Origin of the sequence: Streptomyces sp. NPDC088554, assembly GCF_044752945.1 — a bacterium.
In the GTDB taxonomy this organism is placed as follows: Bacteria; Actinomycetota; Actinomycetes; order Streptomycetales; family Streptomycetaceae; genus Streptomyces.
The window spans coordinates 1-56,105 of the sequence record NZ_JBIVMF010000001.1 but is presented as its reverse complement, the minus strand read 5'-3'; the positions used below and the strand labels follow the sequence as shown (position 1 = coordinate 56,105).

The 56,105-nt window shown below is 70.8% G+C and carries 55 protein-coding genes and 1 riboswitch (1 of these 56 running past the window's edge); of the genes, 13 read left to right on the top strand and 42 right to left on the bottom strand.

From position 1 onward, the window contains the following. The 6 genes from scy to ACIP8W_RS00250 form a co-directional block, all read left to right on the top strand. Positions 1–17 carry the final stretch of a polarized growth protein Scy gene (gene scy / locus ACIP8W_RS00275; RefSeq protein WP_402201455.1) on the top strand. It extends 3,703 nt beyond the left edge of the window, so the window shows 17 of its 3,720 coding nt (coding positions 3,704–3,720); its start codon lies beyond the left edge, outside the window; the stop codon is at positions 15–17. 234 nt (positions 18–251) lie between these two features. Continuing rightward, complete coding sequence (locus ACIP8W_RS00270; RefSeq protein WP_401946474.1) at positions 252–1,187, top strand: cellulose-binding protein; 936 nt, start codon at positions 252–254, stop codon at positions 1,185–1,187. 119 nt (positions 1,188–1,306) lie between these two features. Continuing rightward, positions 1,307–2,293, top strand: a complete 987-nt coding sequence (locus ACIP8W_RS00265; RefSeq protein WP_401946477.1) for an ATP-binding cassette domain-containing protein — start codon at positions 1,307–1,309, stop codon at positions 2,291–2,293. A gap of 2 nt (positions 2,294–2,295) precedes the next feature. Then, the gene (locus ACIP8W_RS00260; protein ID WP_401946479.1) at positions 2,296–3,075 is read left to right on the top strand and encodes an ABC transporter permease subunit; all 780 of its coding nucleotides are present in this window, start codon (positions 2,296–2,298) and stop codon (positions 3,073–3,075) included. 176 nt (positions 3,076–3,251) lie between these two features. Then, positions 3,252–4,391, top strand: a complete 1,140-nt coding sequence (locus ACIP8W_RS00255) for an ATP-binding cassette domain-containing protein (RefSeq protein WP_402150476.1) — start codon at positions 3,252–3,254, stop codon at positions 4,389–4,391. Continuing rightward, complete coding sequence (locus tag ACIP8W_RS00250; protein WP_401946484.1) at positions 4,388–5,266, top strand: ABC transporter permease subunit; 879 nt, start codon at positions 4,388–4,390, stop codon at positions 5,264–5,266. Before ACIP8W_RS00255 ends, ACIP8W_RS00250 begins: the two co-directional genes overlap by 4 nt. Before the next feature lie 13 nt (positions 5,267–5,279). On the opposite strand, the gene ACIP8W_RS00245 is transcribed toward ACIP8W_RS00250, so the two are convergent. Further along, on the bottom strand, positions 5,280–5,609 hold the full coding sequence (locus tag ACIP8W_RS00245) for an ATP/GTP-binding protein (RefSeq protein WP_401946487.1): 330 nt from the start codon (positions 5,607–5,609) through the stop codon (positions 5,280–5,282). 213 nt (positions 5,610–5,822) lie between these two features. Here ACIP8W_RS00245 and ACIP8W_RS00240 point away from each other — a divergent pair, with 213 nt between their 5' ends. Then, positions 5,823–6,851 (top strand): LLM class flavin-dependent oxidoreductase, encoded by a 1,029-nt coding sequence (locus tag ACIP8W_RS00240; RefSeq protein WP_401946490.1) that lies wholly within the window; start codon positions 5,823–5,825, stop codon positions 6,849–6,851. 136 nt (positions 6,852–6,987) lie between these two features. Here ACIP8W_RS00240 and ACIP8W_RS00235 read toward each other — a convergent pair whose 3' ends face one another. Then, positions 6,988–7,380 carry an SCO5389 family protein gene (locus ACIP8W_RS00235; protein WP_401946493.1) on the bottom strand — a complete coding sequence of 131 codons (393 nt, stop codon included), beginning with the start codon at positions 7,378–7,380 and terminating at the stop codon, positions 6,988–6,990. A 212-nt stretch (positions 7,381–7,592) separates the two neighbouring features. Between ACIP8W_RS00235 and nucS the strand changes: the two genes are divergently transcribed. Beyond that, on the top strand, positions 7,593–8,264 hold the full coding sequence (gene nucS / locus ACIP8W_RS00230; RefSeq protein WP_401946496.1) for an endonuclease NucS: 672 nt from the start codon (positions 7,593–7,595) through the stop codon (positions 8,262–8,264). A gap of 86 nt (positions 8,265–8,350) precedes the next feature. Here the strand turns inward: nucS and ACIP8W_RS00225 are convergent, their stop codons facing one another. The 3 genes from ACIP8W_RS00225 to ACIP8W_RS00215 form a co-directional block, all read right to left on the bottom strand. Next, complete coding sequence (locus ACIP8W_RS00225) at positions 8,351–11,176, bottom strand: ATP-binding protein (RefSeq protein ID WP_402150483.1); 2,826 nt, start codon at positions 11,174–11,176, stop codon at positions 8,351–8,353. A 220-nt stretch (positions 11,177–11,396) separates the two neighbouring features. Then, a complete protein-coding gene (locus ACIP8W_RS00220; protein WP_066956508.1) occupies positions 11,397–11,720 on the bottom strand; it encodes an STAS domain-containing protein in 324 nt (107 codons plus the stop codon). A 157-nt stretch (positions 11,721–11,877) separates the two neighbouring features. Beyond that, a complete protein-coding gene (locus tag ACIP8W_RS00215) occupies positions 11,878–12,726 on the bottom strand; it encodes a 3-hydroxyacyl-CoA dehydrogenase family protein (RefSeq protein WP_401946501.1) in 849 nt (282 codons plus the stop codon). A 218-nt stretch (positions 12,727–12,944) separates the two neighbouring features. Here ACIP8W_RS00215 and ACIP8W_RS00210 point away from each other — a divergent pair, with 218 nt between their 5' ends. Beyond that, on the top strand, positions 12,945–13,517 hold the full coding sequence (locus ACIP8W_RS00210) for a cob(I)yrinic acid a,c-diamide adenosyltransferase (RefSeq protein ID WP_401946503.1): 573 nt from the start codon (positions 12,945–12,947) through the stop codon (positions 13,515–13,517). A gap of 14 nt (positions 13,518–13,531) precedes the next feature. Here ACIP8W_RS00210 and ACIP8W_RS00205 read toward each other — a convergent pair whose 3' ends face one another. Continuing rightward, complete coding sequence (locus ACIP8W_RS00205) at positions 13,532–14,119, bottom strand: hypothetical protein (RefSeq protein WP_401946506.1); 588 nt, start codon at positions 14,117–14,119, stop codon at positions 13,532–13,534. 171 nt (positions 14,120–14,290) lie between these two features. On the opposite strand from ACIP8W_RS00205, the gene ACIP8W_RS00200 reads away from it, so the two are divergent. Beyond that, entirely contained in the window at positions 14,291–15,484 is a 1,194-nt protein-coding gene (locus tag ACIP8W_RS00200) for a sensor histidine kinase (RefSeq protein WP_402201450.1), read from the top strand. Further along, the gene (locus ACIP8W_RS00195; RefSeq protein ID WP_401946510.1) at positions 15,481–16,131 is read left to right on the top strand and encodes a response regulator; all 651 of its coding nucleotides are present in this window, start codon (positions 15,481–15,483) and stop codon (positions 16,129–16,131) included. Before ACIP8W_RS00200 ends, ACIP8W_RS00195 begins: the two co-directional genes overlap by 4 nt. A 112-nt stretch (positions 16,132–16,243) precedes the next feature. On the opposite strand, the gene ACIP8W_RS00190 is transcribed toward ACIP8W_RS00195, so the two are convergent. From ACIP8W_RS00190 to ACIP8W_RS00070, 25 genes are all read right to left on the bottom strand, one after another. Then, complete coding sequence (locus ACIP8W_RS00190) at positions 16,244–16,690, bottom strand: DUF2550 domain-containing protein (protein WP_401946512.1); 447 nt, start codon at positions 16,688–16,690, stop codon at positions 16,244–16,246. Positions 16,691–16,815: 125 nt separating this feature from the next. Then, a complete protein-coding gene (locus ACIP8W_RS00185; protein WP_401946515.1) occupies positions 16,816–17,190 on the bottom strand; it encodes a F0F1 ATP synthase subunit epsilon in 375 nt (124 codons plus the stop codon). Positions 17,191–17,310: 120 nt separating this feature from the next. Continuing rightward, on the bottom strand, positions 17,311–18,750 hold the full coding sequence (gene atpD / locus ACIP8W_RS00180) for a F0F1 ATP synthase subunit beta (RefSeq protein WP_401946517.1): 1,440 nt from the start codon (positions 18,748–18,750) through the stop codon (positions 17,311–17,313). A 3-nt stretch (positions 18,751–18,753) separates the two neighbouring features. Then, on the bottom strand, positions 18,754–19,683 hold the full coding sequence (locus ACIP8W_RS00175) for a F0F1 ATP synthase subunit gamma (RefSeq protein ID WP_401946520.1): 930 nt from the start codon (positions 19,681–19,683) through the stop codon (positions 18,754–18,756). Positions 19,684–19,703: 20 nt separating this feature from the next. Next, positions 19,704–21,299 carry a F0F1 ATP synthase subunit alpha gene (atpA, locus tag ACIP8W_RS00170; RefSeq protein WP_401946522.1) on the bottom strand — a complete coding sequence of 532 codons (1,596 nt, stop codon included), beginning with the start codon at positions 21,297–21,299 and terminating at the stop codon, positions 19,704–19,706. 165 nt (positions 21,300–21,464) lie between these two features. Further along, the gene (locus ACIP8W_RS00165) at positions 21,465–22,280 is read right to left on the bottom strand and encodes a F0F1 ATP synthase subunit delta (RefSeq protein ID WP_401946525.1); all 816 of its coding nucleotides are present in this window, start codon (positions 22,278–22,280) and stop codon (positions 21,465–21,467) included. Further along, positions 22,277–22,822, bottom strand: a complete 546-nt coding sequence (locus ACIP8W_RS00160) for a F0F1 ATP synthase subunit B (protein ID WP_401946528.1) — start codon at positions 22,820–22,822, stop codon at positions 22,277–22,279. The genes ACIP8W_RS00165 and ACIP8W_RS00160 overlap by 4 nt, the downstream gene beginning before the upstream one ends. 37 nt (positions 22,823–22,859) lie before the next feature. After that, on the bottom strand, positions 22,860–23,090 hold the full coding sequence (gene atpE / locus ACIP8W_RS00155; protein WP_401946530.1) for an ATP synthase F0 subunit C: 231 nt from the start codon (positions 23,088–23,090) through the stop codon (positions 22,860–22,862). A gap of 84 nt (positions 23,091–23,174) precedes the next feature. Continuing rightward, complete coding sequence (gene atpB / locus ACIP8W_RS00150) at positions 23,175–24,008, bottom strand: F0F1 ATP synthase subunit A (RefSeq protein ID WP_401946533.1); 834 nt, start codon at positions 24,006–24,008, stop codon at positions 23,175–23,177. A gap of 207 nt (positions 24,009–24,215) precedes the next feature. Continuing rightward, positions 24,216–24,653 carry a hypothetical protein gene (locus ACIP8W_RS00145; RefSeq protein WP_401946535.1) on the bottom strand — a complete coding sequence of 146 codons (438 nt, stop codon included), beginning with the start codon at positions 24,651–24,653 and terminating at the stop codon, positions 24,216–24,218. A gap of 272 nt (positions 24,654–24,925) precedes the next feature. Beyond that, positions 24,926–26,272, bottom strand: coding sequence for an MraY family glycosyltransferase (locus ACIP8W_RS00140; RefSeq protein WP_401946538.1), 1,347 nt, complete (start codon positions 26,270–26,272; stop codon positions 24,926–24,928). 205 nt (positions 26,273–26,477) lie between these two features. After that, positions 26,478–27,737 carry a serine hydroxymethyltransferase gene (gene glyA / locus ACIP8W_RS00135; protein ID WP_401946540.1) on the bottom strand — a complete coding sequence of 420 codons (1,260 nt, stop codon included), beginning with the start codon at positions 27,735–27,737 and terminating at the stop codon, positions 26,478–26,480. Positions 27,738–27,951: 214 nt separating this feature from the next. Continuing rightward, positions 27,952–28,596: a protein-tyrosine-phosphatase gene (locus ACIP8W_RS00130; RefSeq protein WP_401946543.1), complete on the bottom strand. Its 645-nt coding sequence runs from the start codon at positions 28,594–28,596 to the stop codon at positions 27,952–27,954. Beyond that, on the bottom strand, positions 28,593–29,240 hold the full coding sequence (locus ACIP8W_RS00125; protein WP_401946545.1) for an L-threonylcarbamoyladenylate synthase: 648 nt from the start codon (positions 29,238–29,240) through the stop codon (positions 28,593–28,595). The genes ACIP8W_RS00130 and ACIP8W_RS00125 overlap by 4 nt, the downstream gene beginning before the upstream one ends. 46 nt (positions 29,241–29,286) lie before the next feature. After that, on the bottom strand, positions 29,287–30,126 hold the full coding sequence (gene prmC / locus ACIP8W_RS00120; protein ID WP_401947397.1) for a peptide chain release factor N(5)-glutamine methyltransferase: 840 nt from the start codon (positions 30,124–30,126) through the stop codon (positions 29,287–29,289). A 72-nt stretch (positions 30,127–30,198) separates the two neighbouring features. After that, positions 30,199–31,278 (bottom strand): peptide chain release factor 1, encoded by a 1,080-nt coding sequence (gene prfA / locus ACIP8W_RS00115; RefSeq protein WP_401946548.1) that lies wholly within the window; start codon positions 31,276–31,278, stop codon positions 30,199–30,201. Between the two features lie 319 nt (positions 31,279–31,597). Beyond that, entirely contained in the window at positions 31,598–31,822 is a 225-nt protein-coding gene (gene rpmE / locus ACIP8W_RS00110; protein WP_401946550.1) for a 50S ribosomal protein L31, read from the bottom strand. 138 nt (positions 31,823–31,960) lie between these two features. Then, positions 31,961–33,070 (bottom strand): LCP family protein, encoded by a 1,110-nt coding sequence (locus ACIP8W_RS00105; protein WP_402201443.1) that lies wholly within the window; start codon positions 33,068–33,070, stop codon positions 31,961–31,963. A gap of 439 nt (positions 33,071–33,509) precedes the next feature. Beyond that, entirely contained in the window at positions 33,510–35,600 is a 2,091-nt protein-coding gene (gene rho, locus ACIP8W_RS00100; protein ID WP_402148589.1) for a transcription termination factor Rho, read from the bottom strand. A 395-nt stretch (positions 35,601–35,995) separates the two neighbouring features. After that, the gene (thrB, locus tag ACIP8W_RS00095) at positions 35,996–36,916 is read right to left on the bottom strand and encodes a homoserine kinase (protein WP_401946559.1); all 921 of its coding nucleotides are present in this window, start codon (positions 36,914–36,916) and stop codon (positions 35,996–35,998) included. A gap of 357 nt (positions 36,917–37,273) precedes the next feature. Further along, complete coding sequence (thrC, locus tag ACIP8W_RS00090) at positions 37,274–38,356, bottom strand: threonine synthase (protein ID WP_401946561.1); 1,083 nt, start codon at positions 38,354–38,356, stop codon at positions 37,274–37,276. Between the two features lie 7 nt (positions 38,357–38,363). After that, entirely contained in the window at positions 38,364–39,665 is a 1,302-nt protein-coding gene (locus ACIP8W_RS00085; protein ID WP_401946564.1) for a homoserine dehydrogenase, read from the bottom strand. A 156-nt stretch (positions 39,666–39,821) separates the two neighbouring features. After that, positions 39,822–41,216 carry a diaminopimelate decarboxylase gene (lysA, locus tag ACIP8W_RS00080; protein WP_401946566.1) on the bottom strand — a complete coding sequence of 465 codons (1,395 nt, stop codon included), beginning with the start codon at positions 41,214–41,216 and terminating at the stop codon, positions 39,822–39,824. 21 nt (positions 41,217–41,237) lie between these two features. Further along, positions 41,238–42,233, bottom strand: coding sequence for an ArgS-related anticodon-binding protein NrtL (gene nrtL, locus ACIP8W_RS00075; protein ID WP_402201440.1), 996 nt, complete (start codon positions 42,231–42,233; stop codon positions 41,238–41,240). Between the two features lie 141 nt (positions 42,234–42,374). Beyond that, entirely contained in the window at positions 42,375–42,857 is a 483-nt protein-coding gene (locus tag ACIP8W_RS00070) for a response regulator transcription factor (protein WP_402148584.1), read from the bottom strand. A 71-nt stretch (positions 42,858–42,928) separates the two neighbouring features. Between ACIP8W_RS00070 and ACIP8W_RS00065 the strand changes: the two genes are divergently transcribed. Beyond that, positions 42,929–43,294, top strand: a complete 366-nt coding sequence (locus tag ACIP8W_RS00065; protein ID WP_401946573.1) for a hypothetical protein — start codon at positions 42,929–42,931, stop codon at positions 43,292–43,294. A 74-nt stretch (positions 43,295–43,368) separates the two neighbouring features. Here ACIP8W_RS00065 and ACIP8W_RS00060 read toward each other — a convergent pair whose 3' ends face one another. The 7 genes from ACIP8W_RS00060 to ACIP8W_RS00030 form a co-directional block, all read right to left on the bottom strand. After that, a complete protein-coding gene (locus tag ACIP8W_RS00060) occupies positions 43,369–44,637 on the bottom strand; it encodes an MDR family MFS transporter (protein ID WP_401946575.1) in 1,269 nt (422 codons plus the stop codon). Further along, positions 44,634–46,400, bottom strand: coding sequence for an ABC transporter permease subunit (locus tag ACIP8W_RS00055; RefSeq protein WP_402201606.1), 1,767 nt, complete (start codon positions 46,398–46,400; stop codon positions 44,634–44,636). The genes ACIP8W_RS00060 and ACIP8W_RS00055 overlap by 4 nt, the downstream gene beginning before the upstream one ends. Positions 46,401–46,414: 14 nt before the next feature. Next, complete coding sequence (locus tag ACIP8W_RS00050) at positions 46,415–47,920, bottom strand: ABC transporter substrate-binding protein (protein WP_402201437.1); 1,506 nt, start codon at positions 47,918–47,920, stop codon at positions 46,415–46,417. Positions 47,921–48,021: 101 nt separating this feature from the next. Then, positions 48,022–48,552: a GNAT family N-acetyltransferase gene (locus ACIP8W_RS00045; RefSeq protein WP_401946580.1), complete on the bottom strand. Its 531-nt coding sequence runs from the start codon at positions 48,550–48,552 to the stop codon at positions 48,022–48,024. An 81-nt stretch (positions 48,553–48,633) separates the two neighbouring features. Next, positions 48,634–49,437 carry an ABC transporter ATP-binding protein gene (locus ACIP8W_RS00040; protein WP_401946583.1) on the bottom strand — a complete coding sequence of 268 codons (804 nt, stop codon included), beginning with the start codon at positions 49,435–49,437 and terminating at the stop codon, positions 48,634–48,636. Further along, positions 49,434–50,474 carry a FecCD family ABC transporter permease gene (locus tag ACIP8W_RS00035; RefSeq protein ID WP_401947401.1) on the bottom strand — a complete coding sequence of 347 codons (1,041 nt, stop codon included), beginning with the start codon at positions 50,472–50,474 and terminating at the stop codon, positions 49,434–49,436. The genes ACIP8W_RS00040 and ACIP8W_RS00035 overlap by 4 nt, the downstream gene beginning before the upstream one ends. Before the next feature lie 203 nt (positions 50,475–50,677). Then, a complete protein-coding gene (locus ACIP8W_RS00030; protein WP_401946586.1) occupies positions 50,678–51,769 on the bottom strand; it encodes an ABC transporter substrate-binding protein in 1,092 nt (363 codons plus the stop codon). 38 nt (positions 51,770–51,807) lie between these two features. Next, positions 51,808–51,991, bottom strand: a riboswitch (cobalamin riboswitch). A gap of 222 nt (positions 51,992–52,213) precedes the next feature. Here ACIP8W_RS00030 and ACIP8W_RS00025 point away from each other — a divergent pair. Then, positions 52,214–53,947, top strand: a complete 1,734-nt coding sequence (locus ACIP8W_RS00025) for a CocE/NonD family hydrolase (protein ID WP_401946588.1) — start codon at positions 52,214–52,216, stop codon at positions 53,945–53,947. A gap of 60 nt (positions 53,948–54,007) precedes the next feature. On the opposite strand, the gene ACIP8W_RS00020 is transcribed toward ACIP8W_RS00025, so the two are convergent. The 4 genes from ACIP8W_RS00020 to ACIP8W_RS00005 form a co-directional block, all read right to left on the bottom strand. Next, positions 54,008–54,484: a type II toxin-antitoxin system VapC family toxin gene (locus ACIP8W_RS00020; protein WP_401946590.1), complete on the bottom strand. Its 477-nt coding sequence runs from the start codon at positions 54,482–54,484 to the stop codon at positions 54,008–54,010. Further along, entirely contained in the window at positions 54,474–54,743 is a 270-nt protein-coding gene (locus ACIP8W_RS00015) for a type II toxin-antitoxin system Phd/YefM family antitoxin (RefSeq protein WP_401946593.1), read from the bottom strand. Before ACIP8W_RS00015 ends, ACIP8W_RS00020 begins: the two co-directional genes overlap by 11 nt. A gap of 255 nt (positions 54,744–54,998) precedes the next feature. Then, complete coding sequence (locus ACIP8W_RS00010) at positions 54,999–55,169, bottom strand: hypothetical protein (protein ID WP_401946595.1); 171 nt, start codon at positions 55,167–55,169, stop codon at positions 54,999–55,001. Between the two features lie 185 nt (positions 55,170–55,354). Next, positions 55,355–55,948, bottom strand: coding sequence for a GNAT family N-acetyltransferase (locus tag ACIP8W_RS00005; protein WP_401947403.1), 594 nt, complete (start codon positions 55,946–55,948; stop codon positions 55,355–55,357). Positions 55,949–56,105: the final 157 nt, after the last annotated feature.

Genomic DNA, 56,105 nt, shown 5'->3' with positions numbered 1-56,105 from the left:
AGTCGTCGGACGGTTAGTCGCCGAGCGGCTTGTCGGGCAACGTGTTCGGACATTTTGTTCGTACAACTGTCGGACAACTTGTCAGCGACCGTTGAGTGGCTGTCGGGTACCGCTTCCGCTCACACCGGGTGCCGCTACCACTCAAAAGGCTGGACATTCTCCATATCAAACCGGTATCAGCTCGATGACACGCCGCTTAGGCCCCTAGGATTCCCCCTATCACCTCACCGGTCTCATTCGACAGGAACCCCATGAGCGACACTTCCTCCCCATTCGGCTTCGAGCTCGTGCGGCGTGGTTACGACCGCGGTCAGGTGGACGACCGCATTACCAAACTCGTCGCCGACCGTGACAGTGCTCTGACCCGCATCACCGCTCTCGAAAAGCGCATCGAGGAACTCCACCTTGAGACGCAGAACGCCCAGGCCCAGGTCAGCGACGCGGAGCCGTCGTACGCCGGTCTCGGCGCCCGCGTCGAGAAGATCCTCCGCCTCGCCGAGGAGGAGGCGAAGGACCTGCGCGAGGAGGCCCGGCGCGCGGCCGAGCAGCACCGCGAGCTGGCCGAGTCGGCGGCCCAGCAGGTGCGCAACGACGCCGAGGCGTTCGCCACCGAGCGCAAGGCGAAGGCCGAGGACGAGGGCGTCCGTATCGTCGACAAGGCGAAGGGCGACGCCTCCACGCTGCGCTCCGAGGCGCAGAAGGACGCGCAGTCCAAGCGCGAGGAGGCCGACGCGCTCTTCGAGGAGACCCGCGCCAAGGCCGCCCAGGCCGCCGCGGACTTCGAGACGAACCTCGCCAAGCGGCGTGAGCAGTCGGAGCGCGACCTGGCGTCGCGTCAGGCGAAGGCCGAGAAGCGTCTGGCCGAGATCGAGCACCGCGCCGAGCAGCTGCGTCTGGAGGCCGAGAAGCTGCGTACGGACGCGGAGCGCCGGGCCCGTCAGACGGTCGAGACGGCTCAGCGTCAGTCCGAGGACATCGTGGCGGACGCCAACGCCAAGGCCGACCGGATCCGCAGCGAATCGGAGCGCGAGCTGGCGGCGCTCACCAACCGCCGCGACTCGATCAACGCCCAGCTGACCAACGTCCGCGAGATGCTGGCCACGCTGACCGGCGCCGCGGTGGCCGCCGCGACCGTTCCGGACGACGAGCCGATCTCGCGCGGTGTCCCGGCCCAGCAGTCCCGCTGAACCGAGCGCGCCGCGCGACGCGGGTTCGCCCACCTCGGGCCCGTACAGTCGCGTCCCTCTCGCGAAAGCCCCTCGCCACTCCGGTGGCGGGGGGCTTTGCGCCGTTCTAGGTTGGCCGCATGATCGAGGTCGACGAGCTGACCAAACGCTTCGGCCGCAAGGTGGCGGTCGATCATCTCTCCTTCCAGGTCGGACCGGGGGTGGTGACCGGATTTCTGGGGCCCAACGGCGCCGGGAAGTCGACCACGATGCGGATGATGCTCGATCTGGACAATCCGACCGGTGGAACGGTCAGGATCGACGGGAAGCACTACCGCGATCTGGCGGAACCGCTCAAGTACATAGGCGCGCTGCTGGACGCCAAGGCAATGCACGGCGGGCGCAGCGCGTACCACAACCTCCTCTGTCTGGCGCAGAGCAATCGGATCCCGGAGCGCCGGGTGTCCGAGGTGCTCGACATGGTCGGACTGACCTCGGTGGCGAAGAAGAAGTCGAAGGGTTTCTCCCTGGGTATGGGACAGCGGCTCGGTATCGCCTCGGCGCTGCTCGGCGATCCCGAGATCCTGATGTTCGACGAACCGGTGAATGGTCTGGATCCCGAGGGAATCCACTGGATCCGCAATCTGATGAAGGCCCTCGCGCGCGAGGGGCGGACGATCTTCGTTTCCTCACATCTGATGAGCGAAATGGCCCTGACCGCAGATCACTTGATCGTGATCGGGCAGGGCAGACTGCTGGCGAACACCTCGATGGCGGACTTCATCCACGAGAATTCCCGCAGTTTCGCGCGGCTGCGTTCACCGGAGCGCGAGCGGCTCAAGGACGTTCTCCACGGGGCCGGTTTCACCCCGGTCGACGCGGCGGGCGGGGTGCTGGAGATCGACGGGGCGGACACCGAGAAGCTGGGTGAGCTGGCCGCCCGGCACGGTCTCGTCCTGCATGAGCTGAGCTCCCAGCGGGCCTCGCTCGAAGAGGCGTTCATGCGGATGACGGCGGAGTCCGTCGAGTACCACGCCCACGCCGGGCCCGGCGACCCGCCGGCGGCGAACCCGCCCCGCTGGGGACCGCGCCCGCCGGGCCCGGCCGACCAGGGCAAGGGAGTCTGACCATGGCATCGGTACCCGCGGTCCTCCGCTCCGAGTGGACCAAGATCAGTACGGTCTCCTCCACCACCTGGACCCTGATCAGCGCCCTGGTGGTGACCGTGGTCCTGGGCGGGGCGCTCTCGGCGCTGCTGAACGCGCAGTTCGGCGATCTGTCCCGGGCCCAGCAGGCCACCTTCGACCCGACGCTCACCAGTTTCTCCGGGATGATCCTCGGCCAGCTGGCGATGGTGGTCTTCGGGGTGCTGGTGGTCGGCTCGGAGTACAGCTCGGGCATGATCCGCACCTCGCTGGCGGCCGTGCCGCAGCGGGCCACCTTCCTCTTCGGCAAGATCCTGGTGGCCGGGGTGCTGGCGCTGCTGGTCGGGATCGTGACGGGGTTCCTGACGTTCTTCCTCGGCCAGGCGCTGCTGGGCGATCACCGTACGACCATCGGGGAGCCGGGGGTGCTGCGGGCGGTGGTCGGCAGCGGTCTGTACATGGCGCTGATCGCGGTCTTCTCCATGGGGGTGACGGCGATGCTGCGCAGTTCGATGCTGGCGCTGGGCATCCTGATGCCGTTCTTCTTCCTGGTGTCGCAGATCCTCTCGGCGGTGCCGGGCGCCAAGGACGTCGCGCACTACTTCCCCGACCAGGCCGGCTCCAGGATCATGCAGGTGGTGCCGGACGCGATGAACGCGGACAAGGTGCCGTACGGCCCCTGGGCGGGGTTCGGGATCATGGCGATCTGGGTGGCGGCCGCGCTGATCGGCGGCTACGCGGTGCTCCGCGAACGGGACGCGTAGGGCCGCCGGGCGTCGTACGGACGGGTAACGCGGATCACACCGGCGCCCCGGCGACGCTCCGTCGTAATGCCTTGGCCGGAACCGTCAACGCCCGGATATCCTCCTAACCCTTACGGGGGCCTTCGGTCGGGACACGGCCACTGCCCCGACGAGTGACCTGTTGATGGGGCTGGAGAATGATCGAGGCAATCGGCCTGACGAAGCGCTATGGCGCCAAGACGGCCGTGTACAACCTGTCCTTCCAGGTACGACCGGGCCATGTCACCGGATTCCTCGGCCCCAACGGCTCCGGCAAGTCGACGACGATGCGGATGATCCTCGGGCTCGACCGGCCGACCTCCGGTGAGGTACGGGTCGGCGGACACCCCTTCCGGCAGCTGCCGAACGCCCCGCGCCAGGTCGGCGCCCTGCTCGACGCCAAGGCCGTGCACGGCGGGCGCAGCGCGCGCAACCATCTGCTGTCGCTGGCCCAGCTCTCCGGTATCCCCGGCTCGCGGGTCGACGAGGTGCTCGGGGTGGTCGGCCTCCAGGACGTCGCCAAGAAGCGCTCCAAGGGGTTCTCCCTCGGAATGGGCCAGCGGCTCGGGATCGCGGCGGCGCTGCTCGGCGACCCCCAGGTGCTGCTCTTCGACGAGCCGGTCAACGGTCTGGACCCCGAGGGCATCCACTGGGTGCGCAATCTGATGAAGCAGCTCGCGGGCGAGGGCCGGACGGTCTTCGTCTCCTCGCACCTGATGAGTGAGATGGCCCTGACCGCGGACCATCTGATCGTGATCGGACGCGGCCGGCTGCTCGCGGACATGAACATCAAGGACTTCATCTCGGCGAACTCCTCGGACTTCGCCCGGGTGCGCGTCCCGGACACCGAGCCCGAGCCGCGCGAGAAGCTGACCTCGGCGATCGCGGAGGCGGGCGGCAGCGTGATGTCCGAGCCGGACGGCGCGCTGCGGGTCACGGGGCTGCCGCTGCCCCGGATCAGCGAGCTGGCCCACGGCGCGGACGTACGGCTGTGGGAGCTGTCCCCGCACCAGGCGTCGCTGGAGGAGGCGTACATGCGGATGACGCAGAGCGCCGTCGACTACCGCTCCACGGACGACGCGCTGGCCGGCTTCGAGCAGCCGGGGTACGGCCCGCAGGGGTACGGCCCGCAGGGGTACGGCGCCCCGGCCGCCGCCGGGACGCCGCAGCAGGGCTGGTACGCCCCGCCGCCGCCCGGACAGAACCCGTACGCCGGTCCGCCGGCCCCCCAGCAGCCCCCGGCGCCGCTCCCGGCCCCCGGACCGACCCCGCGCGACAGCAACGAGGACGCCCGATGACGACCCCGTACCAGCAGATTCCGCCGCAGAGCGGTGGAACGCCGCACGGCCCGGTGGCCGGTTCGCCCGGCCACTTCGGGTACACCTCCCCGATCCCCGCCCGCCGGGCCCATCTCGGCGACGCCCTGGCCTCCGAGTGGACCAAGCTGCGGTCCGTCCGGTCCACGGTGTGGACACTCGGTGTCATGGTCGCGCTGATGCTGGGCATCGGGCTGCTGGTGGCCGTGGTGATCTCCGTCGCCGACGGGGACCTCGGCGACGATTCGGTGCTCGCGCTCGGCTTCTTCGGGGTGCTGCTCGGCTCGATGTGTGTGATCACGCTCGGGGTGCTGACGATCTCCTCGGAGTACGGCACCGGCATGATCCGTACGACCCTGACGGCCTGCCCCGGCCGGGGCCGCGTGCTGGCGGCCAAGTCGCTGGTCTTCTTCCTCCTGGTCTTCGTGGTCTCGACGGTGACCACCCTGACCGTGGCCGCGCTCCAGACCTCGATCCTGAACGCGCCCTCGCCCGACGGGCAGGAGTGGTTCCGGGCAACGGTCGGCGTCAGCCTCTATCTGGCGGTGCTCGGGCTGCTCTCCCTGGCGGTCGGCGCGCTGGTACGGCACTCGGCGGGCGCGATCACCGTCATGATCGGCGTGATGCTGCTGCCGCTGGTTCTGGGGATGTTCATGTTCGCGGATTCGCTCGCGAAGACGCGCGAGATCATGCTCGGCTACAACATCCCGGCCCAGCTCATCGTCTTCTACTCCGACGGGTCGGCCTACACCGGCCGCCCGGGGCCGCACGGCTGGGAGCCGCTGTGGATCCTGCTGGGGGTGACGGCGGTCGCGATGACGGGCGCCTTCTTCTCGCTGGACAAGCGCGACGCGTGACCCTCGGCGCGGCTCAGTGCTTGGGGGCGTTACGGGACCGCTGCACCCGGGTGGTGCGGCGGTCCTTCGCCTTCCAGCAGGCCTGGTGCCAGTGGCGCCGCTCGTCCACGCCGCTGTACTCCGGCCAGGCCACCACATGCGGCACCGCCGAGGGGATCTCCTGGTCGCATCCGGGGCAGCGATACCGCTTGCTCGCGGCACTTGCCCCGGCCACGTGGCGGACTGACCAGTTCTCGCCCTGCCATGTTTCGGATCGCTGGAAGCCGCCGTACCGCTCCCCCGGCTCGGCTCCACGCTCGGTCGGGTTCTCGCCGCCTCGGGGGCGGTTGCGACGCGGGGACACAGAACACCTCACGGGACGGAAACGGCACGGATCCCCCCAGCCTACGGCCCGCGCGAGAGGGCATTCGTCCGCGTAAGGCCGCCGGCCGCCCCGGCTGCGGAAGCCACTTGCCGGACAATCGCAAGAATTTGACGAGCGGGCCGTGCCTTTGGCACGTGTCAGGCGTTGTTGCCGGTAGGGGGAGTCGCGTCGGCCGCAAGGAGGCAGAAGGCGATGCGTGTTGGAGCTTTTGTACTGGCCGCCCAGTTTCCGGGCCAGGGACAGGGAGAGGCGCTGCATCGGGCGGTGCGCGCCACCGAGCTGGCCGAGGAATCCGGGCTCGACTCGGTCTGGCTGGCCGAGCACCACTTCGTGCCGTACGGCGTATGTCCCTCGGCCGTGACCCTGGCCGGGGTGCTCCTCGGCCGGACCCGACACATCCGGGTGGGTACGGCGGTCAGCGTGTTGCCGAACGTACATCCGGTGGCGCTCGGCGAGCAGGCGGCCCTGCTCCATCTCCTGTCCGGCGGGCGGTTCACACTCGGGGTGGGCAGGGGCGGCCCCTGGGTCGACCTGGAGGTCTTCGGCGGCGGTCTGCCCGCCTATGAGCGGGACTTCCCGGAATCCCTCGGTCTGCTGCTGCGCTGGCTGCGTGAGCCGAGCGTGGCGGCCTCGGGTGAGCGGTACCGCTTCCGCGAGGTCCCCGTCGTACCGAGGCCCGACGAGTTCGCCGACGCGGGCGCCGGCCCGGAGACGGTGATGGCGTGCACCTCGCCGAAGAGTGTGCGGCTGGCCGCCGAGCACGGGCTGCCGATGCTGCTGGGGATGCACTGCGGCGACGAGGAGAAGGCGCGGATGGTCGCCCTGTGGCGGGAGCACGCGCGGGCGGCGGGCCGGACCGCCGACGAGATCGAGGGTGCCGCGCATGTGTCGGCCGGGGTCGCGCAGATCGCGGACGGCCGGGCCGAGGCGGTGGAGGCGCTCGCCAAGGCGATGCCGGGCTGGCTGCGGCAGGGGCTGGGCGCCCATGTGACGGTCGACGGCAGGGCGCGGGCGATGCGGGACCCCGTGGCGTACACGGAGCTGCTGTGCGGGCTGCATCCGGTGGGTCCGCCCCGGCTGGCCGCCGACCGGCTGACGGCCACCTCGGAGCGTACCGGCATCACCCGGTTCGCGCTGCTCGTGGAGGGCTCGGGCGATCTCACGGCGACGGAGGAGAACGTACGGCGCCTCGGCGCCGACGTACTGCCCCTGCTCACCTGACCGGTTCCGTACGCTTCCGCGTACGTGGCGTCCGTGTGCCCTTGACGGCGGAGGGCCTCTTGACGCCCCCGCCTTCATGACGCTGCCGCTCCAGCACCATGCCGCTTGCCACGGCGCGGAGCGGCAGCAAGAGGCGTCAGCAGTCCCGGAGTTCGGGTGACTGGTTGAGCAACTGGGCCCGGACCGATGTGAATCGGCCCAGTCGCTCGTCGACCGAGGAGTCCAACGGGAACACCGCTACGCGGTGGCAGTTCTGGAAGGCGAGTCGCACTCCGAAGTGTCGTTGCAGCGCGCCCCGAATGGCATCGCTGGCGAGCGCGCGCAACAGCTGACCACGTGCCTGCTCGTCCGGCGGCGGCGTCTGGTTGTCGGCGAACTGTCCACCGTCGACCTTCAGCTGTGCCACCAGAGAGCTGATCATCTCCCATGCGTAGGGCAGGGAGGTCCGGACGCAGTCGACGAAAGCCGCTTCGTCGACCTCGCCTCGCTCGGCCTGTTCCAACAGCGCCGGTGAGACGTCGAGCGACATGGGTTCTCCTCTCGCGACCCCGGGGGGCGGGGCCTTACGGGCAGGGAAGAAGGCGCCGACGACGCAGCGCGCACGACCGGCGACCTCCTGCGTCCACGTTAGGCGCGCCACCCGGACCGCACCAGGAGAATGGGACCACAACCGGCCAATAACGAAGGGGGCTTCCGGGGCGAATCGCGCGCGGCACCGGCCGTCGAGTAGCGTTGCCGACCATGCGTCTCGTCATTGCCCGCTGCTCCGTGGACTACGCGGGCCGGCTCACCGCCCACCTGCCCTCCGCTCCCCGTCTCATCCTGGTCAAGGCCGACGGCAGTGTGTCCATCCACGCCGACGACCGGGCGTACAAACCGCTCAACTGGATGTCCCCGCCCTGCACGCTGAAGGAAGGCGCCGACGCCGACGCGGGCGTCTGGACCGTCATCAACAAAGCGGGCGAGAAATTGATCATCACCATGGAGGAAGTTCTGCACGACTCCTCGCACGAACTGGGCGTCGACCCGGGCCTTATCAAGGACGGCGTGGAAGCGCATCTCCAGGAGCTGCTCGCCGACCGGATCGAGACGCTCGGCGAGGGCTACACCCTGATCCGCCGCGAGTATCCCACCGCGATCGGCCCGGTGGACATCCTCTGCCGGGACGCGGACGGCGGGACCGTCGCCGTGGAGATCAAGCGGCGTGGCGAGATCGACGGCGTGGAACAGCTCACCCGCTATCTCGAACTCCTCAACCGCGACCCGCACCTGGCCCCGGTGAAGGGCATCTTCGCTGCGCAGGAGATCAAGCCGCAGGCCCGGGTGCTGGCGACGGACCGGGGCATCGGCTGCGTCGTACTCGACTACAACGGCATGCGCGGTATCGAGGACGACAAGCTCCGACTGTTCTGACCCGCCCGTCCGCCGTTCATGGGTCGGCCCCGGCACCTCTGGTGAGAGGTGCCGGGGCCGACCTGTTCGGTCACGCGGTCACGCGGCTATACGACCGGGGCCTCCGGCGCCGTGGCCTCGCCCTGGCCCGCGCTCGGGACCGGGCCGCTGCTCAGCGTGGGCGGAGCGGGCGGGTCGGTCGCCGGGGGGTCGGTGGGCTCGGTGGTCGGGGGCTCCGCCGGGGCGGAGGTGGTCGGCTCGGCCGTCGGCTCGGGCGACTCGGTCGGGGTGACCGGGTCGGAGGGGTACGGGGACGTGGCCGGGTCGGAGGGGAGCGGTGACTCCGACGGGGTGGAGCCGGGCGACATGCCGTCGGAGGGGGTCGCCGAGGGCGACTCGGACGCGGCGGGGCTACCGCTCTCGGACGGCTCCGGGCTGCCGGATACGCCGGGCGCCACCGGCACCACGCCGGGGCCGGTGTCCGCGTTGCCGACGGGCTGGTCGGTCGGCTGCCCGTCGGCGGTGTCGTCCGGTTCGGTGGTCTGTTCCGTACGGAGCGGATCCGTGGGCGTCTTCTCGTTGCCGGAGGTGGCGCCGAGCGTCACCACCGTGCCGAGTACGACGGCGAGTACGGCGCCGGTGCCGACCGCGACCAGATTGCGGTGGGCCCCGCTGAACACCGGACGGCGGATGCCGCGCGAGACGGGGGCGGGCCCCGGTACGACGGGGATGTCGCTCCGGGTCGTCCCCATACCCTCGACGGAACCGGAACCGAAGGCGGCACCCGGACCGGCCACTGGGCCGAGCCCCGAGCCGGCACCCGGACCAGAGCCCATGCCCGGCCCTGTCCCCTGCCCCGCACCCGACCCCCGCCCCGAGCCCCGCCACGCCCCGGAGCCGGCGACGGCCGCCGGGCCGAGCCCGAGCCCCGCCCCCAGGCCGATCCCGGAACCGATGCCCGCGCCCTTGCCGGCCGGGGGCAGGGCCGCGATGGCCGTGCCGCTGGTGCCGAAGGTGGCCGGGGACGGCGCGTCGTTCCGTACCGGCGGCGCGGGGGTCCGGCCGCCGGACAGCGCGCGCTCGCGGTCCGCGACGAGGGCCAGCGCCCGGCGCCCGGCGACCGTACCGACCTTGTCGGCGACGGCCCCGCGCATCCCGATGGACGCCTCCAGCTCGGCACGGGCCCGGTCGGGGTTGCCCACGCAGAGTGCGAGAACGCCCAGGTCATGGTGGAAGTACGCCTCCTCGGCGACCTCCCCGGCCAGCCTGGCGGCCTCGGAGCCGGTCCGCAGGGCCCGCTCCCAGGCGCCCCAGTGCAGCCCCGCCAGGAAGGCGGGCGCGGCGCTGCGGGCCAGCAGGACGGCGGCGCTGGGGTGGCCCGCTTCGGTGCCGGGCACCAGCGGGGCCATCGCCGCGAGGATCGCGGCCGCCTCGGCGACGGCGCGCTCGGGGGTGACCGAGGGGTGCCCGGCCCACCAGGCGTAGTGCTGGGCGGCGGTGTGCGCGTGGGCGGCCGCGTCGTCCGCGTACCCGTCCTCGGTGAGCTGGGCGGCGACGCCCGCGGCGAGCCGGTAGCGCGCGCCGACCGGGGTCAGCAGCCCGCAGCTCATCAGCTCGCCGAGCGCCGCGTCGGCGTGGGTGTCGCCCACCAGCGCGGGCAGATGGGCCTGGTGCGGGACCTCACCGCCGAGCGCGACGGCGAAGCGCAGGGTGGCGCGGGCGGCCTCGCTCAGCCGGGAGGCGAGCAACGCTGCGGGCGAGGCACCCTCCCCGAGGGAGGGCAGGGGTATGTCGTAACCGTCGGGGGTCTCGCGCGGCACGACGCCCGCGAAGGGCCGCTGCGCGGCGGGGTCGGACGCCGCGCCCGCGGACCGCTCGAAGGGCTCGAACTCGTCGAACGCCTCGATGTCCCCGCGCATCCGGTCGCGCCGGCGCAGCAGCGCGCCCGCCTGGACGAAGCGCAGCGGGAGGCCCTCGGACTCGAACCAGAGGTCGCCCGCCCAGTTCGCCTCGTCGTCGGTGAGGGCCCGCTCGACGACGTTCTCCAGCAGTTCGAGCGAGGAGCCGCGCCCCAGCCCGCCGAGGGCGACCTCTTCGAGGCCCGCGTCGGCCGGGGGTTCGGGGGTGGCGGGGGTGGCGGCGAGCAGATAGGCGCACTCGGGGGTCGCGGCGAGCAGCTCGCCGAGCGCCTCCCCGCCCAGCTCCAGATCGTCCAGGACGACGACCGCGCCGATGCCCTTGACCCGCTCGCGCAGCCCTTCGCGATCGGGCCGCGCCAGCGGGGAGCGGTACACCGCCGCGTACAGCTCGTACAGCAGCTCGGTGGCGGTGCGGTGGTGCCCCGAGAGCCGGACGACCCCGTCCGGCGCGAGGTCGGCGCAGTCCCCGGCGACGGCTTCGAGCAGTGCGGTACGTCCGGAACCGGCGGGCCCGGTCAGCCGCACGGAACGGCCCCGGCCCAGCAGCTCCGTCAGCCGGGCGCGCTCCTCGCCCCGCTCCAGCAGGGGCAGCGGCGGCGCGGCGGGTCCCGGCGGGACCGGCGGCCGGCCCGCGCGCTGGAGGTCGACGCGCTCCTCGGCGGTGTGCCGGACGGGCGGCGCGGGCAGCCGTCCCGGCGGGCAGAGTTCGATCTCGCTGCCGTCGACGGGGTTGACGGTCAGCAGGAAGTCGCCGGAGATGAGTTGTACGGTGCGGACGGGCGGCGGGGTGGTGACGGCGCCCGCGCCCTTGATGTGCGCGACGGCGGTGCCGCGCGCGGACGGCGCGGCCCCGGGCGCCCGCGACACCGCGTCGTGCGGGACGGCGTTGTGCGGTACCGCGTCCTGCGGGACGGCGTCGCCCGGCGTCGCCGAGGCCGTACCACCGCCGAGGTGTGTGCCGGTGCGACGCGCGTGGTCGCCGTACTTGTCCGGTCCCGGCTGTATCGGGTCCATGGTGAAAAGCCCCCCAGATCATGGCGTGCCGTTGCCCCCGGCCTCACACGCCCATCTGTCGCTTCTGGTCCGGTGCCTGCTTCTACGGGTCGGCCATGCGCGGACGGCCGAACCCTAAAACGCTGTTCAGTATCTACGAACAGCCGGGGTGACACCCAGTCCAAGACATCACGGTCTTATGAGGATTGCGCGGTGTGCCCCGGCTGGTTCGCCGTCCAGGTCAGACGCGAGGAAGCGATTCAGCGGCGATGCCGCCCTCGATGGCGAGGATGCGGTGCAGCCTGGTGGCCACCAGCAGCCGCTGCATCTGTGGCGGGACACCGCGCAGCACGAGCCTCCGGCCGCACCGCCCCGCCCGTCGGTGGGCTCCCATGATGACGCCGAGTCCGGTGGCGTCCCAGGAGTCCAGTTCGGTCAGGTCGAGCACCAGATCGCCGGCCCCGTCGTCAACGGCCGAGTGCAGGACCGTACGGGCGTCCGCCGCACTGCGAACGTCGAGGCGACCCCCGACGACCAGCTCGGCGTGGTCGCCCCTGATGTGCATATGCGCTCCCCGAGAGTACTTTCGTGCTCGGTGACTGAATGTGACTTTTCCGTCTTCCAACAACTGACTGCCGGACGGCCGGAGAAGTTGCCGTTCGTGAGCGAACCGATACCGAATTCACCCTGTGGGGTGAGAGTGCGTCGGCGGGCCCGTCCGCTCAGTGCGTGTAGAAGCCCTGCCCACTCTTGCGCCCGATGTCACCCGCGTCCACCATCCGGCGCATCAGCTCCGGCGGGGCGAACTTCTCGTCCTGGGTCTCGGTGTAGATGTTCCCGGCCGCGTGGAGCAGGATGTCGACCCCGGTCAGATCGGCGGTGGCGAGCGGGCCCATGGCGTGCCCGAACCCCAGCTTGCAGGCGATGTCGATGTCCTCGGCGGAGGCGACACCCGACTCGTGGAGCTTGACGGCCTCGACGAGCAGCGCGGAGATCAGCCGGGTGGTCACGAACCCGGCGACGTCGCGGTTGACCACGATGCAGGTCTTGCCCACCGACTCGGCGAACTCCCGCGCGGTGGCGAGGGTTTCGTCGCTGGTCTTGTAGCCGCGTACCAGCTCGCAGAGGCGCATCATCGGCACCGGCGAGAAGAAGTGCGTACCGACCACGCGCTCCGGGCGTCCGGTCACGGCCGCGATCTTGGTGATCGGGATGGCCGAGGTGTTGGAGGCGAGGACCGCGTTCTCCTGTACGACCTTGTCGAGCGCCCGGAAGATCTCGTGCTTCACTTCGAGCTTCTCGAAGACCGCCTCGACGACGATGTCCGCGTCGGCCACGGCGTCCAGGTCCGTGGTCGTGGTGATCCGGGCGAGCGCCGCGTCGGCGTCGGCCTCTTCGAGCCTGCCCTTGGCGACGAACCTGCCGTACGAGGCCCTGATCGCGTCCGTCCCCCTGGTCAGGGCCGCGTCGGTGACATCGCGCAGTACGACGTCCCAGCCCGCCTGGGCCGAGACCTGCGCGATTCCGGACCCCATGAGTCCGGCTCCGATGACGGCGAGCTTCCCGGCCACGACGCACCCCACGCTTCTTGTTCGGCTTCTGTTCAGCCTTGACGCCTGTTTTATCTGCTGTCTGCTCTGCGGAGGTTAGCGGTCACGGACCGCCGGGGGACCATGAAGAGATGCGCGTCACGTCTCACATGACGGACATCACATCGCGGCGGTCCATCGGGCGCCGCGCGCCGCCCACTTGAGGACGGGACGCACCCCGCCCGCCTACCCTGGATCCCATGGTCAATCTGACGCGTATTTACACCCGTACCGGGGACAAGGGCACCACGCACCTGGGCGACATGAGCCGTACCGCCAAGACCGATGCGCGGATCTCCGCCTACGCCGACGCCAACGAGGCCAATGCCGCCATCGGTACGGCGGTGGCCCTCGGCGGGCTCTCCGAGGAGGTCGTCAAGGTCCTCGTCCGGGTCCAGAACGACCTCTTCGACGTGGGCGCGGACCTCTCCACCCCGGTCGCCGAGAGCCCCGAGTTCCCGCCGCTGCGCGTCGAGCAGTCGTACATCGACAAGTTGGAGGCGGACTGCGACCGCTTCCTGGAAGACCTCGACAAGCTCCGGAGCTTCATCCTCCCCGGCGGCACCCCCGGCGCGGCCCTTCTGCACCAGGCGTGCACGGTCGTCCGCCGCGCCGAGCGCTCCACCTGGGCCGCGCTCGAAATCCACGGCGAGGTCATGAACGCCCTCACCGCGACCTATCTGAACCGCCTCTCCGACCTCCTGTTCATCCTGGCCCGTACGGCGAACAAGGAGGTCGGCGACGTGCTGTGGGTGCCGGGCGGCGAACGCTGACCGTACGTACCGGCTCAGCCCTTCGTGTACGTCGACGGGCACTCCTCCGCCGGGTCCGGCCCGGCGTCCGTGGACGGCTTCCTCGGCCGGAGCCAGTACGTCAGGGCGACGATCCCGTGGATCACGACGACGCGGAGCGCCCCGCTCTGCCAGGCGGCCAGCGAGCCGGTGTCGTTGGCGTCGCCGACGTACAGGATCGCGAGCTGGAGCAGGCCGATCGCGACGGCCGCGCCGAGGACGGTACGGAGCCAGAGCTTCGTCTCGTGCCAGGCGCGCGCCGTGCCGTGGCGCGGGGGGACGGCCGGGGGCGGGGCGCCCGCGAGCCGGTGGGCGGCGTGACCGTCGAGCCACGTGACCGTGTAGTGGCCGAAGGCGACGGTGTAGCCGATGTAGAGCGCGGCGAGGCCGTGTTTCCAGTCGGGCGCGGCACCGTTCCTGAGGTCGACGGCCGTGACGACCAGCAGGACGACCTCCAGCAGCGGCTCCAGCAGCAGGACCCCGGCCCCCAGCCGTGGCTTGCGCGCCAGGTAACGCAGCGCGAGGCCACCGGCGAGCAGGACCCAGAAGCCGACCTCACAGATGACGATCAGCGCGACGATCACTGCGGACTCTCCTTGCTCACGGCGGACTCTCCCTCTCTCTCCTCCAGCCTCCCGGCCCCGGCGCCGCCGCACGTCGTCGGCAGTGACGAAACGTGACTGCATCCTTCGATGTACTCGGTGCTCCCCCCGTACGGTGAGGCCCCGCGCCGCCCGGCCGTGTTGGATGGAGTGGTGATCGCTTCCCTCCGGCCGCACCGCGTCGATGTGCTGATCGCCGCGGCCGGACTGCTGGGCGGGCTCTGCCTCTGGTCCGTCGGGCTGCATTTCCAGGGCGGCCTGCTGCTGCCCGGGGCCTGGGTCCTCGTCCCGCTGGCCGTGACGGCCGGTCTGGAGCTGCTGCGCCGGACCGCGCCCCCGGCCGCGCTGGGCACCGGCGTGGTCGCGCTCGTCGCCGACCAGCTCACGACGGGCAGTGTGGCGACCGTCCTGATGTTCACGGATCTCGTGTACGCGTCCGTCGTGTACGGCTCCCCGGCCGCCGCCCGCCGTATCCCCTGGGTGACGGTGCTGGTCTCCGTGGCGGCGCTGATCGGGTTCGCCGCCTGGTTCCGTACGGTCGACTCGCTGATCCACGGCATAGCGGTCGGGCTGGTCAGCATCGCCCCGGCCACCACCGGGGTCCTCGTACGCAACCATCGCGACGCCGCCGAGGCCGCCCGGCTGCGGGCCGCACAGACCGCGCTGCTCGCCGAGATGGACCGGGTCCAGGCGGTCACCGCCGAACGCGCCCGGATGGCGCGCGAGTTGCACGACGTGGTCGCGGGCCATCTCTCCGCCATCGCGATCCACGCGACCGCCGCCCTCTCCCTGAACGAGGAACGAACCTCCCGGGAGGCCCTCACCGTCATCCGGGAGAACAGCGTCGCCGGGCTGGCGGAGATGCGCCGGCTCATCGGGCTGCTCCGGGACGGCTCCGGACGCCGGGCGCCCACCGTCACACCGACCCTGGACGCCCTGGACACCCTGCTGGAGCAGGCCCGTACCAACGGCGCCCCCAACGGACTGCGCTTCACGCTCGACGACGGACGCGGCGCCGGTACGGCGCTCCCGGCCCCCGTCGAGCTGGCCGCGTACCGCATCGTCCAGGAGTCGCTGACCAACGCGTTCAAACACGCGTCCCCCGGCACCGTCACCGTGGAACTGCGCCACGCGGAAGACTCCCTGACGGTACGGATCAGCAGCCCGTACGGCGACCGCCCCGGCCCCCGCGCCCCGGGCTCCGGTGCCGGGCTCGTCGGGATGCGCGAGCGGGTCGCGCTGCTGGGCGGGGAGTTCACCGCCGGCCCCGAGGACCCCGGCGGCAGCTGGGTCGTACGGGCCCTGCTGCCCACCACCGAACGCGGGGAAGGAAGCGGTACGTCATGACGATCCGGGTACTGATCGCCGAGGACCAGTCGTCGGTACGCGCGGGGCTCGCCCTGATCCTGCGCAGCGCCCCCGGCATCGAGGTCGCCGGGGAGGCCGCGGACGGCGAGGAGGCCGTCGCGCTGGCCAGGGAGCTGCGGCCCGATGTGGTCCTGATGGACATCCAGATGCCGCGTCTGGACGGGGTGTCGGCGACCCGGCAGGTGGTCGCGGAGGGGCTGGCCGATGTGTTGGTGCTGACCACCTTCGACCTGGACGCGTATGTGTTCGGCGCGCTGCGCGCCGGGGCCGCGGGCTTCCTGCTGAAGACCGCCGAGGCCGCGGAGCTGCTGACGGCGGTACGCACGGTGGCGCGCGGCGAGGGCCTGATCGCGCCCGCCGTGACACGCCGCCTGATCGCCGAGTTCGCGTCCCCCACCCCCGTACGGGCCGAGGACGCGCCCGACCCCGCCGTGCTGGACGTGCTCACGCGCCGGGAGCGCGAGGTGCTCTCCTGCCTGGGCGAGGGGATGTCGAACGCGGAGATCGCCGTACGGCTGAACATGGCGGAGGCCACCGTCAAGACGCATATGAGCAGACTGCTCGGGAAGCTGGAGCTGCGCAGCCGGGTCCAGGCGGCCGTACTCGCACAGGAGCTGGGGCTCTGAGGCCCGGTCCCTGAACGACCGGTCCGGAACCTCCGCCACGGCGAAGAGGGGCGGCGCCCGAAAGCGCCGCCCCTCTTGAGCCGTATCCCGTCCGCCGTATCCCGTCGCCGTGTCAGGCCACGTTCACGCGCTGTCCGGGCGGCGCAGCCTCCAGCCAGGCCAGGAAGCCGGTGAGCGCGTCGTCGCTCATCGCCAGCTCCAGCCGGACCCCGTCGTGCGTACAGCCGAGGATGACCGCGTCGGAGAGCAGCGCCAGCTCCTCCTCGCCCTCGGGGGCGCGCCGGGCCAGCACCTCGATCGCGGAGCGCTCCAGCGTACGGCGCGGGCGCGGGGCGTACGAGAAGACCCGGAACCAGTTGATCCGGTCGCTGTTGTAGCGGGCGACCCCGTACACCCAGCCCTTGCCGGAGAGATCCGGCTCCTCCGGGACGTCCCACCGCACACTGCAGTCGAACGTCCCGCCGGAGCGCTGGATCAGCCGTCGGCGAAGACCGAAGACGAAGAGCCCCACCGCAACCAGCACGACGACCAGTCCGCATACGAGCAGAGCGAGGACCATCAACACCGACCTCCTCGCTCATTCAGTACCGGAACCAGAACCGCACCCGCATCGCCTCAGCCGCGACCCGGTCCGGAGAGATTCCGGACGAGCCGCGGCTGAGGATAAATCCGTTGTGCCGGCCGTTATCGGGCCGCCACCGCACGCAGTCGTACATCGGCGCGCCGCTCGGCGGCGTCGTCCTCCGCGGACTTCGCACGGTCCAACGCGCGCTCGGCGCGCTGGGTATCGATCTCGTCCGCCAGCTCGGCGACCTCCGCCAGCAGCGAAAGCTTGTTGTCGGCGAACGAGAGGAAACCGCCGTGCACAGCGGCTACGACCGTCCCGCCCTCGCTCGTACGAATGGTCACCGGGCCCGATTCCAGCACACCGAGCAGCGGCTGGTGACCGGGCATGACGCCGATGTCGCCGGACGTGATACGCGCGACGACGAGGGTGGCCTCGCCGGACCAGACGCTACGGTCCGCGGCGACCAGCTCGACATGCAGCTCAGCAGCCATGGGTGGCTCCTCGGGTCACCACCCGGCCATATCGCCGGGTGTTGGCTTCAATTCTATGGGGTGTCGCTGACAGCCTCGGAGGGGGGCAGGACGGACCCGCCCCCCTCCGAGCCGAACGGCTCAGGAGACGCCGAGTTCCTTGGCGCTGGCCTTGAGGTCGTCGAGGCCACCGCACATGAAGAACGCCTGCTCGGGGAAGTGGTCGTAGTCCCCGTCGATGATCGCGTTGAACGCGGCGATCGACTCGTCCAGCGGAACGTCCGAACCGTCCATGCCGGTGAACTGCTTGGCGGCGTGGGTGTTCTGCGACAGGAAGCGCTCGACGCGACGGGCGCGGCTGACGACGAGCTTGTCCTCCTCGCCCAGCTCATCGATGCCGAGGATGGCGATGATGTCCTGGAGGTCCTTGTACTTCTGGAGGATCCCCTTGACGCGGCTGGCCGCGTTGTAGTGGTCCTGCGAGATGTAGCGCGGGTCCAGGATGCGGGACGTCGAGTCCAGCGGGTCCACCGCCGGGTAGATGCCCTTCTCCGAGATCGGACGCGACAGCACGGTCGTCGCGTCGAGGTGCGCGAAGGTCGTGGCCGGGGCCGGGTCGGTCAGGTCGTCCGCCGGCACGTAGATCGCCTGCATCGAGGTGATCGAGTGACCGCGGGTCGAGGTGATGCGCTCCTGGAGCACACCCATCTCGTCCGCCAGGGTCGGCTGGTAACCCACCGCGGACGGCATACGGCCGAGCAGCGTGGAGACCTCGGAACCGGCCTGGGTGAAGCGGAAGATGTTGTCGATGAAGAGCAGCACGTCCTGCTTCTGCACATCGCGGAAGTACTCCGCCATGGTCAGCGCGGAGAGCGCGACCCGCAGACGCGTGCCCGGCGGCTCGTCCATCTGGCCGAAGACCAGCGCGGTCTTGTCCAGCACGCCCGAGTCGGTCATCTCGTCGATGAGGTCGTTGCCCTCACGCGTGCGCTCACCGACACCGGCGAACACGGAAACACCGTCGTGCAGCTTGGCCACACGCATGATCATTTCCTGGATGAGGACGGTCTTGCCGACGCCCGCACCACCGAACAGACCGATCTTGCCGCCCTTGACGTACGGGGTCAGCAGGTCGACGACCTTCAGGCCGGTCTCGAACATCTCGGTCTTCGACTCGAGCTGGTCGAAGGCCGGGGCCTTGCGGTGGATCGGCCAGCGCTCGGTGATCTGAGCCTCGGCCTCGGGCTCGTTCAGGATCTGACCGAGGGTGTTGAACACCTTGCCCTTGGTCACATCGCCGACGGGCACCATGATGCCCTTGCCCGTGTCGGTCACCGGGGCCTGGCGGACCAGACCGTCGGTGGGCTGCATCGAGACCGCGCGCACCACGCCCTCGCCCAGGTGCTGGGCGACTTCGAGGGTCAGGGTCTTGAGCTTGCCGTCCTCGGCGGGGTCTGCCACCTCGACGTGCAGGGCGTTGTAGATCTCCGGCATCGCGTCGACGGGGAACTCCACGTCGACGACCGGGCCGATGACCCGGGCGACGCGGCCGGTAGCGGCCGCCTCAACTGTGGTCGTCATTAATTATTCACTCCCCGCGTTCGCGTCGGCCAGGGCGCTGGCGCCACCGACGATCTCGCTGATTTCCTGGGTGATTTCGGCCTGGCGGGCCGCGTTGGCAAGCCGGGAGAGGCTCTTGATGAGATCCCCGGCGTTGTCGGTGGCGGACTTCATCGCGCGTCGGGTGGCCGCGTGCTTGGAGGCGGCGGCCTGGAGAAGCGCGTTGTAGATCCTGCTCTCGACGTAGCGCGGCAGCAGGGCGTCGAGGACGTCCTCCGCCGACGGCTCGAACTCGAACAACGGCCGGACCTCGCCGCCGCGCTTGACGACCTCGGCCGACTCCTCCGCGGTGCTGGGCGCGAGGGTGAGCGGCAGCAGCTGCCGCTCGACCGGCGTCTGCGTCATCATCGACACGAACTCGGTGAAGACGATGTGGACCTCGTCCACCCCGCCCTCAGCGGTGTCCTGGGTGATCGCCTCGATGAGCGGGGCGGCCACCGCCTTCGCGTCGGCGTAGGTCGGACTGTCCGTGAAGCCCGTCCACGAGTCCTTGACCGGCCGCTCGCGGAAGCCGTAGTACGACAGGCCCTTACGGCCCACGATGTACGTGTCGACGTCCTTGCGCTCGGTGCGCAGCTGTGTCGTCAGGTGTTCGGCTGCCTTGATGGCGTTCGAGGAGTAGCCGCCGGCCAGACCGCGGTCGCTCGTGATGAGCAGGATCGCGGCCCGGGTCGGCTTCTCGACCTCGGTGGTCAGGGCGTGCTTGGTGGTCGAGCCGGTCGCCACCGCGGTCACCGCGCGGGTGAGCTCGGTCGCGTACGGCTCCGACGCCGCCACCTGGCGCTGCGCCTTGACGATGCGCGAGGCGGCGATCATCTCCATCGCCTTGGTGATCTTCTTGGTCGCGGTGACGGATTTGATGCGACGCTTGTAGACCCGGAGCTGGGCTCCCATGAGTCAGGTCCCTTCCGTCGTCACTTGGAGACGTTGGCGGCCGGCGCGTCGTCTCCGAGGAGCTTGCCGTCCGAGGTCTCGAACTGCCGCTTGAAGGCGGCGATGGCGTCCCCGATGGCCTGGAGCGTGTCGTCGGACATCTTGGCGCCCTCGGCGATGCCGGTCAGCAGCTCCTTGCGCTCGCGGCGCAGGTGCTCCAGCAGCTCGCTCTCGAAGCGGCGGATGTCCTCGACCGGGACGTCGTCCAGCTTGCCGGTGGTGCCGGCCCAGACGGAGACGACCTGCTCCTCCACGGGGTACGGGGCGTACTGCGGCTGCTTCAGCAGCTCGACAAGACGCTTACCGCGCTCCAGCGACGCCTTGGAGGTGGCGTCCAGGTCGGAACCGAAGGACGCGAACGCCTCCAGCTCGCGGTACTGGGCGAGGTCCACGCGCAGTCGGCCGGAGACCTGACGCATGGCCTTGTGCTGAGCGGAACCGCCGACTCGGGAGACCGAGATACCGACGTTCAGCGCGGGCCGCTGGCCGGCGTTGAACAGGTCGGACTCCAGGAAGCACTGGCCGTCGGTGATGGAGATGACGTTGGTCGGGATGAACGCCGACACGTCGTTCGCCTTCGTCTCGACGATCGGGAGACCCGTCATCGAGCCGGCGCCCAGGTCGTCGGAGAGCTTGGCGCAGCGCTCCAGCAGACGCGAGTGCAGGTAGAAGACGTCGCCCGGGTAGGCCTCACGCCCCGGCGGACGGCGCAGCAGCAGCGACACGGCGCGGTAGGCGTCGGCCTGCTTCGACAGGTCGTCGAAGATGATCAGGACGTGCTTGCCGTCGTACATCCAGTGCTGGCCGATGGCCGAACCGGTGTACGGCGCCAGGTACTTGAAGCCGGCCGGGTCGGACGCGGGCGCCGCGACGATGGTCGTGTACTCCAGCGCTCCGGCCTCCTCCAGCGCACCGCGTACGGACGCGATGGTGGAGCCCTTCTGGCCGATGGCGACGTAGATGCAGCGGACCTGCTTGTTCGTGTCGCCCGAGCGCCAGTTGTCGCGCTGGTTGATGATCGTGTCGACGGCCAGGGCGGTCTTGCCCGTCTGGCGGTCGCCGATGATCAGCTGACGCTGGCCGCGGCCGATCGGCACCATGGCGTCGACAGCCTTGTAGCCGGTCTGCATCGGCTCGTGCACCGACTTGCGGACCATGACGCCCGGGGCCTGCAGCTCAAGGGCGCGGCGGCCCTCGGTCGCGATCTCGCCGAGGCCGTCGATCGGGTTGCCGAGCGGGTCGACGACCCGGCCGAGGTAACCCTCGCCGACCGCCACGGAGAGGACCTCGCCGGTACGGGTGACCGACTGCCCCTCCTCGACACCGCTGAACTCGCCGAGGACGATCGCGCCGATCTCGCGCTCCTCAAGGTTGAGGGCGAGACCAAGGGTGCCGTCCTCGAACTTCAGCAGCTCGTTCGCCATGGCCGAGGGCAGTCCCTCGATCTTGGCGATACCGTCTCCGGCCGCACTGACCGTACCGACCTCCTCGCGCGAGGCCGCGTCCGGCTTGTACGACTGGACAAAGTTCTCCAGCGCATCCCGGATCTCCTCCGGCCGGATCGTGAGCTCCGCCATCTGGGTTCCCTGCTCTCCTTGTTGGGCCCGAAGTTTCTTTGGGGGTCTGGGGTTGGCCCCCAGGGAAATCTTCTGCAATCTCTGCACGGCCCAACCGGGCCGCTGGTCTTGCCTCTGTATCTGTCGCCGGCGCGCGGGGCGCCGGCGGTCTTCCGCTACCGACGGTCAGCCGGCGAGACGCTGTTCCGCTTCTTCGAGGCGGGCCGCGACCGTACCGTTGATGACCTCGTCACCGACCCGCACCGTGATCCCGCCGAGGACCTCGGGGTCCACTTCCAGGTTCAGATGCATCGCGTGACCGTAGAGCTTCGCCAGAGCGGCACCGAGGCGCTGCTTCTGTACGTCGGTGAGCGGCACCGCCGAGGTGACGACGGCGACCCTGCGGTCCCGGCGCGCCGCGGCGAGCCGGGAGAGGGTCTGAAGACCCACTTCCAGGCTACGTCCCCGGGGCTGCGTCACCAGACGCACGACGAGACGCTCGGTCACCGGGTCGGCCCGGCCGCCCAGCAGGCTGCGCAGCAGGGTCGTCTTGGCCACGACCGTCGCCGACCTGTCGGTCAGCGCCGCACGCAGCCCGGTGGAGCCCTCGACGATGCGGCCGAACCGGAACAGTTCGTCCTCGACGTCGTCCAGCGAACCGGCCCGCTGCGCGGCGGTCAGCTCGGCGGTGGCCGCCAGCTCCTCCACCGAGTCCACCAGGTCACGCGCGCGCGACCAGCGGGTACGGACCATGCCGCCGATCAGATCGGCGGTCGGACCGCCCACCTGCCCGGCCAGCAGCTGCCCGGCCAGTTCGGCCTTGGCCTCACCGGCACGCGCCGGGTCGGTCAGGACCCGGCGCAGCGAGACCTCTCGGTCGAGCAGCGCCGTGACGGCGGTCAGCTCTTCCGCGAGCTTCGCGGCGTCGACCGAGGTCGAGTCGGTCAGCGCGTCGAGGCGCTCACGCGCGGCGGCCAGCGCCGCACGGCTCGCTCCGTTCATCGAGTCGCCTCTGCCTTCGAAGCGCCGTCCTCGAGCTGGTCGAGGAAGCGGTCGATGGTGCGGCTCTGCCGGGCGGAGTCCTCCAGGGACTCGCCGACCAGCTTGCCGGCCAGGTCGGTGGCGAGCTTGCCCACGTCCCGGCGCAGCGCTGTGGCCGCGGCCTTGCGGTCGGCCTCGATCTGCGCGTGACCCGCGGCGACGATCTCCTCGCGCTGCCGCTGGCCTTCCGCCTTCATCTCCTGGATGATCGCGGTGCCCTGCTCGGCCGCCTCCTGGCGGAGACGCGCGGCCTCGTGCCGGGCCTCGGCGAGCTGGGCCTTGTACTGCTCAAGGACGCTCTGCGCCTCGATCTGAGCCGCTTCGGCCTTCTCGATACCGCCTTCGATCGCCTCATGGCGCTCTTCCAGGGTCTTGTTGATGACCGGGAGGAGTTTCTTGGCGAAGACGAAGTAGATAATGCCGAAGCAGATCAGACCGATGACGACCTCGGGCCAGACCGGAACCAGCGGGTTCTGCGGTTCTGAGGCTGCCAGGTACATCATGGTGGACCTTTCGTCGAAAACGGCTGTGTCCGGACCGTCAGATGATGAACGGAACGACGAAGCCGATCAGGGCGAGGGCCTCGACGACGGCGAAGCCGAGCAGCATGTTCTGGCGGATCAGGCCGGCGGCCTCGGGCTGACGGGCGATCGCCTGGACACCGTTACCGAAGATGATGCCGACGCCGATGCCGGGGCCGATCGCGCCAAGGCCGTAGCCGATGGTGCCGATGTTGCCTTCAACGGCCGCGAGGGTCTCGAGAGCAGACATTGCTGGTTCCTTCTCTTGGTGGGCCGGTGGGTGTTTTTGGTCCACCGGACGTGTGGGGTTCAGCGAGATGGCGTTCGGCCTGGCTCAGTGAGCCTCTTCGAGCGCCTGGGAGAGGTAGGTGGCGGTCAGCACGGTGAACACGTACGCCTGGAGCGCCTGGATGAACATCTCGAAGACAGTGATCACGAGAGTCAGCGCGAAGGACGCCGAGGCGTAGAAGGTGCCCAGCACGGTGCCGAGCATGTACCAGGTGGCGATCGTGAAGATCAGGATCAGCGCGTGACCGGCGAACATGTTCGCGAACAGTCGGACGGCCAGCGTGAACGGCCGCAGGAAGATGTTCGACATGAACTCGATCGGGGTGAGGATCAAGTAGATCGGCTTGGGCAGCCCGCTCGGCACGCAGAGATTCCTGATACCCCCGACGAAGCCGTTGGTCTTGAAGGTCACCGTCATGTAGGTGAGCCAGACCACGAGCGCCAGGCCCGCCGGGAAGGCGATCACCGAGCTGACCGGGAACTGGGCGAGCGGGATCAGGGCCCAGAGATTCAGCATCCAGACGAAGAAGAACAGCGAGACGAGCAGCGGCACGAAGGGCTCGGCCTTCTTGCCGATGACCTCACGGCCGATGCCGCGCCGGACGAAGTCGTACAGCGCCTCGGCGATCATCTGCATCTTGCCGGGCACGACCTTCGGCCTGGCGAAGGCCAGCCAGAAAAAGCCCATGATCAGGATCGAGCCGAGGACCGCCAGCAGCATCGGCTTGTTGATTTCCACCGGGCCGACTTTGGCGATCGGTTCAAAGATGAACGACCACACGCTCGGTCCCTCGAAACCGCAGCCCTTGAACAGATGGCAGTCGGTCTCGAAGGCGAGCACCTGCGTCGGGTCAGCACTCACCGGGGGCTCCTTCAGCATGGCGCATAGGTACGGCAACCTCGTTGTGTCGGCGCGGCGCGCAGCCGCGATTCGGCACTGGACTGGTGAAACGGATGTGGGGACGGCGGTCGGGCCAGGAGCCTCGCGTGAGAACAGGCGTCAGCTCGGATGCCCGCGTCAGCAATGCCGCAGTTGGCACCGGACGATAGCAGGGTCCCGAACAGGCACTTATTCCGGCCCTACCCCTCACGCCGAAGAACCGCTCTTTTCGGCCTTGTCGACCGCCGGGGACTCGGGTTCGACATAAAGGGTCTTGGCCGTCATATGCGCACGGGCCTGAGCGGCGATCCAGACGAGGGTCGCCGCGACCAGCGCGGACGCGAAGGCCTTGGGGTTGAACAGCGTGGTGTCCTTGATGACTGCCAGGAATACGAAGAGCGCCAGGATCTGGGTCATGTAGAGCAACAGGCCCATGCCCTGGAAAAGATGGGGAAACGACTTGGCCACGCGTTCGAGCACCACAAGCCCGGCCCCCATGAACACAAGGACCACAGCGGTGCCGATGACAGCTCCCAGCGCCCCCTTGCCGCCCGCGAGGACACCGCTGATCACGACGGCGACACCGCCGACGGCGGCGGTGGGCACGGCGGCGTGAAGAAGGGTCCGGAAGTCACTGGAGGGCATGGCGGCAGCTCCGCATGGGGTAAGGGCACGGGGGTCGTCATGGACGAGGGTAAGCCCCGGTCAGAGAGCGTGTTCTCGGGCCGATGGACCGTCGTTCCAGGATCCTTCGGTTCTGGCACCGGATCTCGTGAATAGTATCACAAACTATTTGATGAGATCTTTACTATCACGGTGTGCTCACCGTCACACAGGAGAGTTACCTCGCGCGTGTGTGCGGCAGAGAAGTGCGCCTTGTCTGGTATGGACCATCAACGGGATGAATGGCCGACCACTCACCGCCGGGAACCGGCCCTCCCCCGCTCGGGAAGACGCGAACGAGCGCCGAGGGCGGTCGCCCCGTTGACGCCGGCGGGAACACGAGTATGCTCCTCCGCCCCTGCGGCACCCTCCTCCGCGACGGCGGCCAGGGCGTCCTCCAGCGGCTCCACCGGATCCGGAGAGGGCGTCCGCTCGCGGCGGCGGTAGCGGGGCGGCACGAAGGACTGCGCCCAGAGCGGCGCCCGGGGCGTGAAGCGCGGCAGCAGCAGGAGCACCAGGCCCACCGCGGACAGCCCGACGATGACCAGCAGGATCCACATCGACGCCGAGTGCACGGAGTAGGCGACAACACCGAACGCGATCAGCGCCGACCAGAAGTACATGATCAGGACAGACCGGCTGTGGGAATGGCCGATCTCCAGCAGCCGGTGGTGCAGATGGCCGCGGTCGGCGGCAAACGGCGACTTGCCGTTCCAGGTACGGCGGACGACCGCCAGCACCAGGTCCGCGAACGGGATCGCGATGATCGTCAGCGGCAGCAGCAGCGGAATGAAGACCGGCAGCGCCGCGTGGGTGGCCTGCCGGGTGGAGCCCTCGAAGATCTTCAGCGCGTCCGGGTCCACCTGCCCCGTCACCGAGATCGCGCCCGCGGCGAGCACCAGCCCGATCAGCATCGACCCCGAGTCGCCCATGAAGATCCGCGCCGGATGCATGTTGTGCGGCAGGAAGCCCACGCACATGCCCATCAGGATCGCGGCGAACAGCGTCGCGGGGGCGGCGGCCTCGATGCCGTACCCGTACCAGATCCGGTACGCGTACAGGAAGAAGGCCGCGGCGGCGATGCAGACCATGCCGGCCGCGAGGCCGTCGAGGCCGTCCACGAAGTTGACCGCGTTGATCGTGATCACGACCAGCGCCACGGTGAGCAGCGTGCCCTGCCAGGCGGTCAGCGAGACCGTGCCGAAGCCGGGTACCGGGATCCACAGGATGGTCAGACCCTGCATCACCATCACACCGGCGGCGATCATCTGGGCGCCCAGCTTGATCAGCGCGTCGAGTTCGAACTTGTCGTCCAGCACGCCGACCAGCCAGATCAGCGCGGCCCCGGAGAGCAGGGCGCGCGGCTCGTTCGACAGCTCGAAGACCCCGTTGAGGTTCTGCAGGTTGTCGGCGACGAGCAGTCCCGCGCACAGACCGAAGAACATGGCGATACCGCCGAGCCTCGGTGTCGGTTCGCGGTGGACGTCCCGCGCGCGGATCTCCGGCATCGCCCCGGTCGCGATGGCGAACTTCCGCACCGGGCCGGTCAGCAGATAGGTCACCGCGGCCGTCACACAGAGCGTCAGCAGGTAATCACGCACGGGCTGCCCCACAGGAATCGCTGGCCATCTCAGATCTACACCTTAGAGGGCCCGCGTACGGGCGTGTGCTGACAGTCGGCCGGGCGGTCGCATGGCGACCCGTCACCGGCACAGGTGTTCCAGGATGATGGCAGAGCCCCCCGCCTTCATGATCACCGGGGTGGGTCGGACCGGTGGCCGCGCCGGTCGTCCGGCGGCGACCGGACTACCTCGGGTACGGCGGAAAGCGCTCCGCCAGCTCCCGCACCTCCGCGCGGACCCCACGCGCCGTCTGCGCGCCCTCCCGCAGCACCGAGGCCATCCTGGCCCCGATCCACGCCATCTGCGGCTCCCGCATGCCCTGGGTGGTCACGGCGGCGGTCCCCAGCCGGATCCCCCGCCCCTCCGTGTACGGCAGCGCGCAGGTGTCCAGCACCATGCCCGCCGCCGCGAGCCGGCCCCGGGCCTCCCGGCCGTCCACCCCGAGCGGCGCCGGATCGGCCGTGATCAGGTGCGTGTCCGTACCGTCCGTGGTGATCCGCACCCCCTCGGCGGCCAGCGCCTCTGCGAGCACCCGCGCGTTGGCGACCACCTGATGCGCGTACGCCGTGAACCCCGGCCCCGCCGCCTCCCCGAACGCGACCGCCTTGGCCGCGACCGTATGCATCTGCGCGCCGCCCTGCGTGAACGGGAACACCGCCCGGTCCACCCGCTCCGCGTACCGCTCGCCGCACAGGATCATCCCGCCGCGCGGCCCCCGCAGCACCTTGTGCGTCGTCGCGCACACCACATCCGCGTACGGCACCGGGCTGGGCGCCGCACCCCCGGCGACCAGCCCGATCGGATGCGCCGCGTCCACGATCAGATACGCGCCCACCTCGTCGGCGATCTCCCGGAACGCCGCGTAGTCGATATGGCGCGGATACGAGATCGAACCGCAGACGATCGCCTTCGGCCGGTGCGTACGCGCCAGCTCCCGCACCGGCCCGTGGTCGATGCGGCCCGTCTCCTCGTCCACCCCGTACCCGACGAAGTCGAACCACCGCCCGGAGAAGTTGACCGGAGCGCCATGCGTGAGATGCCCGCCGTACGGGAGCCCCATCGCCAGCACGGTGTCCCCGGGCCGCAGCAGCGCCGCGTAGGCCGCGAGGACGGCGGAGGACCCCGAATGCGGCTGCACATTGGCGTGCTCGGCCCCGAACAGCGCCCGCGCCCGCCCGGTCGCGATCCGCTCGGCGGCGTCCACCAGCTCGCAGCCGCCGTGGTACCGGGCGCCGGGGTAGCCCTCGGCGTACTTGTTCGCGAGCGGCGAGCCGAGGGCCGCCAGTACGGCGGGCGAGGTGAAGTTCTCCGCGGCGATCAGCTGAAGACCGTCCGACTGCCGCCGCAGCTCCCCGAGGAGCACCTCGGCCATCTCGGGATCCTGACGCCGCAGGGCGTCCTGACCGGCGGCGGGAAGGACGGACGGTTCGATGACGACCGGCATGACGGACTCCGAACCTCAAAGGTGATGGCAGTCACATTTTAGGCTCGGTTCGCCTCCGAGGCGCTCTTGTCGCTGTCGACGGTCGGCCGTGCTCGGTTCGTTCGTTCCTCACGAACCTCCGCGCGCTCTCCTCCACGACAGCGGCGCGTCCCTTCGGCTCACTCGCCGGGCGGGACAGGCGGCCGGAGGGCGGCCGGGCGCGCGAGGACCGGGCTCAGCCCTTTATGCCGGTCAGCGCCGTCACCACCGGGTCCAGGGCCTGGTTGATCTCCTCGCCGATCGAGCGGAAGAACGTGATGGGCGCGCCGTACGGGTCGTACACCTCGTCCGCCTCCGCCGTCGGGGCCAGCAGCCAGCCGCGCAGGGCGGCGGCGGCGCGGACGAGGGCTCGGGCGCGTTCGACGACGCCCTCGTCGAGGGGGTCGGGGAGCGTCGCCGGGTCTATGGCGCGTACCAGCCGGGTGAACTCCTTGAGCGTGAAGGTCCGCAGCCCCGCGGAGTGGCCCATGGAGATCACCTGGGCGCGGTGGTCGCGGGTCGCGGTCAGGACCAGGTCGGCGCGGATGACGTGCTCGTCGAGCAGCTCGCGGCCGACGAAGCCGGAGGCGTCCGCGCCGAAGTCGGCGAGGACGGCTTCGGCGTTGGCCTCCATGGGGGCGCCCTCGTGCCCCCAGGTGCCCGCGCTCTCCACGATGAGGCCGCCGGGCAGCCGTTCGCCCAGCCGGACGCTCAGGGCGTGCCGGTTGAGCCGCTCGGTGATCGGCGAGCGGCAGACGTTGCCGGTGCTGACGTGGAGGATGCGGAAGGGTGTGCCGGTCTGTACGGTCTCCGCTATGCCACGCCCCTCAGGGGCGGTCAATTGGCCACCTCTAGGTCGGGTACCACCTTGCGGAGCTCCTCCGCGTCGAGGGCGCCGGCCCGCAGCAGGACCGGGACCTTGCCGGTGACGTCGACGATCGAGGAGGGGATGTTCGCGGGCGTGGGTCCGCCGTCGAGGTAGACGGAGACGGAGTCGCCGAGCATCTCCTGCGCGGCGTCGCAGTCCTCGGGGGCGGGGTGTCCCGTGAGGTTGGCGCTGGAGACGGCCATGGGGCCGACCTCGGTGAGCAGTTCGATGGCGACGGGGTGCAGCGGCATCCGGATCGCGACGGTGCCCCGGGTGTCGCCGAGGTCCCACTGGAGGGACGGCTGGTGGCGCGCGACCAGCGTGAGGGCGCCCGGCCAGAACGCGTCGACGAGTTCCCACGCCTGCTCGGAGAAGTCCGTGACCAGGCCGTGGAGGGTGTTCGGGGAGCCGATCAGGACAGGGGTGGGCATGGTACGGCCACGGCCCTTGGCGGCCAGCAGATCGGCGACGGCGTCGGAGCTGAAGGCGTCCGCGCCGATCCCGTACACGGTGTCGGTGGGCAGCACGACCAGCTCGCCGCGGCGTACGGCCGACGCGGCCTCGCGCAGACCCGTGGCACGGTCGGTCGCGTCGTTGCAGTCGTATCGCCGGGCCATCAGCGGGTCTCCTCTGTTGTGGGTACGCCGGTCGGGGGCGGGTTCGTCACGGCATGGCCTTACGGGCCGTCGCGAAGCGGGGGCGCTTGTTCAGGTCGGGGTGGTCGGCCGCGTCCGCCCAGCCGGATTCCTCGTTGAAGATCCACGGCACCTGTCCGCCCTGGGTGTCCGCGTGTTCGATGACGACGAGACCGCCCGGCCGCAGCAGCCGGTGCGCGGTGCGTTCGATGCCGCGGATGGTGTCGAGGCCGTCCTCACCGGAGAAGAGGGCCATCTCGGGGTCGTGGTCGCGGGCCTCGGGGGCGACGTACTCCCACTCGGTGAGCGGGATGTACGGCGGGTTGGAGATGACCAGGTCGACCTGGCCGTTGAGGGAGGGCAGGGCGGTGAGCGCGTCGCCCTGGTGGACGGTGACCCGGGAGCCCTCGGCGTTCTTGCGGGTCCAGACGAGGGCGTCCTCGGAGAGTTCGACGGCGTGCACCCGGGAGCGCGGCACTTCCTGCGCGATGGCCAGGGCGATGGCCCCGGAACCGGAGCACAGGTCGACGACGATCGGCTCGACGACGTCCATCGCGCGGACGGCGTCTATCGCCCAGCCGACGACCGATTCGGTCTCCGGGCGGGGGACGAAGACGCCGGGCCCGACCTGGAGCTCCAGGTAGCGGAAGAAGGCGCGTCCGGTGATGTGCTGGAGCGGTTCGCGGGCCTCGCGGCGGGCGATGGCCTCCCAGTAGCGGGCGTCGAAGTCGGCGTCCTTGACGTTGTGCAGCTCGCCCCGCTTGACGCCGTGCACGTACGCGGCGAGTTCCTCGGCGTCGAAGCGCGGTGAGGGCACGCCCGCGTCGGCCAGCCGCTGGGTGGCCTGGGCCACCTCGGAGAGCAACAGGCCGCGTCGCCGGGAGTCGCTGGGGCCACCGGATTGTGGCTGCACGCTGGTTCCTCCGGAGTGCGAGAGTGGTTACTGGGCGGCGGCGAGCTTCGCCGCGGAGTCGGCGTCGACACAGGCCTGGATGACAGCGTCCAGCTCTCCGTCGAGCACCTGGTCCAAGTTGTACGCCTTGAAACCGACGCGGTGGTCCGAGATGCGGTTTTCCGGGAAGTTGTACGTACGGATCTTCTCGGACCTGTCCACGGTACGGACCTGGCTGCGGCGGACGTCCGCCGCGTTCCGCTCCGCCTCCTCCTGGGCCGCGGCGAGCAGCCGCGAGCGGAGGATCCGCATGGCCTGCTCCTTGTTCTGGAGCTGGCTCTTCTCATTCTGGCAGGAGGCGACGACACCGGTCGGCAGATGGGTGATGCGGACGGCCGAGTCGGTGGTGTTGACGGACTGGCCGCCGGGCCCCGAGGAGCGGTAGACGTCGATGCGGAGATCGTTGGCGTGGATCTCGACATCGACCTCCTCCGCCTCGGGGGTGACGAGCACCCCGGCGGCGGAGGTGTGGATCCGGCCCTGCGACTCGGTGGAGGGCACGCGCTGTACGCGGTGGACGCCGCCCTCGTACTTCAGCCGGGCCCAGACGCCCTGTCCCGGCTCGGTGGCACCGTTGCCGCCCTTGGTCTTGACGGCGACCTGGACGTCCTTGTAGCCGCCCAGCTCGGACTCGGTGGCGTCGATGATCTCGGTCTTCCAGCCGACGCGCTCGGCGTACCGCAGGTACATCCGCAGCAGGTCACCGGCGAAGAGCGCCGACTCGTCGCCGCCCGCGCCGGCCTTGACCTCAAGGATCACGTCCTTGTCGTCGCTGGGGTCGCGCGGGACCAGGAGCAGCCGGAGCTTCTCGGTGATCTCCTCGCGCTGCTTCTCCAGCGTCTTGGCCTCGGCGAGGAAGTCCGGGTCGTCGGCCGCCAGCTCGCGAGCGTCCGCGATGTCCTCACCGGTCTGCTTCCAGGAGCGGTACGTGGAGACGATCGGGGTCAGCTCGGCGTAGCGCTTGTTGAGCTTGCGCGCGTTTCCCTGGTCCGCGTGGACCGCGGGGTCGGCGAGCTGCTTCTCCAGATCGGCGTGCTCGCCGATCAGTTCCTCGACCGCCTCGAACATTCGGGGGCTCCTGGTTTCGTACGAAGGTGCTTCGGGGGGGTGTTTCCCGGATCGCTGCGGGATGGCCGCGGCGCCCGGTGCGTGCAATCGCGAGGCGGTGGGGGTACCCCCGGACGGAGTCCGGGGGAGATCGTCCCCGTACCGGATGCACCAGGGCGACTCCGACGACGCAGCGTGGGGGCACCTCCCAGCGGTAGCCGGGGGAGTGCGTGCTGGGCGTCGCGGGCCCGCAGCGAGCCGGGAAACACGACCACGCCAAAGCGCCGGTCCCGGTGCCCCCTGGGGAAAGGGGGCACCGGGAACCGGCGCGGATGACTCGCTACTTCTTGGCGGCGGCAGCGGCCTTGCCGAAGCGGGCCTCGAAGCGGGCCACACGGCCACCGGTGTCGAGGATCTTCTGCTTGCCCGTGTAGAACGGGTGGCACTCGGAGCACAGGTCGGCGCGGATGCTGCCCGACTCGATGGTGCTGCGGGTGACGAACGACGCACCGCAGGTGCAGCTGACCTGGGTCTCGACGTACGCGGGGTGAATGTCGCGCTTCAAGGGATTCTCCTAGTTTCGGGAGGGTGCCGGGTCGTACGCGCGGATTTGCTCGTACGTGAACCGGGACCGACGCACCAGTCTGCCAGGACCGGCCGTATCTCCCAAAACCGGGGGGCGGCCGAAACTATTCCCGGGCTCTCAGCCGGTGGCGGCGGTCTCGACCACGGTGCGGGCGGGGCCCTTGTCGCCCGCGGAGTCCTTGGTCGCGGAGGCCGGGATCGGCTTGTCCCGGGCGAGCGCCGTCCAGACCTGCCGGGCGGCCTCGGTGAGGGGCAGGACGCGGTTCGGGTCGGCCGGGTCGTACCGTACCGGCAGCGTGACCATGTGGACGTCCTTGGCGCCGAGGCTCTTGAGGCCGTCGGCGAAGCCGATCAGTTCGTTGACCGAGTCGAGCTGGGAGTCGGGGGTGATCGCCTTGGTGGCGGTGTCCGCGAGGTCGTACAGCTTCTTCGGGCTGCTGAACAGGCCGATGGACTTGACCTGCTCGATCAGCGCCTTGACGAAGGACTGCTGGAGCTGTATCCGGCCGAGATCACTGCCGTCGCCGACGCCATGCCGGGTCCGTACGAGGCCGAGGGACTGTTCGCCGTCGAGCGTGTGGGTACCGGGGGCGAGCTTGAGGTGGCTCTTGGTGTCGTCGATGGCCTGGGTGGTGGTGATCTTCACCCCGCCCAGCTCGTCGACGAGCCGCTTGAAGCCGGTGAAGTCGACCTCGATGTAGTGGTCCATGCGGATACCGGACATCTGCTCGACCGTTTTGACCGCGCAGGCGGGTCCGCCGACCTCGTACGCCGTGTTGAACATGGCCAGCCGCTGGCCCGCCACGGTCCGGCCCGCGCTGTCGGTGCAGTCGGGGCGGTCGACGAGGGTGTCGCGCGGTACGGAGACAACGGCGGCCTTCTTGTGGCCCTTGTACACGTGGACGATCATCGCGGTGTCCGAGCGGGCGCCGCCGCCGTCCTTGCCGTACTTGGCGTTGGCTCCGGCGCGGGAGTCCGAGCCGAGGACGAGGATGTCCTGGGAGCCGTTGTCGGCGTTGGCCGGGCGGTCCCGGCCGAGCTGGGCGTTGATGTCGACGCCCCGGAGGTTGCCGTCGAGCTTGAAGTACACGTAACCGAGCCCGGACCCACCGACCAGCACCAGCGCCCCGGCCGACCAGGCCACGAAGGTGGTCGCGCGTCTGCGTCCGCTCACCGGTTTGCGGCGTTTGCCCCGGCCGCGTATTCGGCTGTTGATCGGGTCGGTCATGGTCTTCCTCTGTCCGTAGTACTGGCCCCGGCTTACCTCCTGCCGTGGTGATGAGGCGCACTATGTCGCCACTTGTACAGACAGTGAAGCACCCCCAAGGGTTCCACAGCACGTGGTGGAAGCGCGCGGGAAGCCGGGCGGACGCACAGCCGGCCGCGGCCCGACCCGCGGCCCGCACATCGGCCCTCACCTGCGGTTTCGACGTACGGATCCGCCCGCGGGCCGCTCAGGGGCCGGGACAGGGGGTGTGGCGAAGGTCTCCGATACCGCCGGGTTGGTCCATGTACTGGACCGTACGTCCCGTTTCCGGACCACCCGGCCGGTACGGGCCCGCCGGGCGGCCACGACCGCGTACCGGCCCGGAAAACGGTGAATCCGCCTCGCCGCCGGAGCGACGAGACGGATTCACCGGATGGTCGGGTCCCGAAGGAGCCCCGGGTCAGTCGTTGCCGCCGCCCGGGGTCGTCTTCTGGATCTGGAGCAGGAACTCCGCGTTCGACTTCGTCTTCTTCATCTTGTCGAGCAGCAGCTCGATCGCCTGCTGCTGGTCGAGCGCGTGCAGCACCCGGCGCAGCTTCCAGACGACCGCCAGCTCGTCGCTGCCGAGCAGGATCTCTTCCTTGCGGGTGGAGGACGCGTCGACGTCCACCGCCGGGAAGATGCGCTTGTCGGAGAGCTTCCGGTCGAGCTTCAGCTCCATGTTGCCGGTGCCCTTGAACTCCTCGAAGATCACCTCGTCCATGCGCGAGCCGGTCTCGACGAGCGCGGTGGCCAGGATGGTCAGCGAGCCACCGTCCTCGATGTTGCGCGCGGCACCGAAGAAGCGCTTCGGCGGGTAGAGCGCGGTCGAGTCGACACCACCGGACAGGATGCGGCCGGAGGCGGGCGCCGCGAGGTTGTACGCGCGGCCCAGGCGGGTGATGGAGTCCAGCAGGACGACCACGTCGTGACCCAGCTCGACGAGGCGCTTGGCGCGCTCGATGGCCAGCTCGGCGACGGTGGTGTGGTCCTCGGCGGGACGGTCGAAGGTCGAGGAGATGACCTCGCCCTTGACCGACCGCTGCATGTCGGTGACCTCTTCGGGCCGCTCGTCGACGAGGACGACCATCAGATGGCACTCGGGGCTGTTGACCGTGATCGCGTTGGCGATGGCCTGGAGGATCATGGTCTTGCCGGTCTTCGGCGGGGCCACGATCAGACCGCGCTGCCCCTTGCCGATCGGGGCGACCAGGTCGATGATCCGCGTGGTCAGTACGCCCGGGTCGGTCTCCAGCCGGAGCCGGTCCTGCGGGTAGAGCGGGGTCAGCTTCTGGAACTCGGGACGGCCCCGGCCGGAGTCGGCCGCCATGCCGTTGGCGGAGTCCAGGCGGACGAGCGCGTTGAACTTCTCGCGGCGCTCGCCGTCCTTGGGCTGCCGGACGGCGCCGGTGACGTGGTCGCCCTTGCGCAGGCCGTTCTTGCGGACCTGGGCGAGCGAGACGTACACGTCGTTGGGGCCCGGCAGGTAACCGGAGGTCCTGATGAACGCGTAGTTGTCGAGGATGTCGAGGATGCCCGCGACGGGGATCAGCACATCGTCGTCGGCGACCTGCGGCTCACCGGGACCGAACTCGTCGCGGCCACGGCGGCCACGGCGGTCGCGGTAGCGGCCGCGACGGCCACGGCGTCCGCCGTCCTCGCCGTCGAAGTCGTCCTGCGGGCCGTTGTTCTGCGGGCCGCTGGTCTGGGCGCCCTGGCCGCCGCCGCGGTTCTCGCCACGGCCCTCCCCGCGGTTCTCGCCGCGGTTCTCGCCGCGGTTCTCGCCGCGGTTCTCGCGCTGCTGGCGCTGGCCGCCCTGCTGCTGGCCGCCCTGCTGTTCGTCGCTCTTGCCACGGCGGTCGCGCTGACGGTCGCGGCGGTCGCCCCGGTCACCGCGGTCGCGCTCACCGCGCTGGCCACGGTCCTGGCGGTCGCCGCGGCGGCCGTCGGTGTCCTGCTGCGCGGAGGCGGAGACGGCGGCCTCGGCCCTGGTGTCCGGCTGTGCCTCGACCTTGACGTCGGTCTGGGCCTCGGTCCTGGTGTCGGGGCTGCCGGCCTGCGCGGTGGCCCTGCGACGGCGGCGCTCGCCCGTGGGCTGCTCGTCGCTGGCGGGCTGGCCGGGGATTTCGATCTGCTGCTGGGCGGCAGCCTTCTCGGCCCTGCCGGCTGTCTCCTCGGCACCCGTCGCGGCCTCGCCCGTACGGGCCTTGGAGGTCGCGCGGCGCTTCGGCTTGGTCTCGGCGTCGGAGCTGTCGGCGTTCTTGGACGCGGGCGCGGATCCGGCCTGCGCTTCCTTGATGACATCGATCAGCTGGCTCTTGCGCATCCGCGCGGTGCCCCTGATGCCGAGGCCCGACGCGACCTGCTGCAACTCGGCCAGGACCATGCCCTCAAGGCCGGTGCCGGAGCGGCGGCGCCGTGCGGTGGTGCCAGTGGCAGCACCTTCGGCGGGCGCGGTGGTGTCGACAGTGCTGTCGGCAGTCACGCCCATCAGATCGGTGGTGTCGCTCACGAAGGGTCCTTCCCTGGAGCGGACGTCGGCCTTCTGGCTCGGCGACCGGTTGTGCTGTCCGGCTGCGGTCCCATCTTGTGGACCGTGCCGGGGCGGTGGTCCCGCCGGGTACGGCGGAGAAAAGAAATCTGCAAACGTGCGTACGTGCCATGGGTCCGGCCCGAGGTCCCCCTGCTCGGCCCACCGTGGGGAAGAACGGGGGGTGTCGTGCCGGTTCCGGTGCGTGCTCAAAACTGCTCAGGCAGGCTGCTCAGGCAGTTGGGGAGGCTCCCGGAAGAAGGGTGGTCCCGAAAGGGGACACGAAGCACCGCGCCTGAAAGACGTCGGCTGCAGACTTGAGGTTAACACTACCGGCTCCAACAACATTCCCCCTCTCGTTCACCGGCAATCACTTGTCACGACGAGCCGAGCGGCAGAACGCTCGCACCCCTGGCGTCGAGGGAGAGCCGGTTGGCCGCCCATCCCTCGCCCGCCAGCCGTGCGACCTTGTCGGCCGTACCGTCCTCGACCAGTGCGAGCACCGTGGGGCCCGCTCCGGAGATGACCGCGGGGACGCCGTCCGCGCGCAGCCGGTTGACCAGCGCGAGGCTCTGCGGCATCGCCGGGGCCCGGTAGTCCTGGTGGAGACGGTCCTCGGTGGCCGGCAGGAGCAGTTCGGGACGTCTGGTCATGGCCTCGACGAGCAGTGCGGCCCGGCCGGCGTTGACCGCCGCGTCCACATGGGGGACGGTGCGCGGCAGCAGACCGCGCGCGGTCTCCGTCAGAACCGGCTTGCCGGGAACGAAAACCACCGGAACGATGGAATCCACGGGATCCATCCTGATGGCGCGCGCCGCTCCCCCGTCCATCCAGGCGAGGGTGAACCCGCCGAGCAGACAGGCCGCGACATTGTCGGGATGTCCCTCGATCTCGGTCGCGAGTTCCAGCAGCGCGGCGTCGTCGAGTCGCGCGTCGCCGCCTATCGTCACCGCGCGGGCGGCGACGATCCCGGCGCAGATCGCGGCCGACGAGGAGCCGAGGCCCCGGCCGTGCGGAATGCGGTTGGCACAGACGACCTCCAGACCGCGCGGCTGTCCGCCGAGCAGGTCGAAGGCGGTACGCAGCGAACGTACGAGCAGATGGCTCTCGTCGCGGGGGAGCGTCTCGGCGCCCTCACCCGCGATATCGACATGCAGACCGGAGTCGGCGACGCGGACGACCACATCGTCGTAGAGCCCCAGCGACAGGCCCAGGGCGTCGAAGCCCGGACCGAGATTGGCGCTGGTGGCGGGGGTGCGCACCCGTACGGCGGCGGCGCGGAAGGCGGGACCGGCCATCGCTTCGACAACTCTCCTTGTGGCTGCGTGAACTGCTGACTGCACGAATCACGAATGACAACGAATGACAACGAATGCAACGAATCGACTGATCGGCTACACGAACTGGGGAATCGGATGTTCGAGGAGGTGGAGAGGTTTCACAACACCCGGGAGCCGTGCGGGCCACGGGGGCATCAACACCACGCGGCATATGCGGCGGGGTGGGTTGGCTACAGCCTATCGAAGGATGGTTCCGCCGCGACATAGGGCGCACAGGAGGCGCACGATGCGTGTCGCCGGGCCTCCTGTGCGCCTATGTCGGTCTTGCCATGGATACGGCGCTTTCGCGGGCCCCGGCCCGCGCGCCGTCCGGTCCTACTTCAGGCCGAGGCGCTCCGCCGCGACGACCGCGTCGATCGGTACGGTGACCGGCTGGGGCGCTCCGGCGACCGCCCAGTCGGGATCCTTGAGGCCGTTGCCGGTGACGGTGCAGACGATGCGCTGGCCGGGGTCGACCCTGCCCTCGTCGGCGGCCTTGAGCAGGCCGGCCACGGAGGCGGCCGAGGCGGGCTCGACGAACACGCCCTCCTGGGAGGCGAGAAGCCGGTACGCGGCCAGGATCTGACGGTCCGTCACCTCGTCGATGAAGCCGCCGGACTCGTCACGGGCGGCCAGCGCGTACTGCCAGGACGCCGGGTTGCCGATACGGATCGCGGTGGCGACGGTGTGCGGGTCCTTGACGATCTCGCCACGTACGATCGGCGCGGAGCCGGACGCCTGGAACCCCCACATGCGCGGGGTGCGGGCGGCGGGACCGTTGGCGGCGTACTCGGTGTAACCCTTCCAGTACGCCGTGATGTTGCCGGCGTTGCCGACGGGCAGGACATGGATGTCGGGGGCGTCGCCGAGCGCGTCCACGATCTCGAACGCGGCGGTCTTCTGGCCCTCGATGCGTACCGGGTTGACCGAATTGACCAGCGCCACCGGGTAGTTGTCGGAGAGCGAGCGAGCCAGCGTCAGACAGTCGTCGAAGTTCCCCTCGACCTGGAGGATCCGCGCGCCGTGGATGAGCGCCTGGCCCATCTTGCCCAGCGCGATCTTGCCCTGGGGTACGAGGACGGCGCAGACCATCCCGGCCCGTACCGCGTACGCGGCGGCGGAGGCGGAGGTGTTGCCGGTGGAGGCGCAGATGACCGCCTTGGCGCCCTCCTCCTTGGCGCGGGTGATGGCCATGGTCATGCCACGGTCCTTGAAGGACCCGGTCGGGTTGGCGCCCTCGACCTTGAGATGCACCTCACAGCCGGTCCGCTCGGAGAGCACCTGCGCGGGAACGAGCGGCGTACCGCCCTCGCGGAGCGTGACGACCGGCGTCGTGTCCGTCACCGGGAGGCGGTCCCGGTACTCCTCGATGATGCCGCGCCACTGATGGGTGCCCTCACGGGTGCCATTGCTGGTCATGGGTCCCTTACTCCCCTTCAACACGCATGATGCTGGCGACACCGCGCACGGTGTCGAGCTTGCGCAGCGCTTCGACGGTCCCCGAGAGGGCCGCGTCCCGCGCGCGGTGGGTGACGACGACGAGGGATGCCTCGCCGCCTCCGTCCTGCCGGCCCTTCTGGCGGACGGTGTCGATCGATACGCCGTGCTCGGCGAAGACCGTCGCGACCTGGGCGAGCACGCCCGGCTTGTCGGCCACGTCGAGGCTGATGTGATAGCGCGTCACCACGTCGCCCATGGGGCTGACGGGCAGCTGGGTGTAGGCGGACTCACCGGGTCCGGTGGTCCCGCTCAGCCGGTTGCGACAGACCGCGACCAGGTCGCCGAGGACGGCGGACGCCGTCGGGGAGCCACCCGCGCCGGGCCCGTAGAACATCAGCCGGCCGGCCGCCGCCGCCTCGACGAAGACCGCGTTGTACGCCTCGCGCACGGAGGCCAGCGGGTGGCCGAGCGGGATCATCGCCGGGTGCACGCGCGCGGTGACGGACCGGCCGTCGGCGGCGCGCTCGCAGATGGCGAGGAGCTTGACCGTGCACCCCATCTGCTTGGCGGAGGCGAGATCGGCGGAGGTGACCTCGGTGATGCCCTCGCGGTGTACGTCGTCGAGCCGCACCCGGGTGTGGAAGGCGATCCCGGCGAGGATGGCGGCCTTGGCGGCGGCGTCGAAGCCCTCGACGTCGGCGGTCGGGTCGGCTTCCGCGTAGCCGAGGGCGGTGGCCTCGTCGAGCGCCTCGGAGTAGCCGGCGCCCTGGGTGTCCATCCGGTCGAGGATGAAGTTGGTCGTGCCGTTGACGATGCCGAGGACCCGGTTGACGCTGTCCCCGGCGAGGGACTCGCGCAGCGGCCTGACCAGCGGGATGGCGCCCGCGACGGCCGCCTCGAAGTACAGGTCCCGGCCGTGGCGCGCGGCGGCCTCGTACAGCGTCGCGCCGTCCTCGGCGAGCAGCGCCTTGTTGGCGGAGACGACGGAGGCACCGTGTTCGAACGCGGTGGTGATGAGCGTACGGGCGGGCTCGATGCCACCGATGACCTCGATGACCACATCGAGGTCGCCGCGTTTGACCAGGGCGGTGGCGTCGGTGGTGACCAGCGCGGGGTCGATGCCCTCGCGCACCTTGGCGGGGCGCCGGACGGCGACCCCGGCCAGCTCCACCGGGGCCCCGATCCGCGCGGCGAGGTCATCGGCGTGCGTCGTCATGATGCGCGCCACCTCTGAGCCGACCACACCACAGCCCAGCAGCGCCACCTTCAGCGGACGCGTACGCATCATCCGACCTACGCCTTTCATCAACACAGCCGTTTCGAGCTCGACAGGTACAGCAGACAGTGCGGGGATACAGCCAGCAGAGATACAGCCTCAGTGCGAACCAGTCTCACTCACCGGACGGGAATTTCTGTCCTTCGTCCAGATTGCGAGACATGTATTTCAGTGACCGACATCGAGACGCAGAAGATCTTCCTCCGTCTCGCGCCGGACGATCACCCGCGCCTCGCCGTCCCTGACGGCGACCACGGGCGGGCGGAGCGCGTGATTGTAGTTGCTCGCCATCGAGCGGCAGTAGGCGCCGGTGGCGGGCACGGCGAGCAGGTCACCGGGGGCCAGGTCGGCGGGCAGGAACGCGTCCCGTACGACAATGTCACCACTCTCGCAGTGCTTGCCGACCACCCGGGTCAGCATCGGCTCGGCGTCGGAGCGGCGCGAGACGAGCGCCACGCTGTACTCGGCGTCGTACAGGGCCGTACGGATATTGTCGGACATGCCGCCGTCCACACTGACATACGTCCGCAGCCCTTCGAGCGGCTTGATGGTGCCGACCTCGTACAGCGTGAAGGCCGTCGGGCCCACGATCGCGCGTCCCGGCTCGACCGAGATGCGCGGGGTGGCGAGCCCGGCGGACTCACACTCACGGGTGACGATGTCGCTGAGCGCCTTGGCGATGTCGTGCGGCTCGCGCGGGTCGTCCTCCGGTGTGTACGCGATGCCGAGGCCGCCGCCGAGGTCGATCTCGGGCAGCTCCACCCCGTGCTCGTCGCGCACCTCGGCGAGGAGCTGGACGACGCGGCGGGCGGAGACCTCGAAGCCCGCCATGTCGAAGATCTGCGAGCCGATGTGCGAGTGGATCCCGGTCAGTTCGAGGGAGTCGAGCGCCAGCGTCCTGCGGACCGCCTCGGCCGCCCGGCCGCCGGCGAGCGCGATGCCGAACTTCTGGTCCTCGTGCGCGGTGGCGATGAACTCGTGTGTGTGCGCCTCCACCCCGACCGTGACCCGGATCTGTACGGGCTGGCGCCTGCCGAGGCGCCGGGCGATGTGCGCGACCTGGACGATCTCCTGGAAGGAGTCGAGGACGATCCGGCCGACCCCGGCGGCGACGGCGCGCTCGATCTCGGCCGCCGACTTGTTGTTCCCGTGGAAGGCGATGCGCTCGGCGGGCATCCCGGCGGACAGCGCGGTGGCCAGCTCGCCCCCGGAGCACACGTCGAGGTTGAGCCCCTCCTCGTGCAGCCAGCGCACGACGGCGCGGGAGAGGAACGCCTTGCCCGCGTAGAAGACGTCCGCGTCCGCGCCGAAGGCGTCGGACCAGGCGCGGCAGCGGGCGCGGAAGTCGTCCTCGTCGAGGAAGTAGGCGGGCGTGCCGAACTCCTCGGCCAGCCGAGTCACCTCGATGCCCCCGACGGTCGCGACGCCGTCGTCGTCGCGGCGGACCGTGCGCGACCAGACCTTCGCGTCGAGGACGTTGAGGTCGGCGGCCGGGGCGCTGTAGTGGCCCTCGGTCAGGACATCGGCGTGCCGGGGGCCTGCGGGGTGTGCGGAGCGGCTCATGTTCGTGGCTTTCCTGGTCGTTCAGAGGTGTTCTGGGGCATCGACGCCGAGCAGGGACAGACCGCCGGCCAGCACGGCCCCGGCGGCTTCGGCGAGCGCGAGCCGGGAGCGGTGGGCGGCCGAGGGTTTCTCGTCGCCGAGCGGCAGCGGACGGGCGGTCTCCTGGAAACGCAGGAACGCCTCCGCGGTGTGTTCCAGATGGCGGGCGAGCCGGTCGGGCGCGCGCAGCCGGGCGGCGGCTTCGAGGACGGCGGGGTGGTCGCCGAGAGCGGTGAGGAGCGTGGTGTGCGTGGGTTCGGGGGCGGTGTACGCGGGGGCGATCCCCAGCTGGGCCGCGCCGCGCGCGAGGGCGCGCGTGCGGGCGTACGCGTAGCGCGTACGGAACAGGGGGTTGCTCTCCCGCTGCACGAACAGTCCGGGGCCGGTGTACGGGCGGTCCCGCGCCGCGGTCGCCAACAGCGCCCAGCGGGCGGCGTCGGGCCCGAGCGCGGCGAGTGCGCCGGGGTCGGCCACCGGCACGACCGCGAGCCGCTCGGCGCCGTCCGTGCCGGTCGCCGCCGCTCCGCCCTGGGCGCGGAGCAGCTCCATGACGGTACGGGTCCACAGGGCGGCCCTCGGTTCGGCGGCGGGCGCGAAGGCCGTGGCCGTACCGGCGAGGGTGTCGCCGTGGCCGTACCGCGTCCCGGCGCGCAGGACCGCGCGGACCAGCGCGGGGGCGCGGTCGGGGGCGAGGGTGAAGTTCAGGAACCCGGGGCCGGTGATCTCGATGCGGTCGACGAGCCGGTCGATGCCGGGGGTGGCGGCGACCCGGACGCGCAGGATCTCGGCGACCTCGCGGGGCGGCCGGCCGGCCGGGCCCGCGAGCCGCAGGGCGACATTGGTGGCGTAGTCGCCGCGGCCGCCGGGGCGGGGCCGCTCGACCGTGACCCGGTCGGGGACGGGCCCCGGCAGGGCGTCGTCCTCGACCGCGCGGCACACGGCGTGCCAGACGGTGCGGGAGAGCTCGGCGGGGGTCACGGGACAAGCGTACGGGCGGAGGGGGGGCTGTCCGCCAGCCGGTTCCGCGATGCGGTCACCCCCGGGTGGATCCCGCCCGCCCGGCGCCGCGTCTGCCATCCAGGGACAGGGGGCTGTCCGCCAGCCGGTTCCGCGATGCGGTCACCCCCGGGTGGATCCCGCCCGCCCGGCGCCGCGTCTGCCGTCCAGGGACGGCGGGCCCTCCTGACGCGACAGCCGCCGTACGAGCCCGACCAGCTCCGACGGTTCGAAGGGCTTGGCGAGGAAGGCGTCGACCCCGACGGTGAGACCGGCCTCCACCTCGTGCTGCGTACAGGCACTGATGATCGCTATCGGCACTCCGCCGGTCAGCGGATCGGCGCGGAGGCGGGCGGCGGTGCGCATCCCGTCGAGCCGGGGCATCACCACATCGAGTGTGATGACATCGGGCCTGACCTCGTGGACCACGTCCAGGCATTCGACACCATCGGCCGCGGTCACGACCTCGAACCCCTCAAGCTCAAGGTTGACCCTGATCAGCTGCCGGATGACCCTGTTGTCGTCGACAACGAGCACGCGGCCCGATGCTCCGGACACCCTTCGAGAGTAGGTCCGACAGTGGCGCCGCGTCCGGGTTTTCCCCACTTTCGATTCGCACCGACGCTCGAATTGCGAAGATGTGCGCCCCCTCTTGTGCGCCCCCCTAGAGTCGGGACATGGAGCAGAGCGAAGTCGTCCTCAGGGCCATCGGCATTCTCACCCACTCCTCGGAGTGGCTCCGCACGGCCGCGGACCGCGACGGCGTCTCCGATCCGGCCGCGCGCGAGGGCTCGGGCCAGCTCGGCGCGCTGCTCGCCGAGGTGTTCCCGTCCTTCACGGTCGCCCCCGACGCCACCCCGCTGGAAGCGGCCCACGCGGTGACCGAGGCGGCGCTGCCCGCCGTCATGCAGCTGATCGGCGCGTTCGCCCAGATCTATACGGAACTGGCCCGGGTGCACGACAGCGGACGTACGGACATCTCGTCGGAGGAACTGCTGCGCGAACTGGCGCTACGGATGTCGCGGCCGGGCGACGCCCCGTAGCGCGGCCCGTCCGGCTCCGGAAGCGGCCGGTGCGCCGGGGGGGCCGCCGGGGCGCCCGGAGTCCCCAACGGCGCTCACGCCCCCGCCGTGCGCTCCCGTTTCGGGAGGACGCCCACCGCCGCGAGCGGTATCGCCGCCAGGACGAGCCAGACCGCCGCGCCCGGCAGGCCCGCGTCCAGGAGGGAGCCGGTGGCCGAGCTGCCGATCAGGACGATCAGGCCGGAGACCGAGGAGAGCGCGCCCATGTAGAGGCCGAGGCGGCCGTCGGGGGCCAGGTCGGGGATCCAGGCGCGGGCGGCCGGGGCGATGAGCATCTGGCCCAGGGTGAGCAGGACGACGAAACCGGCGGCGGGCAGCAGGCCGCCGGTGCCCGTCCAGCCGGCCGGGAGGGCAGCCGCGACCAGGGCGAAGCCCGCCGAGAGCAGCACCAGCCCGGCGCCCATGGAGCGGCGGAGGTCGAGCCGGTCGGTCGCCCAGCGGGTGACCGGGAGCTGGGTGGTGACGACCAGCAGCGAGGAGAGCGCGAACAGCCAGGCCACCGGCGCCTGGGAGCCCGCCGCGCGCTCCACCTCGGCCGGGAGCGCCAGGTAGAGCTGGTTGTACGCCAGCAGATACGTCCCGTACGCCACGCACAGCGCGATGAAACGCCGGTTGACCAGCATCGCCCGCAGCGCGCCCGGCCCGCTGACCCGGGTCCGGCCCGGGATGTGCTGGGGCAGCAGCCACAGATGTCCGGCGAGGACGAGGACGAAGACCCCGGCGCCCACGAGGCACACCGTACGGAAGTCCACGGACAGCAGCAGCGCCCCGAGCAGCGGTCCGAGGAACGCCCCCGCCTGGCCCGCCACGGTGAACAGCGCCAGCACCCCCGTGCGCGGCCCCTCGCCCGCCTCCTCCCTGGCCACCGCCTGGCGGGCGACCTCGGATTCCACGGCGGGCGAGAACAGGGCCGCGGCGAAGCCGATGAGCAGGACGGAGGCGATGACCGACCAGGTCTCGTCCGCGTACCCGAGCCAGGCGAAGCCCGCTATCCGCAGCACGCAGCCCACCAGCACCACGGGCCGTACGCCGTACCGGTCGGTGAGCGCGCCGCCGACCACGAACAGCCCCTGCTGGCTGAAGGTGCGCAACCCGAGGACGAACCCGACCAGCCAGCCCGCCATGCCGATCGCCGCCCCGAGGTGCTCGGAGAGGAAGGGCAGCACCGCGAAGAAGCCGATGTTGAAGGCGAGCTGGGTGAGGATCAGCAGGCGGAGCAGGGGGGTGAGGTCTTTCCAGAGACCGAATCGGGACACCGGGGACGGCGAGGATATCGGGGGCACAGTGGCAGTCTTTTCGGTCATGGGGCTTGCCTCGGGCCCGCCGTGGCAAGCCCTCTTACACGTACGGGCTTCCGCAGCCGTACCCCGCCCGACGCCGATACCGCCAGCGCGCCCAGCAGCGCGAGCACGGTGGCCGGTGCCAGCACCGACCAGGGCGCGCGTTCCGCGTACGGGAGGTTCTCGGCCATGAGCAGGCCCCACTCGGGGGACGGGGGCTGTGCCCCGAGGCCCAGGAAGCCGAGGGAGGCCAGCGCCAGCGCCACGGCGGGCAGCCGCAGCAGCGCGTGGCGGGCGACGGGCGGGACGACGGCGGGCAGGAGTTCGTACCGCAGGAGATGGAACGGGCCCGCGCCCAGCGCGCGGGTGGCGGTGAGATGGGTGGTGGCGCGTTCCTGACGGAGCAGCGCCGAGGTGTGCGCGGCCAGCGGTGCCCAGGCGACCGCCGCCACGGCGAGCGCCGGGGTGTACGGGCCGCTGCCCGCGACCCCCACGACCAGGAGCCCCGCGAGCACGGGCGGGATGGCGTTGACGGTGTCGACGGCCGCGCCCGAGACCCTCGGGACCAGCCCCAGCGCCACCCCGATCAGCAGCGCGGCGACGCTCACCGCCAGCGCGAGGGCGAGCGTGGTGAGCGCGCCGTGGCCGACCCGGGCCAGCACGTCGCGGCCGAGCGCGTCCGTGCCGAAGGGGTGCGCCCAGGAGGGCGCGCGCAACCGGGCGGCGGTGTCCAGCACCAGCGGGTCGCGCGTCAGCCCGGCGCAGACGACGGCCAGCAGCGCCCCGCCGTACACCAGCGGCAGTACGGAGCGGGCGGGCGGCGACGGCCGGTGCAGGGACTGGAGCGCGCCGTCGCGCAGGACGGGCCCGAGCATCAGCTGGGCCAGCCCGCGCGCGAGCCCGCCCGCGAGCGCCGCGAGCAGCAGGAGCGCGAGGGTCCCGGCCTGGAGGACGGGCAGGTCCTGGGCGATGGCGGCCTGGAGGGTGAGCCGGCCGAGCCCCGGGATGTCGAAGATCTGCTCGACGGCGACCGAGCCGCCGGTGAGGCCGACGACGAACAGCCCGAGGTTGGGCAGCAGTCCGGGGAAGCAGCGCCGCAGCGCCTGCCGGGCGATGCTCCGCCCGGTGATCCCGCGCGCGGTCGCGGCCAGCGCCCACGGTTCGGCGAAGGCGCCGGGCAGCGAGTCGTCGAGCATCCGGCCGAGCAGCGCGCCCGCGGGCAGGCCGAGCGCGAGGGCGGGCAGGATCAGCCACGGGGGCCCGTACCAGCCGAGCGCGGGCAGCCAGCCGAGCTGGACGCCGACCACGGTGGCCAGTACGGACGCCGTCAGGAACTCCGGCAGCGAGGCGATCATCGCCGCCGCCCCGCCGGACCGGGTCCCGAGGGCCCGGCCGCCGGCGCCGAGCCACAGCGTACGGGCGCACACCGCGCCCGCCGTCGCGAGCGCGACCGCCATCGCGACGGTCATGAGCAGCAGCGAGACGCCCAGCGCCTGGACGACTCCGGGCAGGACGGCGGAGCCCGATATCCAGGACTCACCCGCGTCACCGCGCACCAGCCCGCCGAGCCACCGCCCCAGCAGAGGCAGTGGCCCGGCGTCGAGTCCGAGCTGTTCGCGTACGGCCGCCAGCACCTCGGGCGCCGGATCGCGTTCGGCCGAACGCGCCTTGAGCACGGTGAGCGCGGGGTCGGTGCGCGAGAGCCAGGGCAGCAGCCCGATGGCGCACAGCAGCGCGCCCGTGAGAGCGGCCCGCCACAGGACGGTCACCCCCGGCAGCCGGGGTATCCGGACCACAGCGGTCAGCGCCGGGTGCCGGTGGCGACGAGGGTGCGCTCGTACGGGTCGAGGAGCGCGCCCTGTACGGAGGGCGCGACGCCCAGGATGTTCCGCTGGTGGACGAGCGGGACGACCGCGTCGGTGGACAGGATCCTGGCCTCCGCCGCCATCGCCGCGTCCTGCCGCTTCTCCGGGTCGGCGATGGCGTCCGCCGCGCCGACGGCCTTGTCGACGGCCTTGTCGCAGAGGCGCGACAGGTTGTAGGTGCCGTCGCAGGTGTAGTCGGAGGAGAGGATCGAGACGGGGTCACCGGTGTCGAGCATGGTGTTGCGCGCGGAGATGAACGCGTCGAACTTCCCGGCCAGCGCGTCGCTCTCGATGCGGGAGTACTCCCGGACCGTCAGCTTCACCGTGAAACCGGCCTTCTCCAGCTGCTGCTGGAGGACCTGCGCGACCTCGGGCAGCTCGGGCCGGTTGTCGTACGTGGCGAGGGTGATCGTGGTCCCCTTGACGTCAGCCGCCGCGGGCCGCCCGGTCGGTGCGACGCGCTTGGACTTCGCCCAGGTCAGCGCGGGCCCGAAGATGCCCTGGCCGGGGTCGGCGTACCCCTCGTACACGTTCTTGGCGAGTACGGAGGTGTCGACCGCCGCACGCGCGGCGGCCCGGACCTTCGGGTCGGCGAAGGCTCCGGAACGGGTGTTGAGCAGGAGGCTGGTGGTACGGGCGGTGCCGATCTCGCGCGCGGTGCCCTTCTTGAGGGACGCGGCCTGCGAGACGGGCAGCGCCTCGGCTATGTCCTCCTCGCCGGTGCGCAGCGCGTTGGCGCGGGCCGTGCCGTCGGCGATGAACTTCGCGTCGATGCCGGACGCCTGGGCGCGGCCGCCCCAGTAGTCGTCGAAGCGGTCGAGGGCGGCGGAGGTGGAGCCGGTGACCTTGGTCAGCTCGAACGGTCCGGTGGCCGTGGAGACCGGGTTCACCGTGGTCTTCGCGTACGCCTTCGGTGCCAGCACCGCCAGGCTCGGGCCGGCCAGCCGCAGCGGCAGGACGGGGTCGGGCTCGGCCGTGGTGATCCGGACCCGCCGGTCACCGGCGGCCTTGGCCGTCAGCTCGACCCCGGCGAGCGCGCTGGGCAGCGGGCTGGCCTTCGTGGCGCGGGTGAGGGAGTTGGCGACGGCGGCCGGGGTGACGGCGGTGCCGTCCTGGAAGCGGGCGTCGCGGAGGGTGAAGAGCCAGGTGCGGTCGTTCTCCCGGGTCCAGGACTCGGCGAGCGCGGGGGCCGCGGAGCCGTTCCCGTCCAGCCTGGTCAGCCCCTCCGTGACGCCGAGCCGGCTGAGGATGGTCGCGTCCGCGCCATACGGAGAGAGGTTCTCGGCGGGCGGGAAGGCCAGCGCGATCCGCAGGCGCCTGCCGTCGGCGGAAGCCTTGGCGGACGAGTCACCGGCCCCCTCACCGGCGGCGAAACAGCCGGTGAGCAGGGGGGCGAGCAGCAGGCCAGCGGCCAGTCGGTGGTGGCGTCGGACGGAGCGCATGGTCCTCTGATTCCTCGTTCTCTGCGGTCTCCGCGCGCCGGACACGGGAGATCTCTGCCAGGGGGACGAACAAGGAAGAGATTACATGACAACCGTTTTCATCAATGGGCGGGTATCTCGAAATGTACGATTCCGTTACCTCCCCCGGGCTCCAGCCGCTCGTCGCACACCGCCTTCCCCATCGACCGCCAGAACGCCTCCGCGCCGGGGACGGAGGGGTCGGTGTGCAGATAGACCGAGCGGTAACCGCCCGCCGTCGCCGCGAAGGCCACGAGTTCACGCACGAGCGCCCGCGCCAGCCCCTGACGGCGGTGGTCCGGCCGTACGTACACCCGGCGCAGCTGCGCGGTCTCCCCGGAGGGGTAACGCTCGGCGAGCCAGCGGGGGTTGGGCGGGTGCTCGGGCCCCCGGGAGTCGAGCGCCGCGACGCCCGCCACCTCGGCGTTCTCATCGGTCGCGACCAGCAGGGTGTGCCGTTCGGGTACGAGGTACGCGGCGGCCGGATCGATGATGTCCGCGTGCCAGCGCGGCACATACCCCGTACCGAAGTCTCGGTAGACGGTATCGAGCATCACGACGCGGGCGGCGTCGAGGTCGTCGGGGGTCGCGGTTCGGATGCGGTAACTGGGCACCTGCGAAGCATATGCAACAAGAGGGCCGGGTGTCCCCCGAACCACCGGTAATCGCCGCCGGGGCGGTACCGGTGGCCGGGATCAGCCGGTGGCCGGGACCGTGCCCAGGAAGCGGACGTGCGGGCGGCCGTCGGGGCCGTCCGGGGTGACCCTGGCGCGTACGCCGTACACATCGGCGATGAGGTCCTCGGTGACGACCTCGCGGGGGCTGCCCCCGGCCACGGCCCGGCCCTGCTTGAGCACCACGACCTCGTCGCAGTACATCGCCGCGAGGTTCAGGTCGTGCAGGGCGATGACGCTGGTGACGGGGAGGGCCGCGACCAGGGCCAGCAGGTCCAGCTGGTGCTGGATGTCGAGGTGGTTGGTGGGCTCGTCGAGGAGGAGCTCGCGCGGCTCCTGGGCGAGCGCGCGGGCGATCTGGACGCGCTGGCGCTCGCCGCCCGAGAGGGTGTGCCAGGACTGCCCGGCGAGCTCCGTGAGCCCGGTGTGCCGCAGCGCCGTGGTCACCGGCCCGTCATCGCCCACGGGCGCCGGAATCCAGGCGCGGCGGTGCGGGAGCCGGCCCAGGCGCACCACATCCCGTACGGTCAACTCGACCTGGGTGTCGGCCTGTTGCTCGACCACCGCGACCCGCCTGGCCAGCGACCTGCGGCCCAGCTCGGGGAGCGGGACGCCGTCGAGGGTGATCACACCGGAGGAGGGCGCGAGGACCCCGGAGAGCAGCCGCAGCAGGGTGGACTTGCCGGAGCCGTTCGGCCCGAGCAGCCCCACGGTGGAGCCGGGCGACGGCGCGATACCGACCCCGTCGAGGACGATCCGGCCGCCGACGGTACGGCTGACGCGGTCGGCGCGCAGCCCCGTACGCATCTCCGTGTCCCCACTCATGGAGCCACCCTCCGCCCCCGGTAGAGGACCAGTACGAACACCGGCACGCCGATCAGCGACGTCACCACACCCACCGGAACCTCCTGCGGTTCGAGCACCGTACGGGCCAGCGTGTCGACCCACACCAGGAACACCGCCCCGGCCAGCGCCGTGACCGGCAGCAGCCGGCCGTGGCCGGGCCCGACCAGCGCGCGGGCCGCGTGCGGCAGGACGAGACCGACGAAGCCGATCGCCCCCGCGCTGCTGACCAGCGCTGCCGTGAGCAGCGCGGTCACGGACAACAGCACCAGCCGGGTCCGGGCCACGGAGACCCCCAGCGTCGCCGCCGCGTCCTGCCCGAAGGCGAACGCGTCGAGGGTACGGGCGTACCCGCCGCACACCACCAGCGCGGCCACCAGTACGGCGGCGCCGATCCAGACCTCGGCCCAGTCGGCACCGGAGAGCGAGCCGAGCAGCCAGAACAGCACCCCGCGCGTGGTCTCGGCGTCGGCCGACGTGATCACCACGAACGAGGTCAGCGCGGAGAAGAGCTGCATCGCCGCGACCCCGGAGAGCACGACGCGGTCCGTCGTCCCGCCGAGTATGTGGCTGAGCAGCAGCACCATCGCGAACGACAGCAGCGCTCCCAGGAACGCCCCGCCCGAGATCGACAGCGCGCCGCCGCCGATCCCGAGGACGACCACCAGCACCGCGCCGGTCGAGGCCCCGGACGAGACGCCGAGGACGAAGGGGTCGGCGAGCGGGTTGCGCAGCAGGGACTGCATGACCACACCGCACACCGCGAGCCCGGCGCCGCAGACGGCGGCGAGCAGGGTGCGCGGCAGCCGCAGGTTCCACACGATGCCGTCACGGATCGGGGTGACACCCGCCTCGACGGCCGACCCGCCCCAGCCCAGATGGGCCGCGACGACGGACCAGACGTCACCGACGCCGATGCTGGCGGGGCCGATGGTGATCGCGACGGCGACGGACCCGATGAGCGCGGCGAGGCCGCCGCCCCAGAGCAGCAGCCCCCGGGCCACCCGGACCCCGGCCACACCCGCCCCGGCCGTACGGTCCTCGGCCTCCCGAGCCCCGGCCGTACGGGTCCCGGCCGTACGGGTCCCGGCCGTACGGGTCCCGGCCGTACGGGTCCCGGCCGTACGGGTCCCGGCCGTACGGGTCCCGGCCGGACTCTCCGTCGCCCGAGCCTCGGACTCCTGGACTCCGGCCGGACGGTCCTCGGCCGCCTGGGCCCCGGTCACTTGGCGGGCGCGTACCCACGCAGCGCGGCGGCGACCTTCTCGACCCCCTCGACGGTACGGATGGTGGGGTTCATGGCCTGGCCGCTGAGCAGGACGTACCGCTTGTGCCTGACCGCGTCCATCTTCTTGGTGACCGGGTTGGTCTCCAGGAACTCGATCTTCTTCGCGGCGGTCTCGGCGGTCTGCGCCTTGCGCGTGAGGTCACCGATGACCAGGAAGTCGGGGTTGCGGTCGGCGACGGTCTCCCAGTTGATCTGGGGCCACTCGTCATGGGTGTCGTCGAAGATGTTCTTCGCGCCGACCGCGTTGGTGATGATCCCGGGGGCGCCACAGCAGCCGGCCATGTAGGGCGACTCGGAGTTGGCGAACCAGTAGAGGAAGGTGGTCTTCTTCGCCTTGGCCGGGTCGATGCCCTTCACGGCGGCGGCCATCCGCGCCTTCAGCCCGGCGACGACCTCGTCCCCGCGCTTCTCCACCCCGAAGATCTTGGCCAGATCTCGTACCTCCTGGTAGATGATCTCCATGGTCAGCGGGGTGGACCGGGCACCGTCCGTGCCCACGACCTTGTCGTTCTTGGTGCAGTCGGCGGGCGATACGTACGAGGGGACGCCCACCTTCGCGAACTGCGCCCGCGTGGCCACTCCGCCCTTGCCGAGCGTGGACAGGAAGGAGGAGGCGACGAAGTCCGGCTCGGTGTCGAGGACCTTCTCGAAGGAGGGGTAGTTGTCGGCCAGCCTGGGCACCTTGGCGTTGGCCTTCACCAGCGCCTTGGGCAGCGGGTCGGTCCAGGTCGCGGTGCCCACCATCCGGTCGGCGAGCCCGAGCGAGAGCATGATCTCGGTGGTGCCCTGATTGAGCGACACGGCCCGGCGGGGCTCGGCCCCGATCCGTATCTTCTCCCCGCAGTTCTCGACGGTCAGCGGATACCCGGCGGCGGAGGCGGCGGCCTTGCCCGCGTCCTTGCCCGACTCGGCGGCTCCCCCACCCCCGCAGGCGGTCAGCATCAATGCCCCGGCGGCGAGCAGGGCGGTACTACGGAAGGGGCGCGCTATCAGCACGGGAAAGATCCTCTGCGTTCGAGGGCCCATCCGCGGAGCCCGTTCGTACGGTGCTCCCCCGCCCCCGGACAGGAACGGAGGGGGCCAGCAGGTCTTCGGACTCGGGATCATCCGGACGAGGCGCCTTCCCGGACTGCTGCGTCCAGTGGCCGATGCCCCGCCCGTCACCCTCACCGCTGCGCGTCAGCTCCGGATTCGCACCGGATTCCCTGACCCACGTACATGGGTTCGACTGGCCCCGGCAAATTACCACAGTCGATTTCCGGCCTGGCGAGGCGGACGCGGTACGAGTACGGCTCCCGCGCGACACGAGGGAGCCACACCTTTCACCATGGCGTCCTGGACTGCGCCGCCACAGGGAGCTCGACCGTTGACCGGCCCATTTCCCGGTACTAACGTACCCATTTACGTACCCGCGATGTACGTGCCCCCCATCCCCCCAGTCCGACTCACAGATCACGAGGGAGTGACGCTGTGACACGTCGTCCCCGCCAGCGGAAAAGCGGACTGATCGCCGCCGCCCTGGCAACCACCCTGGCCCTGACCGGATTCGCCTCGGCACCGGTGCACTCCACCGCCTCCGCCGCGCCCGGGGCCACCACCCCCGGGCTGCTCGACTCGCCCGCCCCCCAGGCCATCCGCGACTGGCTCCGCTACGACCGGCCGGCCCAGTACGAAAGCGTCCACTCGCAGGTGCGGGTGAAGATGCGGGACGGTGTCCGCATCGCCTGCCATCTCTTCCGGCCGGGCCGCGACGGCAAGCCCGACAGCGGCAGACATCCGAGCCTGCTGTCCGACTTCACGCCCTACACCAAGTTCGCGGCCAATCCGGAGGCCATGTATCTGGCCGAACGCGGCTACAACGTCCTGAACTGCGACGTCCGCGGGTCGGGATACTCGACGGGCGACTTCCCCTCGTGGTTCCAGCCCAAGGAAACCACCGACAACTACGACCTGATCGAATGGCTGGCACGACAGCCGGGCGCGACCGGGGACGTGGGGCAGTTGGGCAGCAGCTACGGCTCCATCACCACCTACCGCGCCGCCGCGCTGAAGCCGCCGCATCTGCGCGCCATCATCCCCATCGTCTCCCCCACCGACATCTACTCGGAGTGGGTGTACCCCGGCGGAGTGCCCTCGACCAACGGCTCCTGGTGGGCCACCGGCGGGCCGGTGATCAGCCCGAAGGCCCACACGGACACACTCCGCAGCTTCCAGCAGCACCCGCTCTACGACGGGTTCTGGAAGCAGGCCGTCACCACCAACAAGCTTGCCGACGTCGACGTCCCGGCGCTGCACATCGGCGGCTACTTCGACATCTTCAAGAACGGCGGCTTCGACGCCCTCAAGCAGCGGCCCCGGCAGACCTGGCTGCTGAACGGCCCCTGGGTCCACGGCGGGTTCCTCCAGGTCCCCGGGGCGGATCCGGCCGCCTCCTGGGTGGACCCCGAGAACGCGATCTCGTACTCCACCATCCTCCAGTGGTTCGACCACTGGCTGGCCAAGCGCCCCGGGGCGAAGCTGCCGCCGGACCGTGTGATCAGCTACGCGTCGACCTCCGCCAAGGCATCGGGCAGCTGGCACGGCTACGCCACATGGCCCTCGACGTCCACGTCCGGCACCCGCCTGTACCCGACGGCGGACGGCGCGCTCGCCAGGAAGGCCCCCGCCCGCACCGGATTCGACTACCAGGTCAACCCGGTCGACGGCCCCTCGGTCGGCGTCACCGGAACGCTGCCCTACGACGCCGGCCAGGACCAGGCCAGAGCCGAGCTGGACACCACCCTGCCGGACGGTCGCTACGCGACCAGCCGCGCCACCTTCACCCTCCCGGCGTTCACCAGGAACACCACGGTCGCGGGCCCGGTCACCCTCCACCTGAACGCGTCCATCGACGCGAAGGACACGTACTTCGTCAGCAAGCTGGAGACCGTCCTCCCGGACGGCCGCGTCCTGCCGATCGAAACGGGATACCTGCGGGCCCAGCTCCGGGACGGCCTGTCGAAGGCCAAACCTGTCACCCCCGGCGCCCCCACCCAGTACACCGTCCAACTCGGCCAGGCCCACTGGCAGTTCAAGCCCGGCGAGAAACTGCGCGTCACCCTCGGCGGCGGCGACTCCCCCCGCATCGCCCCCACCAATCCGGCGGGCAGTGTCACCGTGCACCTCGGCAGCAAGACCTACATCGAGCTGCCCGTGACCAAGTAGCCCGAGCAGCACACACCGGTACGGACGGGCCCACGCCCGTCCGTACCGGCACGTATGGGTTCATCGGTCGTGGAGGACTTTCGGACGCGTCACCGGGACTACCGTAAGGACGCCGTCCAGTCCTTTGAAATCATCCGGGTTCGTGGTGAAAAGCGGCAGATCCTCCGCGACCGCAATCGCCGCGATCATCAGGTCCGCGACACGACGCCGGGGCTTACGGCCGGAGGCGATCACCGCGGCACAGACCCTGCCGTAGATACGGGCCGCCTCGGCACCGAACGGAATGGGATCGAACTCGCTCTCCGCACGCTGGAGCACATCGAGTCGCCTGGCTCGCTCGGTGTACTCGTCGTAGTCGGTCTGCTCCTCGTTCCTGCGGACCTCGTGCGGCCCTGCGGACAGCTCGGCCAGAGTGACGGCGGTGATCGCCATCTCCTCGGGCAGCTCTGCGGGATCCACCCACTTGCGCAGGATCATGATGTTGGTGTCGATCAGCCCCTGCCGGTACTCGGCGGACGGCCGGCGTTCAACGGGCATACGGATCATCCGTCTCCTGCTCGGCAGTGTCCCGCTGATCCGCGCGGAACGCGTCGACGGAGAAACCCGAGGCGGTCCGGGACATCGCGGCGAACTCCCCCCGAGGCACGAACCGCCTGCGCCGCCGCAGCGGAATCAACTCGCCGATCTCGTGCCCGTCACGGGTGACCGTGAACGACTGCCCACCCTGGACGGCGTCCATGATTTCCCGGGATCTGTTGCGGAGATCGCGCTGGGTGATCTCTGGCTGTGCGGTCATGTTACGCATCGTACAGCGCTGGTGCCACAAGGTGCCACTGGGTGCCACACCATGCGGGGGCGAGTCGCCCACAGGGTTGAGAATCGGGACTCGCGCAGCCGGCGCTCCGCCTCCGCGATGGCCGAGGGCCGGGTGGGCCAGGTGTGCCGGAGGTACGCGTCCAGCGGCTGCCCCAGGTACGCGCGCATCACCTGGTCCAGCTCGCCCTACCGACGGTCGTGTTCGAGGGGCTTCACGGACATGTGTGCGCGGCCCCTACAGGTAGAACGGAACGGTCGTCCGGACGACGAAGCCGTGCGGGCTCGACGGCTCGCGGCCCAGCACCACACGCGCCGCACGGACATCGACGGGCCCCCGCCCGGCCAGCAGTTCGGCTTGCAGCCGGACCCGGCCCACGGACTCCTCCCCACACGGGGCTGCCGTCATCCGGCTTCAGGTCAGCAAGAAGGACAGCCACATCGTGCTGTTCGACCAGCTCGGCGACCCCGATGCATGCCGGGTGTTCGAGCTGCCCCGCTCGTCGTGACCACGCCACCGAAGGACACACGGACGGCACAATCCCCCCTACAGTCAGGTCCGATGGTGTGACCGGGCGTGCCCGGCGGCGCGTGTCAGGGAGTGACTGCTCCGTCAGCGGGTTCATCAGCAGAACCGGTCAGCAGGGGCACAACAACGGACGGGCCGGTACGGTCCTTCGCGAGGGCGTCCGTGACGATCTCGTCGCATACCCGCCCGAGCCAGTACCCGGACTCGCGGAGCGTTCCCACAGTACGGAAGCCTGCTTTCTGGTAGGCACGGACGCCTGCGATGTTCGGGGCGAGGACCTTGAGCCAGACCATCCGCAGGTTGGTGATGTGGAAGGCGTAGTCGAGGACGAGCCGGGTGGCCTGGGTACCGAGACCGTGCCCCCGCGCTTCGGGAGCCATCATGATCACGTATTCGGCGGTCCGTACGGAGTGGTCCGGAAGCAGCGTGGCGACGCCTGCGGGGGCTGGGGTTCCGGAGGTCAGGTCATAGATGGTGAAGCGAATGTTCTCGCCCCGGAGCTGATGGGCCATGCCCTCGATGCGGGCTTCGAGGGACTCGGGTGCCTGTCGGCCGTATCCGACAAGAAGCGCGGGGTCCTGTTCCCAGCGCCAGTACGTTTCGACCAGGTCGGCGCGGTACGGGCCGAGAGCGCAGGTGTCGGTGCCGATCCAGAGGATCGGGTCGGAGTTGGTGCTGATGACGATCTCCGATGATGAACGTGGGTGTATACGCAAGCGTTTGACGGCGGTCTCCGTAAGCTCCCCGTGTGCGGCCAAATACCGCGCAATTTATGGCCACGGGTTTCCCCGCGTACGGCCAGATCTTCTCCCCGCT

Bases quoted from the DNA above. Each gene is read 5' to 3' on its own strand.
- thrB (WP_401946559.1), bottom strand. From the start codon at position 36,916: ATGGCCGGTCCCGCCTTCCGCGCCGCCGCCGTACGGGTGCGCACCCCC.
- lysA (WP_401946566.1), bottom strand. From the start codon at position 41,216: ATGAGCCGCTCCGCACACCCCGCAGGCCCCCGGCACGCCGATGTCCTG.
- ACIP8W_RS00250 (WP_401946484.1), top strand. From the start codon at position 4,388: ATGACGACCCCGTACCAGCAGATTCCGCCGCAGAGCGGTGGAACGCCG.
- ACIP8W_RS00050 (WP_402201437.1), bottom strand. From the start codon at position 47,920: ATGCGCTCCGTCCGACGCCACCACCGACTGGCCGCTGGCCTGCTGCTC.
- ACIP8W_RS00190 (WP_401946512.1), bottom strand. From the start codon at position 16,690: ATGGTCCTCGCTCTGCTCGTATGCGGACTGGTCGTCGTGCTGGTTGCG.
- ACIP8W_RS00195 (WP_401946510.1), top strand. From the start codon at position 15,481: ATGACGATCCGGGTACTGATCGCCGAGGACCAGTCGTCGGTACGCGCG.
- thrC (WP_401946561.1), bottom strand. From the start codon at position 38,356: ATGACCAGCAATGGCACCCGTGAGGGCACCCATCAGTGGCGCGGCATC.
- ACIP8W_RS00255 (WP_402150476.1), top strand. From the start codon at position 3,252: ATGATCGAGGCAATCGGCCTGACGAAGCGCTATGGCGCCAAGACGGCC.
- nucS (WP_401946496.1), top strand. From the start codon at position 7,593: ATGCGTCTCGTCATTGCCCGCTGCTCCGTGGACTACGCGGGCCGGCTC.
- atpA (WP_401946522.1), bottom strand. From the start codon at position 21,299: ATGGCGGAGCTCACGATCCGGCCGGAGGAGATCCGGGATGCGCTGGAG.
- atpD (WP_401946517.1), bottom strand. From the start codon at position 18,750: ATGACGACCACAGTTGAGGCGGCCGCTACCGGCCGCGTCGCCCGGGTC.
- ACIP8W_RS00105 (WP_402201443.1), bottom strand. From the start codon at position 33,070: ATGACCGACCCGATCAACAGCCGAATACGCGGCCGGGGCAAACGCCGC.
- ACIP8W_RS00235 (WP_401946493.1), bottom strand. From the start codon at position 7,380: ATGTCGCTCGACGTCTCACCGGCGCTGTTGGAACAGGCCGAGCGAGGC.
- ACIP8W_RS00040 (WP_401946583.1), bottom strand. From the start codon at position 49,437: ATGAGTGGGGACACGGAGATGCGTACGGGGCTGCGCGCCGACCGCGTC.
- ACIP8W_RS00020 (WP_401946590.1), bottom strand. From the start codon at position 54,484: ATGCCCGTTGAACGCCGGCCGTCCGCCGAGTACCGGCAGGGGCTGATC.
- ACIP8W_RS00125 (WP_401946545.1), bottom strand. From the start codon at position 29,240: ATGGCCCGGCGATACGACTGCAACGACGCGACCGACCGTGCCACGGGT.
- atpE (WP_401946530.1), bottom strand. From the start codon at position 23,090: ATGTCTGCTCTCGAGACCCTCGCGGCCGTTGAAGGCAACATCGGCACC.
- ACIP8W_RS00210 (WP_401946503.1), top strand. From the start codon at position 12,945: ATGGTCAATCTGACGCGTATTTACACCCGTACCGGGGACAAGGGCACC.
- ACIP8W_RS00265 (WP_401946477.1), top strand. From the start codon at position 1,307: ATGATCGAGGTCGACGAGCTGACCAAACGCTTCGGCCGCAAGGTGGCG.
- ACIP8W_RS00165 (WP_401946525.1), bottom strand. From the start codon at position 22,280: ATGAACGGAGCGAGCCGTGCGGCGCTGGCCGCCGCGCGTGAGCGCCTC.
- ACIP8W_RS00260 (WP_401946479.1), top strand. From the start codon at position 2,296: ATGGCATCGGTACCCGCGGTCCTCCGCTCCGAGTGGACCAAGATCAGT.
- glyA (WP_401946540.1), bottom strand. From the start codon at position 27,737: ATGCCGGTCGTCATCGAACCGTCCGTCCTTCCCGCCGCCGGTCAGGAC.
- ACIP8W_RS00160 (WP_401946528.1), bottom strand. From the start codon at position 22,822: ATGATGTACCTGGCAGCCTCAGAACCGCAGAACCCGCTGGTTCCGGTC.
- ACIP8W_RS00175 (WP_401946520.1), bottom strand. From the start codon at position 19,683: ATGGGAGCCCAGCTCCGGGTCTACAAGCGTCGCATCAAATCCGTCACC.
- ACIP8W_RS00220 (WP_066956508.1), bottom strand. From the start codon at position 11,720: ATGCACATCAGGGGCGACCACGCCGAGCTGGTCGTCGGGGGTCGCCTC.
- atpB (WP_401946533.1), bottom strand. From the start codon at position 24,008: ATGCTGAAGGAGCCCCCGGTGAGTGCTGACCCGACGCAGGTGCTCGCC.
- ACIP8W_RS00225 (WP_402150483.1), bottom strand. From the start codon at position 11,176: ATGGACCCGATACAGCCGGGACCGGACAAGTACGGCGACCACGCGCGT.
- ACIP8W_RS00270 (WP_401946474.1), top strand. From the start codon at position 252: ATGAGCGACACTTCCTCCCCATTCGGCTTCGAGCTCGTGCGGCGTGGT.
- ACIP8W_RS00185 (WP_401946515.1), bottom strand. From the start codon at position 17,190: ATGGCTGCTGAGCTGCATGTCGAGCTGGTCGCCGCGGACCGTAGCGTC.
- ACIP8W_RS00030 (WP_401946586.1), bottom strand. From the start codon at position 51,769: ATGGGCCCTCGAACGCAGAGGATCTTTCCCGTGCTGATAGCGCGCCCC.
- ACIP8W_RS00145 (WP_401946535.1), bottom strand. From the start codon at position 24,653: ATGCCCTCCAGTGACTTCCGGACCCTTCTTCACGCCGCCGTGCCCACC.
- ACIP8W_RS00240 (WP_401946490.1), top strand. From the start codon at position 5,823: ATGCGTGTTGGAGCTTTTGTACTGGCCGCCCAGTTTCCGGGCCAGGGA.
- ACIP8W_RS00015 (WP_401946593.1), bottom strand. From the start codon at position 54,743: ATGACCGCACAGCCAGAGATCACCCAGCGCGATCTCCGCAACAGATCC.
- ACIP8W_RS00060 (WP_401946575.1), bottom strand. From the start codon at position 44,637: ATGACCGAAAAGACTGCCACTGTGCCCCCGATATCCTCGCCGTCCCCG.
- ACIP8W_RS00010 (WP_401946595.1), bottom strand. From the start codon at position 55,169: ATGACGGCAGCCCCGTGTGGGGAGGAGTCCGTGGGCCGGGTCCGGCTG.
- ACIP8W_RS00085 (WP_401946564.1), bottom strand. From the start codon at position 39,665: ATGATGCGTACGCGTCCGCTGAAGGTGGCGCTGCTGGGCTGTGGTGTG.
- prfA (WP_401946548.1), bottom strand. From the start codon at position 31,278: ATGTTCGAGGCGGTCGAGGAACTGATCGGCGAGCACGCCGATCTGGAG.
- ACIP8W_RS00065 (WP_401946573.1), top strand. From the start codon at position 42,929: ATGGAGCAGAGCGAAGTCGTCCTCAGGGCCATCGGCATTCTCACCCAC.